The sequence below is a fragment of the Halorubrum gandharaense genome, assembly GCF_054654575.1.
Map to the genome: position 1 here is coordinate 1464059 of NZ_BAAIET010000001.1, position 54760 is coordinate 1518818.

Genomic DNA, 54760 nt, shown 5'->3' on the forward strand with positions numbered 1-54760 from the left:
GCGTCTGGAGGAGGTTGCCCAACACCAGCGGCCACGCCAGGTGGAACAGCTTCGGGGGAATGAGCCCCGTCGTCATGTCGATGCGCGCGTCCTGATTGCCCACGGGAGTCTCGGATTTCTCTCGGTCCGGCCACCTCCTAATGCTTCGGGAGGCGGCGGATTGCGAACCGTCGGCGGGTGCTCGATCCGCGTGATCAGCCGGCCGTGTGTGCCGCCACCACAAGGACAACCATCTCCGACCGCGTGGCGGCTGGTATGACCGAGGACGCGCCCGCGGGCGCCAACCAACGCGACGACACGCTCGCGACCACCATCGACGACCGGCTCGACGACTACCGCGAGGCCCTCTTCGAGGTGCTCTCCCAGCCAAGCATCTCCACTACCGGCAAGGGGATGGACGCCGCCGGGGACCTCGTCGTCGACACGCTCTCCGATCAGGGCCTCGACGCCCGCCGGATCGCCACGGACCGCCACCCGCTCGTCTACGCGGAGCGTGGACCGGCAGACGGTGACGAAAGCACGGACGACAACCTTCCCACGGTGCTGTTTTACGGCCATTACGACGTTCAGCCGCCGGGCGATGAGGACGAGTGGGACTCGCCAGCCTTCGAGCCGACCGTCCGCGACGGCGCCGTCTACGCCCGCGGCGCCGGCGACAACAAGGGCCAGTTCCTCGCGCACGCGTTCGCCGTCGACGCGCTCCTCGCGGCCGACGCGTTCCCCGACGTCCGAGTCAAGCTCCTCGTCGAGGGCGGAGAGGAGAGCGGCAGCGCCGGCCTCCGCGAGTACCTCCGGGGCGGGCGCGGAGAGCGAGGGGCGCCGACCGAGATCGCGGACGCCGACCTCGTGTACGTTGCCGACGGTCCACAGCACGCAGTTGTCACCGAGCGCGACGGAGAGCGAGTGCGGGAGGGGACGCCCACCCTCATATACGGCAATCGAGGGATCCTCTCGGCGGAGCTCGAATGTCGGACGGCGAACACCGACCTCCACTCGGGCAACTTCGGCGGCCCGGTGCCCGCCGCCACCAACGAGCTGGTCGCCGCGCTCGACTCCGTCCGGGGGGAGGACGGCGACGAGATCGTCGTCGACGGCTTCCACGACGGGACGAACGTCACCGACGCCGACCGCGAGCTGGTCGCCGCGATTCCGGACGACTCCGCGGCGATCGCCGAGGAGCTGGCGCTCTCCGGGTTCGCGAGCGACGACCCCTACTACGAGCGGCTGCTCACCCGCCCGACGCTGACGATCAACGGGCTCTCCGGCGGCTATCAGGCCGAGGGGATGAAGACCGTCCTCCCGGCGACGGCGAGCGCGAAGATCGACTGTCGGCTGGTGCCCGACCAGGACCCTGACGCCGTTTTCGAGGCGCTCCGTGACCACTTCGCCGCGGTGAGCCCCGATCTTGAGCTGACCAAACGGAGCACGTTCCCGCCGATGAAGACGCCGGTCGACACGCCGCTTGCGGAGCCCGTCGCCGGCGCGCTCGAAGCCGTGTGGGGAACGGAACCCGTCGAGCTTCCCGTGTTGGGCGGGAGCCTGCCGGCGGCCCACTTCCGGGAGGTCCCGTCGCTCGCGGACGTGCCAGTGCTCGTCGTCCCGTACGCCAACCACGACCAGGGGAACCACTCGCCGAACGAGCACCTCGACCTGCGGTGTTTCGAGAACGGGATTCGGACGAGTGCGCGCGTGATCCGCGCGCTCGCGTCCCGGTAGATTCGACCGGCCGACGAGACCGAAAACCCGACCGCCGGCACGGCTACCGGAACGTCGACAGCAGCACGACCGCGCCGAACAGCAACAGCGCGAGCGCGGCGACCGGCTGGCCGCCGGCGGCCGCGAGATACGTGCCGTACACCACCGTCGCGGTCAGCACGCCAACCAGCAGCGAGCCCGCGGCGTGAACCGCCACGTTCCGCCGGCTCACGGCTGCGCGGCCGACGTGCGCGCCGAGCGAGAGCCCGTGGTCGCCCACGTCCCACGCGACGACGAGCCCGACCGCCGCGACCAACAGCGCTGCCGGCGCGCCGCCCTCGTAGCCCGCCAGCGCGATGCCCGCCGCGCCGAACGCGGCACCCCAAGTGAGCACTCGCGTCGACGTGCGGAGGAGCCCGACCGCAACCGTCACCACGGCGAGTCCCGCGACCGGAGCGGCGACGGGCGCCGCGAGCGCCGTCGCGAGAAAGGCGACGGTCATGCCCGCGAGCGAGGCGACAAGCGCCGGCACTGGCACCCGCGTGTCGACCTCGTAGTGGTCGGGGTCGTCGGCGTTCGGGTCGTTCGGCGCCTCCGGATCCGCCGGAGCGTCCGGGTCGTTCCGACCATTCGCCCCGCCGGTGCGGGTGCTCATGGCGACCACCGCCGGCGGGCGCCGGCGACCGCGACCGGGAACGACCGGTCACCCCACTCCACCACCCGGATCCCCGACCCCCGGAGCCGTCGGAGTCGCTCGCGACGCTCGTGGCGCACGAGAGTGCGGCCGGGCGTGTCGTCGGCCGTCACGTCCGGCGAGACCACGGTGACGAGGTGGCCGTGGGCGTCCACGCGCCGGGCGATCGACGCCGCGTAGTCGTCGACCGCCGGCGTGAAGAACAACACCTGCGCGTCGGCCGGGAGCCGGCGCCGGAATCGCCGGAACCACAGCGACGGGTAGAAGCCGTCCGACGGCGGCGTCGGCGCGAGCGCGGGATGGGTGGCGAGCAGGTCGCGCCCCCGCACTCCGTGGTCGGTGCCGGCGCCGGGCGGCAGCCAGCAGTCGACCGGGCCGAGCGTGGCGATACCCACCCGGTCGCCCGCCTCACGGAGCGCGGCAAACGCCTGGCCCGCCGCCTCGACGCTCGCGTCGACCGCGTGGTCGGCCTCGGGCTCGGGAGCCGCGTAGGCGTCCTCGCGCGCGTCAATGAGGAGCACGACGGTGGCAGCGCGCTCCTCGCGAAGCTCTAAGGTCGCCAGCTCCCCCGTCCGCGCCCGGCGATTCCAGTCCACCCGTCGGAGGGGGTCACCGTGCCGGTACTCTCTGGTCGCGTGAAACTCCACCCCGGAGCCACCCACGTCCGTCGGCACGCGACCGTGGTACTGGGTGGTGAGCCCCCGCAGCGGCAGGTCCGCGGCCGCCGGCGGCGCCGGCGCGCAGGTCAGCTGTGTCGCCCGCGTGAGCGTCGTCTCACGTTCTCGGGCGCCGCTCGGATTCCGCGTGATGGCCCGAAGTGGCCCCCACTCGTGGTCGCCGCGGGCCGCGCGGACGACGTACGAGAACGTCGCCGACGCGCCCGGACGCAGCGCGGTGGCGAATCGGGCCGGCCCGTCAACCACCGCGAGCCCGTCCGGCACGCCGTCGACGAGCCGCAGGTCGGGGCGGAACGCGTCGCCGACGTTGGTCACCGTCACCGTCACGGTCACCTCCTCGCCGGGCTCGGGCGATTGCTCGTCCAGCCGGCGCTCAACATCGAGCTCGGCGACCGGCGCGTCACCCCACCGGACGAACACCCCGTAGCCGATGCCGAGCGCCCCGGCCAGCACGGGGCCCGGCTGACGGGTGATCACGCCGACGGCGACGAGCAGCAGCGCCACACCGGTGAGCCCCTGCCACCGTTTCGTGTCGAACGCGACGCGTGGGTTGACCTCGGTCGTCGTCCCGTCCGCCGCGTCGTCGGTGGAGCGGCCGTCCGCGGGCTCCGCGGGGTCCGCACCGTCCGCCTCGCCGCCCGCGGTCGTGGACCCCGGCGCCGACGCCGTAGCCGTCATGCGGTCACCTCCCCTCCGCCGTTCCGGTCCCCGTCGCTCGTCGGCTCCGCCTGCTTGGGGTCACCGGTCGCCAGCCGGCCGACGGCTGCCGTCGCGGCGCCGAAGCCGCGCTCGAACAGCGACTCGCCGAACAGCCGGGCGCGGAACCGCACGCGTGCCGGGTACGACAGGTCGTCGGCGAGAAACGCCGCCGCGACCGGGTCGTCCGTCCACGCGCCGCGGTCGACGAGATCGGCCGCCCGGGACGGCGAGCAGTTCCGTGCACCCGCCACCTCCGCGACGGCGACCGCCCGGACCCGGCCGCGGAGCCGGCCGCGGAGTTCGTAGTGGGACCGCCCACCCGCCGTCGAGCGCGCGAGCTGTGTGTCGGCGTCGTCCCCGGGAACCGGCGAGGTGATCCGGCGTTCGGGCGTCCCGACGGTGAGCGTGTTCGGCTCGATCCCGCGACGCGCCGCAGCGTAGCGGATCCCCTGTACCGCGGCGAGCGCACCCACCAGCGTCACCGTCACCGCCGAGAGGTCGACCGCCGCGGCGAGGCCGGCGTCGAGGAGGAGGATGAACCCGGCAAGCACGGCGAGCGCGCCGAACGCCGTCGTGTACCGCATCAGTCCTCACCCCCGTCGTGGGCCGCCTCGATCCGGCGGAGCGCGTCGACGGCCGCCGCCTCGCGCTCGCCGGTCGGGTCGGCGCCGCCGTAGCGCACCGCCTCGAACACGTCCGTCAGGTCGTCGACCGCGTCCGGATCCACGCCGGCGGCCGTCGCCGCCGTCGCGAACTCGCGGGGCGTCGAGGAGTCGGGCCGGTCCACGTCGAGCACCTCCGTCATCTCGCGCCACGCCCGGTACACCTCGTTGTCGGCGGTCGCGTCCTCGATGCGGTCGGCGGCCGCGCCCGCGGTGCGCCCGACCGCCGCGAGGTCCGGGTCCTGCTCGTCGTCGAGGTCCTCGTCGGCCCCGCTGCCGACGGCACCGTCCGCCTCGTCGTCGCCGCGCGCGGCAACCAGCAACAGCAGGCTGACGACCAGCGCGAGACCGACCACGACGACGAACAGCGCCTCCGGCGTCGACACTGCCTCCCCCTCCCCGGTGCCGGGCGCGCCGCCGCCGCCCGTCTCCGAGAGGAGACTCTCATCGTCGGGGTCCGGTTCCTCGTCCTGCGTCGGGAAGGAGATCGGCCCACACGTCGAGAGGATCAGCCAGAGGCCGCCGACGGGAATCAGCGTGGTGCCGACGACGACGGTCGCGGCGATCATCGACTCGGTCTCCCGGTAGGCGAGCGCGCCGATCAGCGCGAGGAAGCCGAACAGTGCCAAGAGCGCCGGCGGGTCCCGAAGCTCCTCGAAGCAGACGGGAGACCCCTCCTCGAAGTCGCCGGGCGGGGGGCCGGATCCCACCGATCCTCGGTCCGACTCCTCGTCGCCGAGCAGCTCGTCGCCACCGCCGCCGAAGCCGCCGTCCCCGCCGGTGGAGACGGCGGTGTCGAGGGTCGCGCCGGCGACCCCGAGCGCGACGACGGCGAGGAGGGCGAGACCGACCGCAGCGAGGGTCTCACGGTTCACGGCGAACGATACGCCGTCAGGCGGGAATAGCTTTCGGGAAACGAGGTGAGAACGGCTGCGTGGACCGCTGTGTCAGGCGCCCCCGGTCGCTGTCGTGTCGTTCGTCCCCTCGGCGTCGTCCGCATCCTCCTTCTTCGGGGGACGCTCGGAGAGTCGCTCGAACCGCTCGCGGGCGGTTTCGCGGCGCTCCTCCGTCTTCTCCGGCTCGGGTTCGAGCGCGACGAGTTCGTCGTCCGCGAAGGTGGCCGTCAGTACGGCACCCTCCTCGTCGCCGCCCTCGGGCAGCTCATCTTCGTCGACGGTGCGCTCGTCGATGGTGTCGCCGTCCTCCTCGATCAGGAGCACGCCGAGTTCGCTGACGATCCGGTCGAGTGTCGCCGTGTACTCGCCGTCGAGTTCGGGCCGGGTCACGCGCCGGCCCCCGCGGTCGCGGCGGCGGTCATGCTTGGCGTGAATCCGGGATCTGTGAGCGCGCCGGCGTCGTCGGCGTCGTCGCCGTCGACGATGGTGTACGTGGCGCGGTGTTCGGTGTCGTCGAGGGGGTCTGCGGTCGCCTCGTCACCGTCGAGGAGCGCGTCGGGGTCCGACGGCGCGTCGTGTTGCGTTTCGACGTGGACCTCCTCGCCGTCGAGGGTGGTGATCGTCGTGCCGTGCGTGCCCGTCCAGTAGGCGTCGATGCCGCGCTCGGCGAACCGATCGAGCGGCTCGTCGTGCGGGTGGCCGTACTGGTTGTCGTAGCCCGCCTGGATGACGGTGAGCTCGGGGTCGACCGCATCGAGGAACGCCGCGGTGGAGCTGGTGTCGGAGCCGTGGTGGCCCGCGTGGTACACGTCCGCGTCGAGGTCGGCTGCGTGTTCGTCAATCATGCGTGCCTCGGCGTCGGTTTCCGCGTCACCCGTGAAAAGGTATGAGGTGGCTCCGAACTCCAGGTGCATCGTGATGGAGTCGTCGTGGAGGTCGTCGGCGTCGGTGTCCTCGGCGGGATTGAGCACCGTCACGTCGACCTCCTCGAACGGCACCTCGTCGCCCTCGCGCGTCTCGTAGAGGGTCACGTCGTACTCCTCGACGGCGTCGATGTAGTCCTCGTACGTCTGTGAGGTGTGCGGGACGCCGTTGTCGTAGGCGGCGCCGATGCCGTCCTTCTCCTCCTCGTAGTGCTCGATGACGTCCGCGTGGCCGCCGATGTGGTCGGCGTGGCCGTGCGTGGAGACGAGGTAGTCGATGTGGTCGACACCCTCCTGCTCGAGGGAGTCGATGACGGTGGACCCGTCGTCGCGCCAGTCACCCGTGTCGACGAGCATCGTCTCACCCGTCGGGCCGAGAATCAGGAAGGAGTCGGCCTGCCCGACGTTGATGTGGTGCACTTCGAGCTCGCCGTCGACGGCGTCACTCCCGTCGTCGGTGTCGTTCGCGTCAGCGTCGTCCGCGTCGGCGGTCTCCGCCGGCGTCGAGGTCTCCTCGACCTCGGGGCCGTCGTCGATCTCGTCGCCCAGCCCGGCACAGCCGGCAAGAAGCACGGTGAACGCGACCGCGAGCAGCGCGATTCGGTGTGTCATGCGGAACCTGACGGCAGTCGCCCGCCTATAACTGGCGGCTTTCACGGGATCCGATGGGACCCGGAGACGGGACGGGTTGGCGACCGCCGACGGTGGGGATGAGCGCGGCGCCCGCCGGTGCACTCAGCAGGGCGCTTCGGCGTTGCTGCGCCCGTAGTAGTACCAGGTGATGGCGATACAGGTGAGGTAGAAGGCGAGGAACCCGCCCATCGCCCCCACCGTGGCCTCGGTCATCTCGACGGAGACGCTGAACCCCTGCGGGATGAGGAACCCGCCGAACGCACCGATGCCGCCGCTGAACCCGAGCACGCTGCCGGCCTCCAGTTTCGCCCGCGAGATCGCCTGTTTGCGCGCCTCCGGATCCGACTCGTCGACGTCGGCGAGGTGCTGTTGGCGGAAGATGGTGGGGACCATCTCGAACGTGGAGCCGTTGCCGATGCCGCTGGCGACGAACAGCACCATGAACGCGGCGAAGAAGCCCCAGAACTCGCCGGCGATCATGAAGTAGATGACCGCGAGCGTGCCGGCGGCCATCGAGAGAAACACCCAGAGCGTGACGCGTGCCCCGCCGAAGCGGTCGGCGAGCCACCCGCCCGGCGGGCGCACGAGCGCGCCGAGCAGCGGGCCGACGAACGCGAACAGCGCGACGCTCCGCTCGGGAAACTGGATGCTGGTGAGCAGCGGGAACGCCACCGCGTAGCCCAAAAAGGAGCCGAACGTTCCCATGTACAGCCAGCACATCAGCCAGTTGTGCTTCTCGCCGAGAATGCTCAGCTGTTCGCGAATGTCGGCGTCCACGCTCGTGATGTCGTTCATGCCGACGTAGGAGGCGACGGTGCCGATCAGGATGAACGGGACCCAGACGAAGCCGGCGTTCTGCATCCACATCAGCTCGGTGCCCGGGTTGGACTGGATCACCGTCTGGGGAGCACCGCCAAACCCGCCGAAGATCCCGATGGAGATCACGACCGGGACGGCGAACTGGGCGGTGCTCACGCCGACGTTACTGAGCCCGCCGTTGATGCCGAGGGCGGTCCCTTCCCGCCGTTCGGGGAAGAAGTAGCTGATGTTGTCCATGCTCGAGGAGAAGTTTGCGCCCCCGAAGCCGGCGGTGGCGGCGAGGACGGCCATCACCGCGAACGGCGTCTCCGGATTCTGCACGGCGAACCCGAGCCCCAGCGCGGGGATCAGCAGCGTCGCCGTCGCCAGCGTGTTCCAGCGGCGTCCGCCGAAGATGGGAACGACGAACGAGTAGAGCACCCGTCCGGTCGCCCCCGCCAGCGGCGGCAGCGCGGTCAGCAGGAACAGCTCGCTGTCGGTGTAGGTGAACCCGGCGTCGGGCAGGTACACCACCACCACGCTCCAGACGGTCCACACCGCAAAGCCGAGAAACAGCGTGAACACCGAGATCGACAGATTACGCCAGGCGATACGTTTTCCCTTCTCCTCCCAGAAGTCGTCGTCCTCCGGGTTCCAGTCGTCGAGTTCGCGGTCCATGTGTTGTCGTGTTGTGTTTGTCGTCGGTCGGTTGGCGGGCGATGCGGCTCGTCAGGTCGCTGTGTATCGGTCCGGCGGGCGCCGGGCGTGCGTGGCGTCGTCCCCCGGCTACCCCCGGCGGCTCGTCATCGACTCGCCGCACTCGGCGGCATCCGCGGCGGCGGTGAGGTCCGCAGCGAGCGTCCGGGCCTGCTCGGGCGTGAACGGAACCACGTCGGCGTGCGGCGCGAGCCGCTCGTGGTCGGCGAGGTCGGCCTCCAGCCCGAGGTGACCGTCTCCTCGCCGCGGGGTGACTCCACATCGAGCACGGCGACGGTCTCGGTCTCCCAGTCGTCCCCGAACACGCGCACGTCGAGGAAGTCGAACGTCGTGTTCGCGGTGACGTCGAGGTGGCGGCGCATCGTCAGTCCGAGGAGATGGGTGCGCCCTCGGCAGTGGTCGGCGCCGGGCTCTCCTCGTCGTCGAACGGGTACCAGGACTGCTTGGCGTCGGCGAGACAGGGGTCGTCGTAGCCGACGACCTCCTCGGGCTCCGCCAGCTCGACGATCGTCTCGTGACCCGTGGCGTCGACCCACTCGCGGAACGTCTGCCCGTCCTCACGGAGCGCGGCGTACGCCTGTACGAGGTTTCGGATGAGCCCCGGGAGCTCGTCGGCGGGCACGCGCTGGCGCACCCACTCGATGAAGTCGGGCTCCTCGCCGACGCCGCCGCCGACGCCCACGTCGAGCGCCTCGACCATCTCGCCGTCCTTGCGCGCGCGCATTCCCTGGAGGCCGATGTCGGCGGTCATCGCCTGCCCGCAGTCGGCCGTACAGCCCGAGTAGTGCATCTTGATGCGGTCAACGTCGTCGGGCAGCTCCACGTTCCGCCCGAGCCAGCGGAGCAGCTCGGCGGTTCGGGCTTTCGTCTCGGTCAGTGCCAGCGAGCAGAACTCCGTGCCCGTACACGCCATCGCGCCCTGCTCGAACGGGTTGGGCGAGGGGGTGTACGTCTCCAGCAGCGACTCGTCGAGCAGCTCGTCGAGCTCGGCGTCCGGCACGTCCATGAGAAGCGGGTTCTGCCGCCGGGTGAGCCGCACCTCGCCGGAGCCGTACGTCTGCGCGAGCTCCGCGAGGGCGACGGCATCTTCGGCCGGAAGCCGACCGATGGGCACCGAGAGCCCGACGTAGTTGTGGCCGTCGGCCTGGTCGTAGACGCCGATGTGGTCGTGGGCGCCACGCTCCGATGGCCGGCCGGCGTTGTAGGTGTACTCGCCGCGGAAGTCGGTGCCGGCGGATTCGAGCTCGAAGTCGAGTCGCTCGTCCAGTTCCTCGCGGATCGCCTCCGTCCCCCAGTCGTCGACGAAGAAGCGCGCGCGGTTCTTCGAGCGATTCTGCCGGTTCCCCTCCTCGTGGTAGAGCTCGACGAACGCGCGTACCGTCTCGACCGCGTGCTCCGGACGCACGAACAGGTCGAGCGAGCGTGCCCGACGGGGCTCGCGCCCGCCGAGTCCGCCGCCGACACGCACGTTGAACCCCTCGACGTGCTCGCCGTCAAGGAGGGTGTGAGCCGGCTCCAGGCCGATGTCGTTGATCGCGTCCTGTGCACAGCCCTGCCGGCAGCCGCTGACGGAGATGTTGAACTTCCGCGGCATGTTCGAGAGCTCGTCGTCGCCGCGGATCGTCTCCTGTATCTCGTCGAGAACTGGCCGGGATTCGACGTACTCCTCGCCTTTCCCGGCGACCGGACAGCCCGAGATGTTGCGCATCGTGTCGCCACCCGCCGAGCGCGAGGAGACGCCGACGGCCTCCAGCTTCGCCCAGATCTCCGGGATATCCTCCAGTTTGAGCCAGTGGAGCTGGATCGACTGCCGCGTCGTGAGGTCGATCCACGCGTTCCCGAACTCGGGGTTCTCGACCGGGCCGGTGGCGTAGTCGCGAGCCACCTCGCCGATCGCTTTCAGCTGATCGGGCTCCAGTACGCCCCCACAGTTGGTCAGCCGCATCATGAAGTACGACTCCTGGCCACCGCGGTGATGGAACACGCCCCAGAACTTGAACCGCGAGAACCACTCGTCGCGTTCGTCCTCCGGGATGGACTCCCATCCCCGCTCGGCGAACTCCTCGATCTTCTCGCGGACCGCGTCCCCGTACAGCTCCTCTTTGATCTCCTCTTTGTTGTGTGCCATGTGTTGGTCAGTGATGAACGTTACATTCCATCATGGTTGTGCACCCCGGATGGATGTACGTCCGTTGTTTCACAGTGTCACGCACATACTTCCCACATATAAAGTTAAACTCCGGACGGATGTGGAATTCATCTCGCAAACGGGGTCGACAACCGGACATGCGTGCAGAATAATATCGGCTTTCAGGTGTATTATCGTCCACACTATATCCGACAGTTGACCGATCGTATCCGGTCATTATCTCCGGGTTTCACCGATACCTATCGAGCCAACCATGACGAGGAGCGTATGTAATCATCGACCACGAGTGATCTTGAGAGGCGGTCTCGCCCCAAGGCGGACGCCGGCGAGCGCCGGCGTCACAAGCGGACAAGGACGTGCAAGGGACCTTAAGGGAAGTACAAGCGAGCCGTCGGCGTGCTCGCCGACCGCCTGCGAGCGCCGTTCTCCCGGCAGATCGGCCTTATAAGCCGTTGTACGGCCCGGCCTTCGCTTCGGTGAGCCGCTCGACCTGCTCCTCGGAGAGGTCGATCTCAGCGGACGCGAGATTCTCGGCGAGCTGGTCGACGGTGCGTGCGCCGACGATGGGCGCGGTCACCCCCTCACGGTGGGAGAGCCACGCGAGCGCGACCTGTGCGGGCGAGGCGTCGACCTCCTCGGCGACCGCGTCGAGCTCGTCGTGGAGGTCGAAGTTCTCCGCGGTGAGGTACGACTCCTGGAAGCGGCTGGACGAGGCCACCTTCGACTCCTCCGGCAGGTCCTCGTCACGGTCGTACTTCCCGGTCAAAAAGCCCTGTCCGAGCGGGCTCCACGGGCAGACAGCGAGCTCCTGCTGGCGCGCGAACTCCAGATAGTCCCCTTCGACCTCGCGGTCGACGAGGTTGTACCGCGGCTGGAGCACGGTGAACGGCTCCCACCCTTCCGCGCGGGCGATCTCGTTGGCGCGGGCGACCTTCCACGCGTTCGGGCGCAAGGTGGACGCGCCGATGTAGTGGACCTTTCCGGACTCGACGAGGCCGTTGAGGGTCTTCATCAGCTCCCGCGCGTCGGTCGCGTCGTCCCAGCGGTGGATGTACAGCACGTCCACGTAGTCGGTGTCGAGCCGGTCGAGAAGCGCGTCGACGCGGTGCCGGATGTTCTTCCGGTTCGTCCCCCGGCTGTTCGGGTCGTCGTCGCGGATCTGCCAGTAGATCTTCGAGGCGATCGTGTAGCGCTCCCGGTCGCGGTCGGCGAGCCACTCGCCGATCCACTCCTCGCTTGCACCCCCGCCGTACACGTCGGCAGTGTCGATGTAGCGCCCGCCGGCGGCCTCGTAGGCGTCGAGGAGCTCGTGGGCGCGGTCCTCGTCGATCTCCACCTCGCCGCCCTCGTTCTCCTTGCCGAACCGCCAGGTGCCCAGCTGGAGTTCGCTGGTGTGGATGCCGGTGCCGTCGAGCTGGACGAACTCGAGGTCGAGCGCCGCGGGGTCTGGTGTCATCGTTCGATTGTTGTTCACAGGCGGCCAAAAACCCCCTCCAAAGCGGCACCGTTGAACCCCCATGCCCCATCCACGAAGTTGAATGGACCAACCGGTCGATCTGAACTACTTCGTGATCGATGTCGGGAGTGGGTGTATCACGTGAGCGGGTGCGGCGTTTATGAGTGGGGCGTTGGTGGAGTTGTGGTTCGTTTATAAGCAGAGGTTGACCGGTGGGTCGCTGGTGTGACGCTGGTGAGGACCGCCTACAAAGCCCCAGCCGGCTCCGGTCGAGGGTTCCGGAAGACGGTCCGGCTCGCTGCGCTCGCCGGCTGCGACTTCCGTCGTCCCGCTCGCTGCTCACGGCTTCGCCGTTCGCTATCGAGAGCTCCCTCCGGTCGCTCTCGCCCTGCTCGCGGGACCCTCGCTGCGCGCTCAAAAGGCCTCTCCGCACCGCCCGGCCTTTTGAGTGCTTGCGTCGGCCGTCTTCCCGGACCACGGGCGAGACGGTCCGAGGGACCGTCTCGCTGTTTCCCGCCTGCGGCGGGAACGGCTGCCCCTTTGAGTCCCACCCGACCGCACCCGCACCGCACCTCACGCCTCCCCAGCCTCGCCGCTCGCTCCGCTCGCGGCGTCCCTCGCGCGCCGCCGAGCGCCCGCTGGGCGCTCGCCGGGCGCGCCACTGCACCGCATTTCCGTTTATAAGTGAGGCGTCACTCCTCCTCTCGGCCATTTATATATCATATTACCGTCGACGAACTGCAACACTCACTCCCGATCTCACTCACCGAGGGGTCCGTCTAAACCGGGTCGGGTCGGCGACCGGCTCACCGCCACGCAACCGGCTCACCGCCATGCGACCAGCCAGGCGGCGACGCCGGCGACTCCGACGGCCACCCCAACAATGGGCGCGACGCTCACCGCGAGCGCGGCGGCGATCGCGGCGACCACCAGCCCGGCGGCGACGCCCCGCACCGTGCCCACCGCGAGCGTCAGCAGGTACAGCCCCACCGCGACGAGGATGATCGTCGCGCCGGTGGCGATGTTGAGCACGTACGAGGCGAAGATGCCGCCGACGACCGCGAGCTGGCCGAACACGACCGACAGCAGGAGCCCGCCGTCGAAGCTCCGGGTCACCTGCATCGCAGCCGCCACGGGGATCACGAGCATCCCGGCGACGAGGATGGCACCGAGGATCTGCATGGCCGCGACGACGACGAGCGCGGTCAACACCACGAGCAGCGTGTCGTAGAACCAGACGTTGAGCCGGGCGAGCCGGGCGGCCTCGCGGTCGAACGTGATGAACAGCAGCTGCTTGTGCGTGAGCGCGACGGTCGTCGCCACCAACAGCGTGAGCCCGACCATCAGCTGGACGTTCTCGAAGGGAACGAAGAGGATGTCGCCGAACAGGTAGCTCTCGACGGTCGCGCTGAACACGACGCCGTAGGAGATGACGGCGATCCCCACGGCGAACCCGCCGGTGAGCATGACGGCGATGGGGACGTCTGCATAGCCGTCGGTGCGCACGGCGACGTACTGCATCCCGAGGGCGGCGACCGCCGCGGCCACCAGCGCAAATCCGAGCGGATAGTCCAGCGACGGCACCGCCGCGCCGACGAACAGCCCGATCGCGACGCCGCCGAACGCGGTGTGGGCGAGCGCCTCGCCAATGAGCGCCATCTGCCGGTTGACGAGGTAGGCGCCGACGACGGGCGCGGTGAAGCCGATCAGGATGCCCGCCGTGAACCCGCGCTGGAGGAAGCCGCTACAGACGATCCACTCGTCGACCGCGGCGCAGGTCGCCCCCCAGAACAGCTCGTACAGCGGGGGGAACCCCCACGCGATGAACGCCGCGAAGCCCGCGAGCAGCACCGCCACCCCTGCGATCAGGGTTCCACGGCCGAACTCGCGTCGCTTCCGTCTCTCGTCATCGCGGCCGTCGTCGTCAAGCCCGAGGACATCGGCGGCCGTCACGCGCGGTCACCCCCGTCCGTCGCGACGGTCCCGCGAACGCGGGCGGTCCCGAACGCGCGCTCCAGCGCGTCGGTCTCTAGGAACGCCTCCGTCTCCTCGTGGGCGTACAGCTCCCCGTCGATCGCCGCCATCGAGGTGGCGTGGCGCGCGAGCAGGTCCACGTCGTGCTCGATGAGCAGGATGGTGATTCCCGCATCGTTGAGCTCCTCCAGCAGGTCGTAGAACGCCGCCACGGAGTCGGCGTCGACGCCGACGGTCGGCTCGTCGAGCGCGAGCAGGTCCGCCTCGCCGGCGAGCGCGCGGGCGATGTACGCCCGCTGGCGCTGGCCGCCCGAGAGCCGGTTGATCCGACGGTCCTCGAGATCCGCGACGCCGACCACGTCGAGCGCGGCATCGACGGCGGCGCGGTCCCGCTCGGTGAGCCGGCGCACGCCGGCGTGGGGGTACCGCCCCATGCGGACCACTTCCCGAACCGTGACGGGCATCGTCGTCCCCGCCTCCGTCGACTGCTGGGAGACGTAGCCGAGTCGGGTTCCCTCGTCGAACCCCGAGGCGGGCTCCCCGAACAGCTCGACGCTGCCGGCGTCCGGCGACTCCAGGCCGAGGAGAAGCTTCAGCAGGGTCGTCTTCCCGGAGCCGTTCGGGCCGACGACGCCGAGAAACGCCCCCTGCTCGACCGTCAGCGAGACGTCCTCCACCACCGGCTGGTCCTCGTACGCGAACGAGACGTTTTCGGCACGAACGACGGGCGTGTTGCTCATTCCGCACGAAGCGCTCGTTCGATCGACGGGAGGTTGATCTCGCGGAAGTGCTCGATGTAGCCCCAATCGGGCTCCATCTCCAGGTCACCGCCGATCGGGGGCGTGCCGTCGATCTGCGTCTCGACCGGCGAGAGCGGCAGCACCGTCGTCTCCGTCTCGTCGGCCAGCGACTCCGCGAGGGTGCCGGGCTCGCCCACGTCGTACAGCACGTGCTCGATGTCAAACTCCGTGATCAGCTCCTCGATCTCCTCGACATCGCCCGGGGAGGCGGCGTCGTCCGGCGACGTGCCCACCGGCGAGTAGATGTCGATGCCGTAGCGGCGATTCCACCACTGAAAGGAGTCGTGCGTGCCGACGACCAGCGCGTCGAGCCCGGCGCGCTCGACGATCGCCTCGAACTCCTCGTGGAGCGCCTGGAGCTCCTCGGTGAAGTCGGCGGCATTTTCGGCGAACACCTCGGCGTTGTCGGGGTCGATCTCCGCGAGCCCCTCCGCGATGTTCTCGACGCCGTGCTGGCACTCGACCGGGTCCATCCACCAGTGCTCGTCATCGTCCTCCGCGGGGCTGTCGAAGAACTCGATCCCCTCGGAGGCGTCGATGACGGTCACGTCCGGGTCGGATTCGAGCTCGGCGGCCGCGTCGTCCTGCCAGCTGGAGAACTCGCGGAGGTAGACGAAGCCGTCGGCGCGGTCGAGCTGTTCGACCGTGCCGGGCTCGGGATTCCAGTCGTGGCCGTGCTCGCCGACCGGCACGAGGTCGATCGCCTCGATCCGGTCGCCGGCGACCTGCCGGACGAAGTCCCACACCGCGGGCATCGTCGCGAACACCGTGAGCCGGTCGTCGTCCACGTCGAGATCGTCACCCGACTGGTCACCCGATCCCTCATCGGGGTTCGCGTCGCCCTGCGGGTCGTCGCCGAGACAGCCCGCAGCCCCCACGGTGAGCGCGCCGGCACCGAGTGTGGCGAACCGACGGCGAGAGACGGCGGCGATTCCATCGTCCGGTCCGTCGTTGTTGCGCGTCTGCGTCCTCATTAGGCCTCGATTTGAGACACACTTATAAGAAAATGACGATCAGGAAGAATAAGATTAGTCTTGTCTAAACCCGTCGACTGCACTCCGGGGGACACCTCGATCGAAGCGTCCGAGATCAGCCACCGCTCACGCGGCGATGCTGGAACCGCCTTCCGAGTCGGCCACCGACGACGGCACCGAGCGCACCGAGCACCCCAAACACGAGGACGAACAGCACGGAGACGATCACGAGCCACACGCCGGCGACGGTTACGGAGACGAGCGTGTGCTCCGCCTGCGGAATCTGCAGGGCGAAGCGGAGCGCGCCGATGACGACCGCACCCCCGGTGATGAGCCCGGTTCGCCACCCGAGCGTCTTCGTGTCGGGCACCGTCTCCCACAGTGCCGCGCCGGCGATCGCGCCCGCGAGAAGCGGAACGGCTGCAGCGTTCTGTGCCGTGGACGAAAGCTGAACCCCAACGCAAATCAGGAGGGAAACGGACCCGACCGCGAACGGATACCGCCACTCCGGATCACGGCGGAACTCACGGGGGCTGCCGACGCTATCCATGGATTTTGATCCGCACCACTACACTTAAATACTGCCTCCAGTGGAAGAACCAAGGTTCGGAGACACTGTTGCGATCCACAGCAGATGACGGATTCTGACTCGGTTGCGGTCAGTACAGAATCCTCGATGAGCGACTGCGGGAGTGGGTATTTTAGATCGGGTCCGGTGATGTAGTATATAAACGGTCGAGGGAGAAGTTCTACGACGGCTTATAAAAGAAGAAGCGGTGCGGTGGCGCGCCCGTGAGCGCCCATCGGGCGCGAACGGAGCGCGAGGGAGGCAGCGGTCGCCGGCGGAGCGGTTTTCCCGCCGGCGCCCGCCTGCCGAGGCTGGGGAGGCGTGAGGTGCGGTCGCGGAGCGGTGCGGGGTGGGACTCAAAGGGGCAGCCGGCTCCGGGACGACGGGCGACGCCAAGCACTTTTCAGGGCGTTGGGTGGTGCGGAGAGACGCCCTGAAAAGCGCGCAGCAAGCCCCTCGACCGGAGCCGGCTGGGGCTTTTGAAGGCGGTCCTCTCCAGTGTCGCACCAGCAACTCACCGGACAACCTCTGCTTATAAATGGCGAACAACCCCATCCACGCCCCGCTTATAAACGCCGCACCCGCCCACGTGATACACCTACTCCCGAACTCACTCAACAGGCACTCTCCATCGACCGACTGTTCCAGAGATGTTTGTGTCGAAGAATGTGATTTCAACGGCGTCTTTCGTGCGTATTCGGGGCTCTTTCCGGCTACCGCACGTCGCCGAGCCCGCCGGCGGCAGCTGGCGGGAGAGACACACGTAGAAAGACGACCAGCCGCCAACGTCCCTACTCCTTGATGTCGATCGCCGGCCTGCCCGGCTCCGCCTTGCGGACGACGGCATCGTCGGCGTCCTCCGCGCGCAGCACCTCGACGGGGGCGTCGAACTCCCGCTCGATCAGCCACGCGGCCGCCTGCAGGGCGTCGTACTCGGCGTCACCCGGCAGCGTCTCGGCGAGCGCCTCGCGTTCGGCCTGCAGGTCCTGGCCGTAGGAGGCGGCGTCGTCACCCTGCTCGCGGATATGGGGCTCCTGCATCAGCTCCGAGATGAGGTTGTCCGCGTCGCTCTCGATGGCGATTGCCAGCGCGTCGTACTTCCAGTCGGGCGCGACGACGACGGTGATCGCGGCGGGGTCTTCGATGCCGGCCACGTCGATGATCTGTCGCACGTCCTCGCGGGTGTTCTCCACGAGTCGTCGGCGCATCTCGGCGGTCTCGCGGTCGGCGTCGGAGGCGGGCCACTCGGCGTCGACGGCGAATTCGGGCGTCGCGCCCGGCTCGGCGTCCGCACCCAGCGTCTCGTACAGCTCCTCCGCGACGTGGGGCGTGACGGGTGCCAGCAGGCGGACGGCGACCGACAGCCCGCGTTTCAGGACCGCGGGGTCGGCGGGGTCGGCGTAGTCCGCGTAGTTGCGGAGCGTGCCGACGAGTCCCTGCGCCTCGCGCAGCGCGACGTTGAACGTGAGGTCGTCGTACTCCTCGGTGGCGACGGCGACCGCGGCGTCGATCTCGTCGTCGACGTAGGCGGCGACGGCGGGGTCGGGCTCTGCATCCGCGCCGGCGCCGCCAGTCGCGTCCTCGTCCGCGTCCGCGTACTCCTCGACCAGCCGCGTGAGACGGGTGATGAAGCGGTAGGTGGACTTGACGCCCTCCTCGCTCCAGTCGAAGTCGCGCTCGGGCTGGGCCGCCTGCATCATGAACAGCCGAGCCGTGTCGGCGCCGTACTCCTCGACGATCCGCTGGGGGGAGACGACGTTGCCGACCGACTTCGACATTTTCTCGCCCTCCAGCTGGACCATCCCCTGTGCCAGCAGGTTGGTGAACGGCTCGCGGGCCTCCAGGTCCTCGTGGTCCGCGAGGAACTTGGTGACGAACCGGCTGTACAGCAGGTGCATCACGGCGTGTTCGATGCCGCCGACGTACTGGTCGACGGGCATCCAGTCGTCGGCGCGCGCGGCGTCGTACGGCGCGTCTGCCAGGTCCGGCGAGACGTACCGCAGGAAGTACCACGAGGAGTCGACGAACGTGTCCATCGTGTCCGTCTCGCGGGTGGCGTCGCCGCCACACTCGGGGCAGGTCGTCGCCTTCCACTCCTCGGCGGCGTCCAGCGGGTTCCCGGTCGTGTTGATGAACTCGGGCAGCTCGACGGGCAGGTCCTCCTCGGGCACCAGCACCGAGCCACAGCCCTCGTGGCAGTTGACGACCGGAATCGGCGTCCCCCAGTAGCGCTGGCGGGAGATGCCCCAGTCGCGCAGCCGGTACTGGGTGGTCGCCTCGGCGTCCGCGGTGTCGGCGGTGATCGCCTCGCGGGCGTCGGCGCTCGACAGGCCGTCGTACTCGCCGGAGTTGACGAGCACGCCGTCCTCGGTGAACGCCGACTCGCTCACGTCGGGGACCTCGGGTTCGGCGTCGGAGTCGGCGTCCGAGCCGTCGGGCGCTGGGGCGATGACCGGCTCGATGGGGACGCCCATCTTCTCGGCGAACGCGTGGTCGCGGTCGTCGTGGCCGGGGACGCCCATCAGCGCGCCCGTGCCCACGTTCGAGAGCACGAAGTCGGCGACGAAGACGGGAAGCTCCTCACCGGTGACCGGGTTCGTCGCCGTGAGGTCGGTGGCGACGCCGTTGGGCTCGTCGCCGTCGGGGTCGGCCTCCTCCTCGATGAACCGCCGGACCCCGTCGTCGCGCTCGGCGAGCGCCTGCGAGATCTCGTGGCCGGGCGCCAGCGCGAAGAAGCTCGCGCCGAAGACGGTGTCTGCGCGGGTGGTGAACGCCTCCACGGCCTGCTCGACGCCCTCGCCCGAAACATCGAAGGTGAGGCGGGTTCCCTCCTGTCGGCCGATCCAGTTGCGCTGCATCTGGCGGACGGAGTCGGGCCACCCCTCCAGCTCGTCGATGGCGTCGACCAGATCGTCGGCGTACTCCGTAATCTCCAGGAACCACTGGTCGAGCTCCCGCTGCTCGACCGGATGGTCACATCGCCAGCAGAGCTCGTCGTCGCCCTCCACCTGCTCGTCGGCGAGGACGGTCTCACAGTCCGGACACCAGTTCACCTCGGCGTCGCGGCGCTCGGCAAGCCCCTCCTCGTGGAAGCGGCGGAACAGCCACTGGTTCCACTCGTAGTACTCCGGGGTACAGGTGGTGATCTCCCGGTCCCAGTCGTAGCCGAACCCCATCGACTTCATCTGGCCTTTCATCGTGTCGATGCAGTCGAACGTCCAGTCGCGGGGGTTGGTGTCGCGCTCCTTGGCGGCGTTTTCCGCGGGGAGACCGAACGCGTCCCACCCCATCGGGTGGAGCACGTCGTCGCCGCGCATGCGGCGGTAGCGGGCGTACGCGTCCGTGATGGTGTAGTTGCGGACGTGGCCCATGTGGAGCTTCCCCGACGGGTACGGGTACATCCCGAGCACGTACGTCGGGTCCTCGACATCGTCCGGCGTCCGGTACACGGAGGCGTCCGCCCACGCCTCCTGCCACCGACTCTCGACCGCGTTGTGGTCGTAGCCCTCCTGAGACATCTGCTTATATACGCGTGGTGCGGTCGAAACCCTATACCTTTCCATCCGGTGACGAGGGCTCCCACGCCGGCGAAAGCTCTTTGAGAGTCGTCCGTGCGCACGCCGGGACAAGCTACTTGCTCGCGGAGCCGCCAGATCGGATATGGCACTCAAAAAGGCCCTCTACTACGGCGCCATCGGGATCGCGATCCTGGTCGCCGTGAGCATCATCGTCTCGGTCGTCTCCGCGGTGTTGAGCCTCGCGTGGGCGATCGTCTCGGGTATCATCTCGCTCGCCGTCCTCCTCGGACTCGTCTACGTCGCCTACCGGGTCGGCGCGTGGATCTTCGGCGGGAGCGGCGACGGCAGCACCACCGACGGCGGGCGCTCGGCGGGACGGTTCGGGTCGGAGCCCGCCGACGAATCGGAGGAGCCCGCCGACCCCGAGGAACGACTCCGGCAGGAGTACGTCGAGGGACGCATCTCCGAGGAGGAGTTCGAGCGGCGGATCGGTGACCACCTCGATTCGGGCGTGACGGACGCCGGCGACCGCTCCGACGATGTGAGCGTCGAGCGCGAGCTCGACCGCTTAAAAGACGAGTGAGCGTCGGCGTCGTTCGCGTGACGGGCCGCGAGGCGGTGTCGACATCAGACGGACGAACCGCCAAACACCGGCGGTATCCGTGGGTGCAGACAGCTATATAAGGTGTGGTAACATACGACACATCGGATCGCCATGAGAACGTGTCACAGCTGTCGGTCGGTCATCGACGAGTACTACCTGGACAAAAAACTCGAGGCCCTGCGCGACCTGACGGTCGACGACTTCAACTGCTGTACGGACTGTGTCACGGTTGTTGCGGACGCCTGCGTCGAGTGCGGTGGCGGCGTGTACGTCCCCCGCGGTGCGGATGCGGCCCCGGACTACTGTCCTGCGTGTCGGGCCGATCGGATCGAGGAGACCGGCCGCGACCCCGGCTGGCATCGAACCTCGCCGTCGCAGTCGACCTGACTGTCGGCGGCCTTCCTTTGCGGTTCCAGCGAGTCGACTATTCTGCGAGCCCGAGCAGGTCGAACGGGTAGCCGTTGTCGTTGTCGTCGGCGTACTCGTAGACGACGCGCGCGGCGGCCACGTCCTGGATCGCGAGCCCGGTCGAGTCGAAGACGGTGACGCCGGTGTCGTCGTCGCGCCCGACCCGATTGCCGACGACGATCTCGCCGATCTCGCCGTAGATGTCCTCGTCGGTGAGCACGCCCTCGTTGTACGGGACGTTGATCTCGCCGGAGTGGGTACACTGTTCGTGGTCGTCGATGACGATCCGGGCGTCGAGCAGGAGTTCGTCCGCGAGCTCGTGTTTGCCCGCCGCGTCGGCGCCCATCGCGTTGATGTGGGTGTGGTCGCCAACGTCGTCGGGGCCGACGATGGGCGACTCGACGGGGGTTACCGTGGAGAGGATGTCACAGTGGCCGGCTTCCGAGATGGAGCCCGCACGCACCTCGAAGCGGTCCTCGAAAGCGTCGATGAAGCGGGCGACGCGCTCCTCGTCGAGGTCGCTCACGACGACCTCCTCGATGTCGCGAACCTCGGCGATCGCCTCCAGCTGAGTGTACGACTGCACGCCGGCGCCGACGATACCGAGCGAGGAGGCGTCCGCGACCGAGAGGTGGTCAGTGGCGACGGCGGCCGCTCCGCCCGTGCGCTTCATCGTCAGCTCCGTCCCGTCCATGATCGCCAGCGGGAAGGCGGTCTCGGGGTCGGAGTACACCATCGTCCCCATGACCGTCGGGAGGTCGAACGCCTCGGGATTGTCGGTGTGGACGTTCACCCACTTGATGCCGGCGGCGTCCCACTCGTCGGTCTCCAGGTAGGCGGGCATCGACCGGAAGTCCCCGTTGTACTTCGGGAGGTCGATGTACGACTTCGGCGGCATCTGGGCGTCGCCGCGCTCGTAGGCCGCGAACGCGCCTTCGACCGCGTCGATGACCCGGTCCATCTGGGCGTTCTCGTCCACGTCGTCGCTGTTGAGAAGCAGCGTCTGCATGGCGCGAAAATTTGCCACCCGGGTATTTAGGTCATGCTGTATCGGCTCGCAGATACACAAAAAGCGAATATCCTCTATCGAATATCGTATCCCGTACACTCGTCACGGCGAGGACGGAGGGTCGAGCGCCGCACGCGCCGCTACGGGGGTTCGTCGAGAGTTGGCGTCCGAAAGAAGGTGGTCGGTTGTTCGTGAATCGTCGCGATACGGCTGCAGGTCGGTGGCGCGGATGGCGCCGAGAGTCGGTGTGACCCTCGCTTACATCATGCCGCCCATCCCGCCGCCGCCCATGCCGCCCATCCCGCCGCCGGGCGCGCCGCCCTCCTCGTCGCCGCCCGAGGTGGAGAGGTCGCCCGCGGCGATGATGTCGTCGATTTTGAGCACGAGGTTCGCGGCCTCGGTGGCGGAGGCGACCGCCTGCTCTTTGGCGTGGGCCGTCTCGACGACGCCCGCGTCGATCGCGTTCTCGACCTCGCCCGTGAAGACGTTGAGGCCGGCGTCCGCGTTGCCCGCCTCGTGGGCCGCACGGAGGTCGACCAGCAGGTCGATGGAATCGAGGCCCGCGTTCCCGGCGAGCACGCGCGGGATCAGCTCCAGCGAGTCGGCGAACGCCTCGACGGCGAGTTGCTCGCGGCCGGAGACGGAGTCCGCGTAGTTGCGGAGCCGCCGGGCGATCTCGACTTCGATGGCACCGCCGCCGGGAAGGACGCGTCCGTCCGAGACGGTCGTGGAGACGACGTCGATCGCGTCGGTGACGCCGCGCTCGAGCTCGTCGACGACGTGCTCGGTGGAGCCGCGCAGGAGGAGCGTGACGCCGTGGGCGTCCGCGCCCTCGACGTAGAAGAGACCCTCGGCCTCATCACGGGTGACGGAGCCGACGCCGAGGTCGGCGGCGGTCAGCGAGTCGAGGTCGGTGACGACGGCCGCGCCGAGCACGTTCTTGAGGAACTTGATGTCGGACTTCTTCGTACGGCGGACCGCGAGGATGCCCTCCTTCGCGAGGTAGTGCTGTGCGAGGTCGTCGATCCCCTTCTGACAGAAGACGACGTCCGCGCCGGAGGCGACGATCTGGTCGACCTTCTCGCGGAGCTGCTCCTCCTCCTTGTCGAGGAACTGCTGGAGCTGGTCCGGGGACTCGATGTTGACGGCAGTGTCAACGTCGGCCTCCTCGACTTCGATGGCCTCGTTGAGGAGGAGTACGTCGGCGTCCTCGAAGTCGGTCGGCATGTCGTCGTGGACCGGGTCCTTGTCGATGACGGCACCGGAGAGGAGCTCGGACTCGGACGCCGAGCGCCCCGTGCGCGTCTCGATGTTGAGGTTCTGGAGGTCGACGACGTGCGAGCCGTCGTCGGCCTCGACGGTGACGCCCTGGATGGCGCGGACGATGAGGTCGGCAAGGACCTCCTTTTCGAGCTCCGCGCCCTTGCCCGTCATCGAGGTCTCGGCGACCTGCTTGAGCGTCTCCGTGTCGTCGGCGTCGATCTCGTGGGCGACCTCGTCGATCTCCTCACGCGCGAACTCGCTCGCGAGGTGGAAGCCCTTGATGACCGCCGTCGGGTGAATGTCCTGTTCGAGGAGGTCCTCGGCGTTCTTGAGGAGCTCGCCGGCGATGGCGACCGCGCTCGTCGTGCCGTCGCCCGCCTCGTCCTCCTGCGTCTCGGCAACCTCGACGATCATCTCGGCCGTCGGGTTGTCGATGTCCATCTCCTGCAGGATGGTGACGCCGTCGTTCGTGATGGTGACGTCGCCCATCGAGTCGACGAGCATCTTGTCCATCCCTTTCGGTCCGAGCGTCGAGCGCACGGCCTCTGCGACGCCGCGCGCCGCGGAAATGTTGTACTCCTGCGCGTCACGATCCTTGACGCGCTGGGCGTCCTCGCCCATGATGACCATCGGCTGGCCTTGCTGCATACGCTGACTCATACACTCACGGATTGTTTGTGATTCTATATAAAACTTACGTCGCAGTGCGAATGGTCGGACCGGAGACACCATCGGTCACGCTGGCAGAAACCACCCGATGTGTCGTTGTTTTGCCCCTATTCATGTGTGTTGTTCACACGCCACGCCAACCCGTTCCGGACGAATTCGATCGGGGGTTTATCAACACTTGTGAGGATACGCGGCGACGAACGCGACGGTCGTCGGAACCGTCCATCCCGCCGGCGCAGCCGCTGTTCGGTGATCGTTGGCGTGGGAGAAACCGCGTGGAGGGTCGGTCGCGGGCGGTCAGTCGTCGAGCTCGGCGGGATCAACCAGATACTCCGACTCCACCTCGTCGAGTGACGGCTCCGGGGGTTCGTCCGTGGCTTCGAGCTCCCGCTCGTTGAGGTGGCTCTCGAGCTGACGGCGCTTGTTTCTGCCTTTCCGCTCGCGTCCTGATTTCGTGTCTGGCATCGTCACCTGTGTCAACAATACCCACACTTATGAACTTTGTGTCGGATTGGAGGTGACGTTCGGATTCGGATATTCAAGAGTGGAAAACCGGACGTATATGGAGAACACTTGCAGTAGGCGCCCGCCGAGCGCGTGCCGTGGGGCCATTCAACGACGAGCGCCAGGGCTCGGGAGTCGGGAATCAGGACCACGCCGGAAGGCACCGGACTCGCTCGCCGCTTCGCTCCTCGCACGTAGTCGGTGTCGACAAAAACGCCAGGAGAGGGATTTGAACCACGGTCGTTCCGCTCGCTTGGCTCGCTTCACTCCCTGATTCAAATCCCTTTATTGGGGTACGCCAACACCGGACTCGCTCGCCGCTTCGCTCCTCGCACGTAGTCGGTGTCGACAAAAACGCCAGGAGAGGGATTTGAACCCCCGATCCCGGAAGGGAACACGCTTTCCAGGCGTGCGCCTTACCACTCGGCCATCCTGGCTCGTTTGCCCGTAATCCGCTGGGACTGTTAAGTCCTTCTTTTCGCCCCCACCCGGTGTTCGGTGAGGTAGGTAATACCGCCTGCCACGGCGGCGACGACCGCGGCCAGCGGGAAGATCCCGGCGTAGCGGAAGGGGAGCTCGCCGCCGACGAGCAGGTAGCCCTGCGCCAACACGAGAAAGGCGAACCCGCCGACGAGCCCCCACAGCGCCGCCGACTTCGCGCGGGCTCGCCGCGTGGCGGGCACGCCGGGGAGCTCCTCGGGGTGCGACTCGTCGTCGCCCGCCGGCTCCGCGTCGTCGTCCGTGGGCATCCTACTCGACGCTGGCGACGGCCTCGATCTCGACGCCGGCGCCCTTCGGGAGCCCGCCGGCCTCCACCGCGGAGCGTGCCGGCGGCTCCGCCTCAAAGTACGTCGCGTACGTCTCGTTCATCTCGTCGAAGTCGTCGATGTCGGCGAGGAAGACGGTCGTCTTCAGCACGTCCGTGGGCTCCGCGCCGGCCTCCGCCAGCACGGCCACGAGGTTGTCGAGCGCCTGCTCGGTCTGCTCGGCGATGGAGGCGTCGTCGAGCAGCTCACCGTCGGGCGTCAGCGGGATCTGCCCGGCCGTGAAGACGAGCTCGCCGTTCGTCGTCGCCTGGCTGTACGCGCCGACCGCCTCGGGTGCGTCGTCGGTGTGGACGATCTCCTTCATATCCCGACCTGTTCGGCGAGACCACTTAACTGTGCCCGGACCGCAGTTTCGGATATGGGCGCCATCCGCCGGTTCCTCCGGATCTGGGTCGTCGGGAAGCTGCTGAAGCGGAATCCGGTCGTGTTCGCGGTCGCGACCGTCGTCGGCCTCATTCGTCGCGGCCGCCGGCTCGCCCGCGAGGTGCCGCTCTCGACGCTCCGCTCGCGCGGACGGGTCGGCGCCGACTTCTTCGAGCGTCGGGGACTGGTCGACGACTCCGCGCCGACGCCCGACGGCGAGCTCGCGGACCTCGACGCCTTCGCCCGGTCGCGTGAGGAACCCGCAACCGACGCCGCCGCGGACGGCTTCGACCCGGCTCGCGTGGACGACGAGGTGCGGCGCTTCTGTGAGCAGACCGCTGACTACACGTTCGCCTACCGGGTGCGCTGGGGTCGCGGCTTCCGACTCGGTGCCCGGCTCGTCGACCCGCTCACCACCCGCATCGAACAGCTGAACCTCCCGGGGAAAGCGACGGGCTGGCGCCGGCTTCACAGTCGCTTCGTCGCGCTCGGGCTCCCCGACGACCCCCGCGACGGCGTGCGGGGCTGGGTCCGGACGGACGAGGAGGGAGCGTGCGTCTTCCTCGCGACGTACGGCACGCACGTAGCGGGCGCCGACGATCCGGAAGCGGCGGGTGGAGGGCCCGCCGGCGAGCGTCTCGTCAACGTTGCCGTGCCGCTCCCGTTCTGCACCCTCTCGACCGTGCTCCGCGCGCGGAACTTCGAGAAGGGCGACGCCGGCCTCCTCGGCCGCGGTGGCGTCCCCGGCGGGCTGGAGTGGACCACTGCAGGGCCGGGTCACCCCGGGCTCTACCTCCGATTTCCGTTCCTTCCGCTCCGGCTTCCCGTCTCCCAGCGATTTCGGGTGTGGCCGGCGCCCGCGGACGCGGCAGAGGAGGGGAATGACCCGCTCCGGGCGACCCACGAGATGTGGTTGTTCGGACTGAAGTTCCTGAAGGTGGAGTACCGGATGACGGGATAGTTGGGGAGAGAGCGTTCGGATCCCCGAACCCCCTACGACAGCGTTTCGACCTCGTAGCCGTGCGACTCCAGCTCCTCGACGATGTCGGCGGCGTGTTCGGCGTCGTGCGTCTCCAGCTCCAGTTCGAGCTCGGCGGCGTTGACGGCTACGTCCCGGGAAGTGCGGTCGTGGTGGACCGCGTACACGTTCGCGCCCGCACGGGCGACGATGCCGGAGACACGCTCCAGCTCGCCGGGACGGTCTTTCAGCGCGGTCTTGATCTTGAGGTAGCGCCCCATCCGCACCAATCCCCGCATCACGACGGTGGTGAGGCGGTTGAGGTCGATGTTTCCGCCACACAGCGCCGCGACGATCGTCTCGTCGTCCTCGTAGTCGAACGCCTCCGAGAGCACGGCGGCGAGGGGGACGGCGCCGGCGCCCTCGACGACCGTCTTGGAGCGCTCGAGCAGGAGCGTGAGCGCCAGAGAGATCTCGCGGTCGTCGACCGTGACGACCTCGTCGACGTACTTCTCCATCACGCGGAGGGTCTGCTCGCCGACCGTCCGGGTGGCGATCCCGTCCGCGATCGTGTCGACGCTGTCGAGGTGGTGGCGCTCGCCTTTTTCAAGCGACTTCGCGGCCGAGGCGGCGCCCTCGGCCTGCACGCCGACGACGCGCACGTCGTCGAGTTGCGCCTTCATCGCAACCGCGATTCCGGAGATGAGCCCGCCGCCGCCGATGGGGACGACGATCGTGTCCACGTCGGGGCAGTCCTCGACGACCTCCAGCCCGATCGTTCCCTGCCCGGCCATCACCAGCGGGTCGTCGAACGCGTGGACGTAGGTGCGCCCCTCCTTCTCCTCCAGTTTGTGTGCGTAGTCGGCGGCGGCGTCGTAGTCGACGCCCTCCAACACGACCCGGGCGCCGTACCCCCGCGTCGCCTTCACCTTCGAGACGGGCGCGTGTTTCGGCATCACGATCTTGGCGTCGACGCCGGCGCGGTCGGCGGCGAGCGCGACGCCCTGTGCGTGGTTGCCGGCGCTGGCGGTGACGACGCCGGCGTCCTTCTCCTCGTCCGAGAGCGTCGCGATCCGGTTCATCGCGCCGCGGATCTTGAACGCTCCCGTGCGCTGGAAGTTCTCCAGTTTCAGGTGCACGTCCGCGTCCGTCATCTCCGAGAAGGTGCGCGACCGCTCCAACGGGGTGTGGCGGGCGACGCCGGCGACCCGCTCGCGCGCCGCGAGCACGTCCGAAAGCGAGATCATACGCCGACCTGTTCGCGCCGGGAGTTAAGTGGTGTCGGAACGCCGTCGTCCGGCGAGTCTCGCTGCGTCGATGGACCGGAGACGCCCGCAAGCGCCGCCGCTCGCCGGTCGAAGTCAGGGGGAAAGGGGGGAATGCACGCGTGTGACGTGCAACTGGAATGTGGACGGCCGATTATATAAATGTACGGCACCCGGAGTGAAAGTGTAACCGCAAGCAAGCGGAGCGGTACAACCCCCGTCTGACGGGCGTCATGCCGCTGGTCGGTGCATGAATCCGCCCGTCGTTTCGCCGGAGATCCGGACGGCACGCCGGCGGGCACGGTCGGCTACCGCTCGCGCTCGACGCGAACGTGCACGGACGGCGATGCCTCGGCCAGCACGCGCTCGACGCGCTCGCGAAACGACCCCTCGCCGGGCCAGTTCGCGTCGGCGTCGAGCCGCTCGGGGTTGCCGACGTAGACGGCGACCTTCTCCGGGTGCGTCGTCTCGCGCTCCGCCGCTGAACCGCTCGTATCCGCATCCGCCATCACCAGCGGCACCAACACCCGGACGTAGAGCCCGTCGGCGACGCGCTCGTAGTCGTCGAGGGCGTCGACCGCGTCAGTTCGGAGCAGCCGGCCGGCCGTCTCGCCGCCGGGCGCGAGCGTCGGGTACTGCCCCTCCACGAGGTGGAGCCCCGAAAGCGTCGCCGGGCCGACGAAGACGAACGAGTCGACCACCTCCCGCACCCGTTCCGGTTCCGTCAGCGTCCCGTACACGAAGACGTCCATGTGGACTGTGAGTCGTTCACAGGGTTCAATGTTCGCCCGTGCAACATGCTCCGTCCTCCGTCGACCCGCTCCCGGCGGTTCGCTCCGGCTCCAACAGCTAAAACCCGGGGGGCGTCGTGGTCGTACTCGAATGGAGTGGCCACGCCTCAAACGGGTCTGGAAGCGCGTCTTCTCGCTGGCGTGGCCGGTGATGGCCGAGCAGACGTTCCGCACTGCGATGCGGACGACGGACGTGCTGATCACGGCGCTCATCTCGCCGGCGGCCGTCGTCGCCATCGGCCTCGCGGACCTCTACGCCCGGTTCCCGCTGCGGATCGGGCTGGGGCTCGGCGGCGGCGCCATCGCGCTCTCCTCGCAGGACACCGGCGCCGGCGCGACGGCCACTCGCGACGAAGCCGTCACACAGGCGCTGCTGATCGGTGCCTTGGCCGGTATCCCGTTCGTGGCGTTCGGCTTCCTGCTCGGGGAAGCGGCCATCGACGTGTTCGGCCGGATCGTCGGAGAGCCGACCCCGCCCGAGGTGGTCGTGCTCGGCGCCACGTACCTCGCGATCATCTTCGCGACGGCGCCCGCCCGCCACGTCGCGCTCGTTGGCGCTCGCGCGCTCCAAGGCACCGGCGACACCCGGACGCCGATGTACGTCAACGTGTTCGCTAACTCCGTCAACATCGCCGGGAGCGCCCTGCTCGGCCTGGGGCTGCTCGGCTTTCCCGATTTGGGCGTGGCCGGTGTTGGGATCGCCACCGCCGTCGCCAACGTGCTCACCGCCGGGCTGCTCTGTCTCGCCATCGCCACCTCCTGGACCGCCGCGAGCTTCGCGGTCCCCCGCGACTTCACGATCACCAAACAGCTGTTGCAGGTGTCGGCGCCGCGCATGGCCGAGGGGTTCGGCTCCGAGCTGGCGGAGTTCCCCTTTAACGCCCTCCTGCTCGGCTTCGGCGAGGTCGTCAACGCCGGCTTCCAGATCGGGCGCCGGGTGTACCAGCAGGTGACGGGGCCGTTCTCGCGGGGGTACAACGTCGCCGCGAGCGTGCTCGTCGGCCAGTCGCTCGGCGCCGGCGACCCCGACGAGGCGCGGTTCAACGGGTGGGCGGTCGCCGGCCTCGGGATGCTGACGGTGGGCTCCGTCGGCCTCCTGCTCGTCGCGCTCGCCCCCGAGGTCGTGTCGCTGTTCACCGACGACCCCGAGACGGCCCGGTACGGCGTCAGCTTCGCGCGGGTGTACGGCGCCGCCGCGGTCGTGTTGGTCTGTTTCTCCGCGCTCTCGGGCTCTCTGCAGGGCGCCAGCGAAACCCGGATCCCGTTCGTCGCTCGGGTCACGGGGATGTTCGGCTTCTTCCTCGGCGTCTCGTGGCTGCTCGGCCGGACGCTCGGCTGGGGGCCGGCGGGCGCGTACGTCGGCGTCTTCCTCGCGTACTGCTGGATGGCGCTGTTCGTCGTCTGGGGCTTCGGCTACACCGGCTGGGCAAAGCGGGCGGCCGACATGATGGCGGCCCGGGGTACTGGAGATGGGGGAGACGGGGCGTCGCCGGATGGCGAGGACAGCGGCTGATCGCCCGCCGGCCGCCATCCGGTCGCCGGCCGGTCGCCGGGGTTTAAGTTGCGCTCGGTCGACGGATCCGGCATGGACCTGTCAACCGCCGTTAACGCCGTTGTGGCGACCCTCCGACGGCGCCCCGCCGACCTGCTGCCGTTTTACCTCCTCGGCACCGCGGTCGTGGTGATCGCCCGCGTTCCCCTCCTGATCGGGGCGGCCGCCGCCGTCGCGTACCTCCACGTCACCGGCCGGATCGCCGCCGCCACGGACGCGCTCGCCGAACTGGACCTCCAGCCGCCCGACCAGGCCCCCGTCGAGGAGGACCCCGAGGCGATGGAGGCGTGGTTCGAGTGGTTCGAGTCGCTGTTGCCCGCGCTGGAACCGCTCTACTCCGAGGTCGCGATCGGGTTGATCGCCATCGGTGCCGTCGGCGCCGCGGTCGTTTCGCTGTTCGCGTACGCCGCCGTCTCCGCCGGCCAGATGAACGCCGTGTTCGCCCGGCTCCGTGACGAGCGCGGACTGGTCGCCGGCGTCGGCGGCGTCCGCCGCCACTGGTTGTCGTTCCTCGGGCTCTACCTCGCGGAGTTCGTGTTGTGGGTCGGCGTCATCGGGCTCTCCGCGCTCGTCGTCGGCCTCGCCGTGGCGGTGGGCGGCCCCCTCGTGGGTGCGCTGGTCGCGCTCGTCGTCATCCTGCTCGCGTTCGTCGTTCTGGTTGCCGTCCGCGTGGTGTTCGCGTTCGCTCCCGCGGCGGTCGTCGTCGAGGACGCGGGCGTCGCCGGCGCGCTCCGGGGGTCGGGGCGGTTCGTCCGGTCGAACCCGGCCGACGCCGCGGCCTACCTCGTCGTTGCCGTGGGCGTCCTCTTCGGCATCTCCTCGGCGGCTTCGGCGCTCACCGTCGTGGGTGCGGGGACGATCGTCGCGCTCTTTTCGGCCGTCGTCGCCGCGCCCGCCCTCGACCTGCTGAAAACCGTGCTGTACGGCGACTCGCACGACGCCGTCGCGCCGCCGAGCCGTCCGGAGGCGTCGCTGCGGACGCAGCTCGCCGCCGGCTGGGACCGCACAAAGCGCGAGACCGTCGGGTTCGTCCGCGGCACGCTCGGCCTCCACGCTGCCGCGACCGCCGTCCTCGTCGGCTTCTTCGTCGTCGGCTGGGTGGCCGTCGAGCCGCTCGTCGGCGTCATCGACAGCTCCATCGAGGCGCGGCTGGCCGACCACATGCCGCCCGTCGCGGCGCTGGAGTTCTTCGGCAACAACTGGTCGGTCGGCATCGGCATGTCGTTCGCGGGCGTCGCGCTGGTCGTCCCGACGATCTCCGCGCTGGCATTCAACGGCCTCTTCCTCGGCGGGATCGCGGCGCTGGAGGAGAACCTCGCCGCGCTCGTCGCGTTCGTCGTCCCGCACGGCATTCTGGAGATCCCGGCGCTGATCATCGCCGGCGCGCTCGGCTTCCACCTCGGGCTCGTCGCGTGGGGCACGTTCCGGGGAAGAGTCTCCCGCGAGGCGTTCGCGGACCGGCTGGAGGCCGCCTTTTGGGTGACGATGGGCGTCGGCGCGATCCTGTTCGTCGCCGCGCTCATCGAGGGGTTCGTCAGCCCGTACTACTGGCGGCTGTTCCTGTAGCCCTTCGACACCCACCTATAACACCCCGCCGCGGAAGGTCCACACATGATCACGGAGTCGCTGGCGGTTACCGTCGCGATCGTCGCCGTCCTGCTCGCCGTGAGTGCGTTCTTCTCGGCCAGCGAGATCGCCGTCTTCTCGCTGGAGCGCCACCGCGTTGCGGCGCTGAAGGACGGCGAGGACCGTCGCGGGCAGGTGCTTGCACGGCTACGGGAGGACCCGCATAAACTGCTCGTCACCATTCTCGTCGGCAACAACGTCGTCAACATCGGGATGACGGCGCTGGCGACCGCCGCGCTCGCGGCCGCCTTCGGCGCGGGCACCGGCACCGCCCTCGCGACCGGGATCATGAGCATCCTCGTGTTGGTCGTCGGGGAGATCACGCCGAAGTCGTACGGCGTTGCTCACGCCGAATCGCTCGCGCTCCGGGTCGCGCGCCCGCTCGCGGCAGTCCAGCGCGTGCTCTACCCGGTCGTCGCCGTTTTCGAGCGGGTGTCGGACGGGATCAACCGGCTGACGGGATCCGAGTCGGCCGGTCGCCCGGAGCTGACCCGCGCCGAGCTCGAACGGCTGGTGGCGACCGGCGAGCGCGTCGGCGCCATCGACGAACGGGAGCAGGCGATGGTCGAGGGCGTGTTCGCGCTCGGCGCCACCAGCGCCCGGGAGGTGATGGTCCCCCGACCGAACGTGGTCGCCGTCCCCCGGAGCGCCTCGCTGCGCGAGATCGTCAGCACCTGTGCCGACGAGCGCGTCACCCGCGTCCCCGTTTACGAGGGCACGCTCGACCACGTGGTCGGCGTGGTCGACGTGCGCGACGCCGAGCGCGCGATGCGCGAGGGGCTCGATCTTGCGGACATCCTGCTCGAAACCCGGAGCGTCCCCGACTCCCGACGGATCGACTCCCTGCTCGCCGAGATGCAGGAGAACCGGCTTCCGCTCGTGGCGATCGTCGACGAGTACGGCGAGGTGGAGGGGATCGTCACCGTCGAGGACATCGTCGAGGAGATCGTCGGCGAGATCCTCGAAACCGGCGAGGAGCGGGTGTTCCGCCCGACCGACGACGGGCTCCTCGTGAAAGGCGAGGTGACCGTCACGGAGGTGAACGACGTGATGGGCGTCGCGCTCCCCCGTGACGGCGACTACGAGACGGTTGCCGGGCTGCTCAACGCTCATCTCGGCCGGATCGGCCGGGAGGGCGACACCGTGGAGTTCCCCGACGTGGATGTGACGATCACGGTCGAGGCCGCCGAGCGAAACCGGATCCGACGGGTGCGGGTGCGGCGGATTCCGGGGTGGACGCCGGCGGGCGAGGGTGAGAAGGGCGGTGACGGGGCGGAACGCGGGGGCGACGACCGCGAGTACGACGACCGCGCGACGGAGTGAGGGCGTCCGCTACGGGACGGCCAGTCCCCGCCAACCGTCGCACCGCCTTTTAAGCGTCTCGCGGCCCCCGTTTCGTCTGTGTCAAACGACGACGCCGGCGACGACCGCAACGGCGACACCGTCGCCGACGACGACGCGTTCGAGACGCCCGACCCGAGCGCCGGCGAGGACCGCAACGTGTACGGCGGCGAGCTCGCCGCGTGCAGCTACGACCCCGAGACGGGCTACCTCCGCGATGGCTGCTGTCGCGACGTCGACGGCGACGCCGGGCGCCACACCGTGTGTGCGGTGATGACCGCCGAGTTCCTCGAATACGGCCGCGAACAGGGCAACGACCTGATAACCCCCAATCCGGAGTTCCGCTTCCCGGGGCTGGAACCCGGCGACCGCTGGTGTCTCTGCGTCGACCGCTGGGTGCAGGCGAAGGCGGACGGCGTCGCGCCACCGGTGGTGCTGGAGGCGACCAACGAGTCCGTCCTCACCGCCATCGAGCCCGACGAGCTCCGCACCCACGAGTTCGACCCCGAGACGTTCGAGCCGGGGACGCTGGCTGACGGTGAGGGGGACTCCTTCGAGAGCCCCTTTTAAGACGCTCTCCGGGTTTTTGCTTGGGGGATTACCGGCGAGGCGAACGCCGCCAACGCCCCAGCCGGCTCCGGTCGAGGGTTCCGGAAGACGGTCCCGCTCGCATGCTCGCGGGACCCTCGCTGCGCGCTTTTCAGGGCGTCGGGCTGTGCGGAGAGACGCCCTGAAAAGTGCTTACGTCGCCCATCTTCCCGGACCACGGGCGAGACGGTCGGAGCCGTCTCGCTGTTTCCCGCCTGCGGCGGGAACGGCTGCCCCTTTGAGTCCCATCCCGCCCCGCACAGCCCCGCACCTCACGCCTCCCCAGCCTCGTCGTCGCCGCAGGCGACGACTCCCTCGCGCGCCGGCTTGCGCCCGCAGGGCGCTCGCCGGGCGCGCCACAGCTCCGCAGAGACGCTGCTACTTGGCACCCGTTTCCCACATGGAGTGGATCGACATCTCCAGCCATCAGTAGCCGGGCTGGCGTCGGCAAGTAAAAAGGTTGAAGATCGGTTGGCTACTCGCCGAGCAGACTGTCGACGAGCGCCTCGGGGTCGAACCGCTCGATGTCGTCGTACCCCTGCCCGGTGCCGAGAAAGAGGATCGGCTTCCCGGTGACGTACGCGATGGAGATGGCGGCGCCGCCGGAGGAGTCGGCGTCCGCCTTCGTGAGGATCGCGCCGTCGATCTCGGCGGCGTCGTTGAACTCCTTGGCGCGGGTGACCGCGTCCTGGCCGGCGACCGCCTCGTCGACGAACAGCGTCATGTCGGGGTCGACGACGCGGTCGATCTTCTCCAACTGCGCCATCAGGTCGTCGCTGGTGTGGAGCCGACCCGCCGTGTCGCCGAGCACGACGTCGATGTCGTTGGCCTCGGCGTACTCCACGCCGTCGTAGATGACGGCCGCGGGGTCGCCGCCCTGGTCGTGGGCGATCAGGGGCCGGTCGAGCGTCTCCGCGTGCTCGCGGATCTGCTCGTTGGCGCCGGCGCGGTAAGTGTCGCCGTTCGCCATCACGGACGAGTAGCCGTGCGCGTCGAGCCACTCCGAGAGCTTCGCGATGGAGGTCGTCTTGCCGACGCCGTTGACCCCCGTGAACACGATGGTCACCGGCTTGTCGGCTTCCGCGATACGCTCCTCGAAGTCGAACTGGCCGACCGAGATCACGTCGAGCAGCGCGTCGTGTAACGCCGCCTCGACGAGCTCGCCGGTCGTCTCGACCTGCTTGCGGGACTCGCCGAGCATCTTCTCCTCGACCGTCTCGAGGATGCGCTCGGCGACGCTCATCTCCACGTCGCTCTCCAGGAGGGCCATTTCGAGGTCCCACAGCGGCTCTTCGAGGTCCTCCTCTTCGATGATGATCCGCCCGGTCGCGAACGCCTTCGCGCGCTGGAACGTGCTCGCCACGTCCTCGTCGTCTTCGTCCTCGTCCCCGTCCTCGTTCTCCGCCGTCGCGGCGTCGGGCGCCGATTCGGAAGCGGACGCCGCCGACTCGTCGGAGCCGGCCGTAGACGCCGCGGACGCGGCGGACTCAGTCTCGGTCTCCGCGGCGGCGTCGCTGGTGGACGACGGTTTCGCGTCGGTCGTGTCGGCGGCGCCGGCCGAATCGGCCGCAGCCGCACCGGCTTCGGCGTCCGCCTCGGCGGACTCCTCACCCTCCGGGGGCGCGTCGTCCTCCTCGACCTCCGCGGACTCCTCGACGTCCTTGCGGAAACTGCTGAGCTTGTCTTTCAGTCCGTCGAACACGGGTTACCTTACTCCTCGCCGCCCTGCTCCTGCATCTGCTGCATCTGCTGCTGCTGCATCTGCTGTTGCATCTGCTGGGCCTGCTGTTCGAGCTCCGAGCTCTCGGATTCGAGCTCGTCGAGCTCCTCGTTGGTCTCCTCGATGCGGTCGTCGAGCGCCTCCTGCTTGCTCCGAAGCACGTCGATGGCGTCGTCCTGCTCCTGCTCGGCCGAGTAGTTGCCGCCGAGCGAGACGACGATCTCGTCGATGTCCTGCACCTCGGCGCGGACGTAGGCGCCGCCGCCGAGCGGAACCTGCACCGTCGAGCCCGTCTCCAGGGTCTTGATGGCCTCGATGGCGTCGTCGATGTCGACCTTCTCCTGCTCGTAGTCGGCGACCTCCTCCTCGAGCGCCTCGATCTCCTCGTCGAGCGCCTGCAGCTCCTGTGAGAGCTGCTGAAGCTGCTGCTGACCTCCGCCCATCATGCGGCGGTCACCTCGTTGATGTCGATCTGGGTACGCTTGCGGTTGTGCTGGCTCCCCACGTTGGTGTACACGCGCTCGCGGGCGAGCTCCTCGTTTTCCGCCTCGATATCCTTCGTGAACTGCTGGTAGCCGTCGCGGCTCTGGAACCGCCCACTCACCGTGTAGGTACTCATGTCCCGGAATCGGTCAGGGACACGGAAGAATCTTCCTAAAAAGGGACGGGGTGGTGACCGCTCCCGTGGAGGAGTGCGGCGCGCCGGGACGGCAGCCGTCGACCTTCCGGTGGCGGCCGCGTGGCCGCCACGGCGCCGGGGTTCAGCCGTCCAGATCCGCCCGCGAGAACCGGACGGCCGCAAGCGTGACGAGGACGACGGTTGCCGCTAAGAGGACGGCGGCACCGGTCGCGTCGTAGGTCCCCTGCACGAGTATCTCGGAGGGCGTGTAGTGGGCCGTCGGGCTCACCAGTCCGAGCTCGTCGTATTCGGTGACGCCAACGATCGACTCGAACATGAAGAGGAGAAAGACGCTCCCGAGCGCCACTCGCTGGGCGACCGACGCCCGCGAGGAGAACGTCGAGATCGCGACGCCGAGCGCGGCACACGCGAGATGGTACGGCACCGCGAGCAGGTGGGCCGCGAGGATCCGCTCGGCGGCGATCGACTCGCCGATGCCGACCACGCCGGCGTACGCGACGACCGGCACGACGATGTTGAGCAGGAGGATCAGCGGAACCAGCCCGAGGAACTTCCCGACGACGACGGAGCGCCGGCGCACGGGCGCCGACAGGGTGAGGTCCATCCGGCCGCGCTCGACGTCGCCGGCGACCGTCTCGCCGCCGAGGTACGCCAGATAGAGCCCGACGAGGATCACCCAGCCGAACTGGTAGAACTCGACCGCGAGGAAGCCCTCGATGGTCGACATCGTGATGATGCCGAACGCCTCCCGCATTGCCGGCGGCAGCGCCTGCACGTACTCGTCGAAGTCGACGCCCGACTCCTCCATCGTCGGGAAGAAGGCGAGAAACACAAGCAAAAACGCCGACAACAGCGCGGTTAGCACGGCCGCTCCTCGGGTTCGGCCGGCGGCCTCGTAGCGGGCGATCGAGAGCCACGCGGCGGGGCGGTCGGCGTCGGAGCGGTCGGCGTCCGGATCCTCCATCTCGTCCCCGCCGCCCGCAGCGTCGTCGCTCATTGTCCCACCATCCCGATTCCGCCGCCGCCGTCCGCCTCGGGCTCGTCGTAGAACTCCATGAACACGTCCTCCAGCGGCGCGTCACGCACATCGAGGTCGATGACCGTGAATCGCGAGAGCAGGTCGATCAGCGCGTCGTACTCGCCGGCCCAGGTGAACGACACGCGGTCGCCCAGCCGGAGGTTCAACACGCCCGGCACCTGAAACGTCTCGCGGTCCACGTCCTCGGCAACCGCGATCCGCACGCGCTTGCCGCCGCGCTCACGCAGTTCCTCGACGGACTCCACCGTCACGAGCCGGCCGTTTCGGATCACGCCGACGCGGTCACACAGCGTCCCAACCTCGCCCAACACGTGCGAGGAGAGAAAGACGCTCGTGCCGGCCGCGGCGCGCTCGCGCACCAGCTCGTTGAACGACTCCTGGAGCAACGGGTCGAGCCCGCTCGTCGGCTCGTCGAGCACCAGCAGGTCCGGGTCGTGCATGAACGCCGCGACCAGCGCCACCTTCTGCCGGTTCCCTCGCGAGAGGTCGCCGATCCGCCGCGACTCGTCCAGGCCGAAGCGCCCGACGAGCTCCGCCCGCCGAGCCTCGCCACGGAGGGATTCCTGATGGTCGAGAAACTCACCGGCGGTCCGGTTCTCGTCCAGTCCGGGGTCGGCCGGGAGGTAGCCGACGCGCTCGCGGGCGCGAACGGAGGCCGCCTCGTCGGTCACGTCGTGACCGAGCAGCCGCGCCTCGCCGCTCGTCGGGGAGAGGAATCCGAGGAGCGTGCGGATCGTCGTCGTCTTGCCGGCGCCGTTCGGCCCGAGAAAGCCGAACACCTCGCCGTCGTCGACGGAGAGCGTGACGTCCTCGATGCCGCGAACGTCGCCGTAGTACGTCGTGAGGTCGGTACACTCGATAGCGGGCATGAAGGAGCTAACTCCAGCCGGCCGCTTAAAAGGTGGTGCGGGAGACGGCAAGAAGCGGTCCGCGGGCGGAAAGCGGCGAGCGCCGTCGCTCGGACGGCAGGGGTGAGAGAAAGCGGGGACCGACCGGCGCCGGCTCAGTCGATGAAGCCGAGCGTCTCCTCGATCCGGCCCAGCTCGGGGCCGGTGGTGTCCTCGCCGACGACGTAGCCGTCGTCGTTGGCGACGAGCCCGGAGCCGACCAGCGGCGCGCCGTAGTTGACGGTGCCGAGGTCGGCGCGAACGTCGAGAACCTCCTCGACGGCCTGTAGCTCCTCCTCGCGGGATTTGGGGTGACAGAGCACCCCCGTGTTGTTGGCGACCGCGGCGGTACCGACGGTGCGGACGTCGCCCAGGTCGCCGCGCTCGACGGGCACGTCCAGTGCGCGCTCGACGACCTGCATCGCCTCACGGGGCAGGTCGGGGTGGACGTAGGCGCCGTAGTCGTTGGCGAGCACGACGTTGCCGGCCGCGTTGATCGTGCCGGGAAGCTCGTGGACCTCTCGGTCGGCGGCCGCCGCGATGCGGTCCTTCTCGCGCTCGGTGGCGCGTTCGGAGACGAGCACCCCGTTCTCGTTGCCCGTGGCGAGCGCGCCGACGGTGTTCGACCCGCCGACGGTCGTTGGCAGTGGCTCGGCGTCGAGCTCCTCACCGAGCGAGTCGGCGAGGTCCTCGTCGACGTCGGGCCGGATCAACAGCAGGTCATCCGCAACGCGGGCGAACACGCCCACGTACGACGATCCGGTGAAGGTCGCCCGTAACACGTTACTCTGCGTGCTCGGCTTCGACGACCGGCTCGCCGTCCTCGACGAAGCGGGCCGCGCGGACGCGGACCTTGCTCGGCGGGTTCTGGCGACCCTGTGCCCAGACGGCCTCGTTGACGGAGCCGTCGAGGACCACGTCCTCCTCGTCCACCGAGAAGTGCTGTGCGAGGTGTGCACGGAGCTCCTTCATCGCGTAGTCGGCGCGCTGCTGTACCGGCTTGTCGTTGGCGTCGCGGATCGGGACGGTGACGACGCGTTCCTCGAAGTCGTTGGTGCTCATTTACTCGTCCAGGTCGTTCCGGCGCCAGTTGCGCCGCTTGGGGTTTCGCGTCACGTTCATGTCCGTCTTCATCATGACCCACGCGGGGACGCGGGTGTTCTGGCGCTCCTTCTTCGCCAGCCGCTTCTTTTGAGCCTTCGATTTGTCTCCCATAGTGGCGCACACTTTCCGCGGGGCGCATAAAACCCCTTCCATACGGGTCCACGTCCAGCGGTACGCGCGCGGATTCGCCGGCGTTCGCGGGCGGCGCAGGGACGTTGGTCGGCATTTATAAGCGTGGGTCGGGCACGGCGCCGGCGTGCTCCGTCGGGGACGCGACACGCTCGCCCAGCGGCTCGTCGAGGACTGGCTCGGCAGCGAGGAGCGCACCGACCACTTCGTGGAGACCCTCCAGCAGATCATGGGCCGCGACCGGTTCGATCGGAACGTCCGCTTGCCCGACAACATCCGCTATCCGGTGAAGGCGTCGTTCGACCCGTTTACACGGCGCGGACGCCCTCTCACATCGGGAGATTCACGGGACCGTGCGTCGCATGCATGAGCGGCAGTCGGCGCCCATGTTGCGATCCAACCACGGTGAAAAATAACGCGAGGGTGGCAGTGACGCCGCCTTTTATACGCCGGCGTGTGAACGGGTGGATATGACCGACGTGACCGACGCGATCCGCGAGGCGTTCGAGCACACAGACTACGACCTCGGCGACGTGAGCGTCAATCGTCAGCGCGTCCGCGTGGCCGTGCTGGAGGAGGGCGCCGAGCCCGCAGCGCTCCGGGCGGTCATTGAGGAGGCGGTCGGCGAGGACGCCGTCGCTCGGCTGACGGTGGCGACGGAGACCGTCGGCGCCGACGATGCCATCGGCACGGTCGTCACGTTCACGCACCGCCCGTGATGGGGGCCGTGATGGCCGCCGGCGACACGATTAACCCGTCGGTGGCCTAACGGGTTTCCCGGACGATGCCTGCCGACGCTGCCCACGACGACGCACGCTACCTGACGGGGTCGCCCGCCCGGGTCGCCGTGCTCCGAGCGCTTCGCGAGCGGCCGCGACGCCCGGCCGCGCTGACGGAAACGGTCGACGCGACCCGGACGACGGTCCAGCGGATCCTCGCCGGCTTCCGCGACCGCGACTGGGTCGTCTCACAGGGGGCGGAGTACCGGCTCACCGCCACCGGCCGACGCGTCCACGACGCCTACGAGACCCTGCTGGCGGAGGCCGACCGAGCCGACCGGTACGGCGCGTTTGCCGCCGGGCTCGCGCGCGCCGGCGTCGACATCCCGCAGGCGGCGCTCGACGAGGGCGAGATCACGGTCGCAACCGACCGCAACCCGTTCGGCGCGGTCGACAGGATGGTCGAGCGGATCCGCGACGCCGACGAGGGGGAGGTGCGAGCCACCTCGCCCATCGTCACGAGCCGGTACAACGAGGCGGCGGCCGCGGCGATCGACGCCGGCGCCAGCTTCGAGCTGGTGATCGACGAGGCGGCCGCCGACGTCTCCGCGGCGGAGTTCGACACGGCGACGGAGCGAGCGCTCACCGACGACAACGCGACGATCCTCGTCACGACGGAGCCGGTCGAGTTCGGCCTGTTCCGACACGGGAACGTCACCTGCGTCGTGGTTCACGACGCACACAACAGCCCGCGGTGTCTCCTCGAGACGACCGCCCCGACCGTCGCCGAGTGGGCCGACGAGCAGTTCGCCGCGCTCCGGACGGACGCGCGCCCGCTGTCGGCACTGCTCGACGGCGAGCGGTGAACAGGGCGACAGGAGAGGGCCGAAAGGGGGATCGCGAACCGGCGACGGCTCGTGGAAGTCCCTCATCCCGGTCACGACCTATATCTAATCACGGCGACGCGAACGAGTTCGGTGGGCTGTTACAAGGGTCGTAACACCCCGCCCAGTTCAGCCGGTTCAGTGGCCGGATTCCAACCGCTCGCGCTCCTCACGGAGCAGCCGCTCCCACAGCCCGAACAGGCGGCTATCGAGCCCGTAGGCGTCGTTCACGTCGCGCACCCACGCGTCGTCGGTGAACAGGAGCCGCTGAAATCGGCGGGTGTCGGGTGAGAGCGCCGACCGGTCGGTCGACGCCCCCGTCGCGTACGCCGCAAGCGTTTCCTCTCGCGTGCGGGCGACGAGCGCCTCCGGAACCCGGATCCCGTCGGCGCGCGCCGCGTGGACGAACCACTCCAGATGCACCAGCGCCGCGGCGAGCAGGAACCGGTCGCGGAACCCCGAGACGCCGGCGAGCGCCGGCTGCCCCCGTACGGTCACGTCGGCGGGCCGCGAGAACCGCGGCGCCGACGCCGACACTCCCGCGTCGGCGGCCACCTCACGGGCGACACGGCGGAGTCGCCAGTCGCAGTACCGGACGGGCGCGAGGAGCGCGAGCTCGTACCAGAGCGGCATCCACTCACAGTACGGCTCGGAGAACGCGCCGTCAGCGAGCAGCGTCGTCGCGACGGATCGGGCGGCCGCGGGCGAGAGGGAGTCAGGGTCGGTTCGGAGCCGGTGGACGACCGCCTCGTCGTCGAGTGCGTCCGCGCCGTCGAGGTCCATGCCGACGGCGACGCGCCGGGTGTAGGCCCGGCTCGCGGCGTACCAGTCGGCGAAGTCGGTCGGCTCGGTCAGTCGGAGGAGACGGAGGACGGTGATGTCGACCCTTGGACGGCTCGGGACTTAGCTCTCGCCCATCGAGCGCGTCGTCAAGCCCCCACGCCTCACGGTTCGCTCGGCGCGCGCGGTCGATGGCGGTGCGGGGCAGGATCCCGATATCGCTCACCACTCGCGGCCGGAGCAGCTCCCCGCGCGGAATGTGGGTGTCGGCGGCTGATCGGTCCCATTCCGGTCGGGGTCGTCAGCCGGGGTGGCCGTCCCCCGCGGCGGCATCATGGGGTATCGGGGACGACCGCGCTTCGGAACCGGTCCGCCACGTCGCCCTCGTCACCGTCGCGCACCCGGACCAGGTCGACGGCGCGGCGGTAGGCCGCGGCCGCCTCGCTGTCGGGCGCGTGCGCGAGCAGGGGCTCGCCGGCCCGGCGGGCGGCCCGCACCGCGTCACTGTCGGGGACCCGAGCCAGCGTCGACCCGCCGAAGTGGCGCTCCGCCTTGCGGGCCACGTCGTCGGCGTCGCCGCGGACCTTGTTGAAGAGCACGCCGGCGGTCTCCGTGCCGTACGACCGGGCGTACTCCTGGACTTTCAGTCCGTCGGCGAGCGCGGGGATGGTGGGCTGGACGACCACGACGGTTCGGTCGGCCATCACGAGCGGGAGGACCGCCGACTTGGAGCCGAGCACCGCCGGCGAGTCGAGCAGCAGCACGTCCGTGTCGGCGGCGAGCTCGGCGACCGCCTCCCGGAGCCGTTCGGGATCCGCCGCCTCGAAGCCGGACAGCGCGGTCCCACAGGGGACGACCGACATGCCGTGGCGCTCGTAGGTGGCCTCCGCGACCGACGTAGCGGTCCCCTCGACGAGCAGGTCGTGAAGAGTCGCGTCGGCGTCGGCGAGCCCGGCGTGAAAGAGCAGGTTCGCCATCCCCGTGTCGGCGTCGACGACCGTCACGTCGTGTGTGTCGGCGAGCGCCATGCCGAGCGCGAGCGTGCTCGTCGTCTTTCCCGTGCCGTCCGTGCCGCTGGCGACGGCGACCGCCTCGACCATGGGGACACTCTCCGCCTCATCGGCTTAAAAATTACTCGTCTGAGAGGTGGAATGGAACTGGCACGGCGAGGGAGACCGGCGGACGATTTCGGGGAGATCCGGAGAAACGCCGTGACATAGCTAATTGGTGATCGCTGATCGATGTCGGGAGTGAGTATTGCAATTCGTCGCCGGCGACAGGGTATATAAAATGTCGAAAGTGGCAGTGACGGTCTACTTATAAAGGGGTGCGGTGCGGTGGCGCGCCCGGCGAGCGCCCAGCGGGCGCTCGTCGGCGCGCGAGGGAGTCGTCGCCGCAGGCGACGACGAGGCTGGGGAGGCGTGAGGTGCGGTCCGGTTGCGGGGCGGGGTGGGACTCAAAGGGGCAGCCTGCTCCGGGACGACGGGCGACGTAAGCACTCAAAAGGCCGAGCATCGCGAGGCCTTTTGAGCGCGCAGCGAGCCCCTCGACCGGAGCCGGCTGGGGCTTTGCCGGCGGTCCTAACCAGCGTCTCACCAGCGATTCACCAGTCAAACACACCTTATAAACAACCGACAACCCCACCAACGCCCCACTTATAAACGCCACTACCAACCACGTACTACACTCACTCCCGACATCAATCACTAAGCGGACGCCATCAGTTGGGTGGATCATTCGATAGTGTCTCTGAAAACGGACTCAATAGCGCCGATCTATATAATCGAGCGGGTGAGTTCAATTTCCATTCACCGTTTGAACTCGAAGTTAATCGCCGAGAATATTTCCCCAGCCACTTTCGTCATCAACTCTTCGTCAAGACGACCCTGCCACGGATCCCTGATGCTCTCATAGTCCGGTGGGGCTTGGATGTTCGACACCTTTGGGGTGTGGATGGAGAGCGGGAGAATGTATGAGTCCTCGGGCGTCCCACCTTTCTCCCAATATTCGTCGAACAGTGGGTGGCCGATGAGATGATCCGTCGTGGTGATTGACACTCCGATGAATTGCTGGTCCTGAAATGGGTGTGTCTGCGTCGAGACGATGGCAAACATTCGGCTCACGTCGCCGCCATGTTTGAACGGGTCGACAGTCCAGACGACGTCTCCAATGCCATATTGACGCCCCCGGTGTGCGATCATCTATCGTCGCCGTTTTCTCCTTCAATCTCGATGAGTTCGGTGGCTTCGTCCTCGTCACCAACGCTCGGATGCGGCTGATCCGGTTGTGCATCGCTCCACGCTTTTGCCTCTTTTTCGCTTTCGATGATCGCTCCGAACGACTCGGTGAGCGTTGAGAGTGCATTCGAGAACCGGATCGCTTGGGCGAGCCGGTCTGGCTCATTCGTGATCGCCCAATGGTTCTCGCGATGGCGGACGAGGCCGCGCTCCTTCAACCGGCTCAGGTTCGTGCCGACGGTGTTGGGATCACGGTCGATCGCCTCTGCGATCTCACTGCGCTTCCACGCTCGATCCTTATTTTCGAGGAGAAACTTTACGATCTCCTCGCTGGTGGAGCGTTCGTCTTCTTCGTCGGTCGCCATCTCGAACTCCTCTATTTCCATTGGCATGGTCGCAGATTGTGTGTGCTACTGTAAAAGTGTGCTGCCATGCTGTGTGCTACTGTGCTCAACGGGTCGTGGAAGGTGACGCCGTCTTCTCGAACGACGACGCCAGTTTGCTTGCGAGTTCGACGCCCTGATACGGCCAATCCCCTCTCTGCGTGAAATCCCTCGGGACAAGCGGCCGGCACCGCATTGATCATCTGTGGACTCCCAGCGAGCTGTGCACCGTCGAGGCCGGCGTGCCCGCCGATCGTGATCCCACCATCGAGCGAGCGTTCCGACGGAGTCACGCGGGACAACGCTTTGTGACTCCCTCCCCTCGATCCGCCATGGTCACCGTCGTCACCGCCGAGCAGTTCCGCGATATGGTCGACGAGCGTCGTGCCGGCGAGCGTGAGTTCGCCGTCGTGGACACCCGGCCGGCCGACAGCTACGAGGGGTGGCGCGTCGCCGGCGCGCGCCACTTCTTCTACAAGCCGTTCCACGAGTTCGACCGCGACGCGTTCGAGGCGGAGACGGGGATCTCGCCGTCTGACACGGTCGTGACGATGTGCGCGAAGGGGAAGGCGTCGCGGGCGCTCGCGGCCGAGCTGGAGGCCGCCGGCTACGCCGAGGTGTACGTCGTCGACGACGGCATGCGCGGGTGGTCGGCGGTGTACGACCACGCGCCGGTGTCGCTTCCGGGCCGCTCCGACGACGCCCCGCCGCTCGACGTGGTCCAGATCCAGCGGCGCGCGAAGGGGTGTCTCGGCTATCTGGTCGTGGGCGGTCGCGGGACGGATGCGAGCAGTTCGGACTCCCGGCGTGTAGCGGTCGCCGTCGACGTCTCCCGACACGGGGGGGAGTGGCGGGAGGCGGCCGCGACCCGTGACGCCGAGATCGTCGCCGTGCTCGACACGCACGTCCACGCCGACCACCTCTCCGGCGGCCGCGTGCTCGCGGACGAGCTCGGCGTCCCCTATCATCTGCCGGCGGCGGCCGCCGAGCGCGACGTGAGCTACGCGTTCGAGCCGCTGGCCCGCAACGAGACGCTCGACGTGGGTGGCGTCGACCTGAAGGCCCTCGCGACGCCCGGCCACACGGCGGACATGGCGAGCTACCTCGTCGGTCGCGAGGCCGTGCTCACCGGCGACACGCTGTTCGTGGACGGCGTTGGGCGGACGGAGCTGCAGTTCTCGGCGGAAAGTGGGGCCTCCGCTGACGATCCGACCGCCGGCGCGCGCGAGGGCGCCCGCCAGCTGTACGACTCCCTCCACGCGACCCTGCTGGCGGAGCCCGACCCGCTCGTCGTCTGTCCCGGCCATTTCGCAGTTTCGAACGACGGCACGACGGGAGCCGTGACCCCTGGCGAGCCGGTGACGACGACGGTGGGCGCGGCCCGAACCGGGCTCCCGCTGCTCGGCGTCGACCGCGAGGCGTTCGTCGAGCGGATCACGGCGACGCTCCCGGAGAAGCCGCCCAACTACGAGTCGGTGGTCGCGGCCAATCGCGGCGTCGACGCGCCCGCCGACGAGACGGCCGCCATCGAGCTGGAGCTCGGGCCGAATCGCTGTGCGGCGGAGCCCGGCGTCGGGGCTGGCGAGGGAGGGAACGCGGACGACTAGCTCGGCTCACCCGACTCACCCGACTCACCGAACTCGCCCACCTCGCTCGACGCGTTCTCGACCTCGTCGTCGGCCGCCTCCAGCGTCTCGACACGCTCGTTGAGCGCCTCGTTCTCCTCACGGAGTCGGACGACGACCCGTTCCGTGTGGTCGAGACGGTTCGTCACGTCGATGTAGGCGTACGCGCCGAGAACTCCGACGATTGCGCCGACGAGACCCGCGCCGAGGAAGCCGAACACGCCCCAGAGGAACGCGAACACCGCATCGTACAGGTTCTGGACGTCGAACGGGAGGGCGACGTTCATGTCGGTGAATCCGCCGGACGTGACAAAGTCGTTGCGCTACCGGTCCACGTCGGCCTCGATGCGGACGCCGTCGTCTCAACGGCCATCGACTCCCGGAGCCGGTCGCACTCCTCGCGCACGTCGTCGAGCAGCCGGGGACGCGTCACGAAACGGTGGTACACGCGGGTCCCACTTCCCGCCGGGGGAAAGGCGGGCGACGTGGCGCCGGGCCGGAACGTCACTCGTCGGGCGCCGTCGACAGGGAAAGCGCCTCGATGTCGACGTTGTCGCGGACGAGCGCGGCGGCGTGGTCGTACGGGGACTGTGGACCCGCTTCGTCCGCATCCACCGTCCCGACCTCCGGCGCCGCCACTCCGGCGGACGCCCGGACGGCGTCGAGAAACGCGCGCCGAATCGGGGCGTTCTCGAAGAGGCCGTGGAGGTAGGTGCCGACGGTGGACCCCCGAGCCGCCCCGAGCGGGACGCCGGCGCGGTCGCCGTCGGGGTCCGAGACGGGCGTGGTGACTGCATCGGGGGCGACAGCCGACGCGATCCGCGTCTCGCCCATGTGGATCTCGTAGCCGGTCGCTTCGTGGGTCTCATCGCCGGCGAGCGCGTCGGTCGCGCCCGCGTCCACCCGTAGTTCGGTCGCGACCACCCGCTTGTCCGCGTCGAAGGTCGTCTCCACCGGGAGCAGGCCGGCGGCCTCGACGACGGCGTCGGCGTCCGCGAGCGTCGCGCTCTCGACGCCCGCGTTCCGGATCCGGTCGCCGAGGATCTGGTAGCCGCCACAGAGCCCGACGACGGGGCCCTCAAACGCGGCGAGCGCGTCGAGGAAGCCCGATTCGCGGCAGGCAAGCAAGTCGTCGACCGTGTTCTTGGAGCCGGGGATGACGACGGCGTCCGCGTCGGCGAGGGCGTCGGTAGCATCCGTCTCCGTCGCATCGTTCCGCTCCGCACCATCCCCGACCGGCACGTACTGCACCCGCACGCCGGGCTCGGCGGCGAGCGGTTCGAGGTCGGTCGCGTTGGAGATCCGGGGGAGTCGGGGAACCGCAATCGTCACCGCGCGGTCGTCGGGAACGTCATCGTCGGCACCCTGGATGCCGCCCGTCCCGGCGTCCGGAAGTCCAACGCTGTCCTCCTCCGGGAGCCCGGGGTCGTCGTAGGGGATTACGCCGAGCACGGGGACGCCAGTCCGCTCCTCGAACGCGTCAAGGCCGGGTTCCAGCAGGGACTGGTCGCCGCGGAACTTGGTGATCACGGCGCCGACCACCTGCTCGCGTACGTCGTCCGGGACCAGTTCGAGCGTGCCGACGAGCGAGGCGAAGACGCCGCCGCGCTCGATGTCGGCGACGAGAAGCACGTCGACGTCGCCGTGGTCGGCCGCAAACCGGACGGTCTCGACGTTCGCGAGGTCGCGGTCGTGGAGGTTGATCTCCGCGATGGAGCCGGCGCCCTCCGCGACGACGACCTCGTGGTCGGTCGCGAGCCGCCGGTGAGCCGCGACGGCGGCGTCGCGGGCGTCGTGCCAGTGGTCGGCGTAGTAGTCGCCCGCCCCGTAGTGAGCGACCGCCTCGCCGTCCACGACCAGCTGGCTCTCGCCGTCGCCGCGCGGCTTGAGCAGGACGGGATTGTGGTCCGTTTCGGGGGGCACGCGGGCGGCCCGTGCCTGCACGTACTGGGAGACGCCGATCTCGCCGAAGACCTCGCCGGGATTCGACGCCGAGCCACTGTCCGACTCCATCGAAACCGGCACCGCTCGCGCGTTGTTCGACATGTTCTGCGCCTTGAACGGCGCGACGTCGACGCCGGCGTCCGCAAGATGTCGGCAGAGCCCGGCCGCGACGGTCGACTTGCCGGCGTGGCTGGCGGTGCCGGCGACCAGGATCGTCCGCGCGTCAGGAATCGTCACTGCCGGTCGTTGGACGGCGCGACGGATGAAGATGCTGACCCGCGGGATCGGCGCGACCGGGTTACCGCTCCGCTAGCCTGCCGGCGAGCTCCCGGGCGGCCTCCACGCGGTCGTCCGCCTCGCGGTCGCCGGTGCGGTCGATCTCGGCGAGCAGTTCGCGAATCTCGGCGGCGCGCTCGCGGACGACCGCGTCGTCGAGGTCGCCGCTCGCGACCTGTGCCGCGAGCCCCTGCGCCTCGCCGATCCGCCAGCCGGCCTCGCGCTCGACCGGGAGCTCCTCCGTCGCCCGCAGGTGTTCGTGGAGCGCGCGGGCGGGGTCGAACTCCTCGTCGGCCGTCTCTTCGGTGCCGTCGACCGTGTCCTCTCGGTCGTTCCCCGTCATCTCAGTACTCCGTCCCCTTCCGGGCGCGCTGGCCCGCATCGATCGGGTGGGCTTCCTTTTTCACCTGGGTGATCAGGTCCGCCGCGTCGTCGAGATAGTCGGGGCGCTCGTGGCTGCCGGTGCAGACGAGTTCGAGGCCGGGCGGTTTCCGGTCGATCAGGTCGAGCACGTCCGCGGGGTCCACGAGGCCGCGGTCGGCGGCGTAGAGGATCTCGTCGAGGACGAGCATGTGGACGCCCGCGTCGGGCTCCGTGTCGAGCGGAAGCGGGGCGTCGAGGTCGGCGTCCGCGGCGGCGTCGACCAGCTCGCGGGCGCGCTCCAAGCCCGCCTGCGCGTTCTCCTCGTGAGCCCCGTCGCCGGAGCCGTCGGCCATCCCGTGCCAGCCGTAGTGGCCGGTGTTCTCGTAGCTGATCCCCGGGAGCGCGGCGATCGCGTTGTACTCGCCGCGCACGGCCTCCACGGAGTCGGCGCCGCCCTTCATGAACTGCAGCAGGTGGACGCGGTGGCCGTGGCCGGCCGCGCGGACGGCCATGCCGAGCGCCGCCGTCGTCTTCCCCTTCCCGTCTCCCCACCAGACCTGCACCAGGCCGAACTCCTCGGGGGCCGTGGGATCGATCTCCCTCGCTTCGGGGGTGACGCCGGCACCCGGCGTCCCGCGCTCGCTGGCGCGCTCCCGCCGCTCCGCCTCGCCGCTTGCATCCTCGGTCATGCTCGCCACTCCGGCCCGATGGGGGTTAAAAGGTGAGTTCCGGGGCGAACGCCGGGCGATTCGATCCGCCACCCATCCCACGTGGCGTGCCCGGCGAGCGCCCACCGGGCGCGAGCCGGCACGCGAGGGAGGTCGGCGGCGGCCGCGGCGGTGCGGTCCCGCGGACGCCGCCGGCCGAGGCTGGGGAGGCGTGAGGACGGGTGCGGTGCGGTCGGCGGCGCAACGCGATGGAGGTCGGGCCGTGGCGACCCCTGCCGCCGCCCGACGGTTTTTAACCCGCCGCTCGAAAGAGAGGTGTATGTCAGACGATACCACGAACTCGTCGGGCGCGATGTCGGCCGCCGAGTTTCGCTCGTTGACCGACGGACTGGTGAAACAGAGCTCCGGCGGCGGGACGACGCTGTACAAGAACGCCGCCGGCGTCGCCTGCCCGAACCCCGACTGCAACGCCGGCGTCTTCCAGACGCTGTTCGTCTCCGACCACGGCTGGCAGCAACTCGGCGCCACCCGCGACGGCATCGAACTCTGTCTGGTGAACACCGAGGACAAACGCCTCGTCTTCATCCACGACGAATAGGCCGGCTTATACGAGGTTGTTCGTGTGAGCACGCCGGCAAACACCGCCAAAGCCCCAGCCGGCGACGACTCGCGCGGCTTGCTGCGCTCCTCACTCGCTCCGCTCGTTGCGGTGCTTGCTGCGCCGTGCTTCGTCCTCGCCGGCTGCCCCTTTGAGTCCCGCCCCGCCCAGCACCGCTCCGCACCCGCACCTCACGCCTCCCCAGCCTCGGCAGACGGGCGCCGGCGGGAAACCGCTCCGCCGGCGCCCGCTGCCTCCCTCGCGTGCCGGCTCGCGCCCGGTGGGCGCTCGCCGGGCGCGCCACCGCTCCGCACCGCTTCGCACCGCTCCGCCGACCCCTCCGCCGGCCCCTCTGCGCCGCACCGCTCCGCCGACCCCTCCGCGCCGCTACCCCTCTCCAACCATCCGCTCCTCGTCGGCCCACTCCTGCTCGCGAAGCTCGTACTTCTGGATCTTCCCGGTCGCCGTGGTGGGAAGGTCGGCGACCAGCTCCACCGCGCCGGGCGTCTTGTAGTCGGCGACGCGCTCCCGGACGAACTCGCGGAGCTCGTCGGCGGTCACGCCGGCGTCCGCGGGGTCGCCGCTCGCGGGGACGACGAACGCCTTCGGCGTCTCGCCCCACTGCTCGTCGGGCACGGGGATCACCGCGGCGTCCGCGACCGCCTCGTGCTCGAAGAGGGTGTCCTCCAGTTCGATGGAGGAGATGTTCTCGCCGCCGGAGATGATGATGTCCTTTTTCCGATCCTGGATCGAGATGAAGCCGTTCTCGTCGACGACCGCGAGGTCGCCCATGTGGTAGTAGCCCTCGGCGCGCTCGGAGAACGCCGCCTCGGTCGCCTCCGGCTTGTTCCAGTAGCGGTCCATCACCTGGTTGCCGCGAACGACGACCTCACCGATCGTCTCGCCGTCGCGGGGCACGTCGTCGCCGTCCTCGTCGACGACCCGCACTTCGGTGCCGAGGTAGCCGATCCCCTGGGTCTTCTTGAGGCCGAACCGGGCGCCGTCGCCGCCGGCGTCCGCGGCGTTATCGAGGTGCCGTGGCGCGTCGGAGGTGGTGACGAGCGGCCCGGTTTCGGTGGCGCCGTACACGTGTTTGAGCTCCCAGCCGAACTCCTCCTCGACGGCGCGGATCGTCGCCTCGGGCGGCGCCGCGCCGGCGGTCGCGACGCGGATCGGGTTCTCGCCCGTGGTGGGGCCGCCGTGCTCGGCGTGGTGGTCCGAGAGCATGTTGAGGACGGTCGGCGCCGCACAGAAGTACGAGACGCCCTCCTCGCGGATCCGCGCGAACACCTCGCCGGCGTCGACCCCACGGGTGCAGACGTGCCGGGCGCCCATCCCCGTGACCGCGTAGATGTGCCCCCAGCCGTTGACGTGGAACATCGGAAGCGTCCAGAGGTAGACGTCGTCGTCGGTGATCTCCTGGTGGACCGTGATCAGGTACGCGTGAAGCGTCTCCGCGCGGTGGGTCCGGCAGACGCCCTTCGGATCCCCGGTCGTTCCCGAGGTGTAGTTGATCGTGATCACCTCGTCCTCGTCCATCTCGGGACGCTTGTAGGCGTCCGGGTCGGCGTCGTCGAGCGCCGCCTCGACCGACTCCCAGTCGCCGTCGACCGCATCCGGATCGTCGGTGAGGAAGATGGACGTGGGAACCTCCTCGCGGACCTGCTGGATCTTCCCGGCGTACTCGGCGTCCGCGTAGATGGCGTCGACGCCGGCGTCCGACAGCATGTACGCGAAGTCGTCCGGCGTCAGCCGGTAGTTCAGCGGCGTGTGGACGGCGCCGACCTGCATCACCCCGTAGGCCGCCTCCAGGTGGTAGTGCGTGTTCGGGTCGAGCACGGCGACGCGGTCGCCCTTCTCGATCCCCCTGTCCTGAAGCGCCGCCGAAAACCGGTCGACGCGCTCGCCGAGCTCGGCATACGTGTACCGCGTTCCGTCGACGGCGAGCACCGCCTCCTCGTCGGCGTAGTGACGCCGCGCGCGGTCCAGGAACTCCGTCGTCAGCAGTGGCGTTCGCATCGTCTATAACTATCTATCATGTATGAAAGGCGTTTCGCCCGGAACGACGGCGCACCGTGCCGTCGCCCCCGTCGAACGACGACCGTTGCGCTTCGCGTCGCTCCCGGTGCCGGCCGGCCTCGTCGGGTTTATATCGGCTCGCGGGCATCCGGCCGTATGGGAGATGCTAACGGCCGCGGCACCGCGTTCCCCGAGGGATTCGTGATCCCGATCGCGGGACTGCTCTCGCTGCTGTTCGCGCTGATGGCGGGGGTCACGCTGGGCAACGCGCTCGGGAGCGGCGACCCCGTCGCGTTCGGGTTTCCGATCGGGTTCGCCGCCGTGAGTCTGATCGCGTTCCGCATCCGTCAGCGGGCCCGCGCCGCGAGGGAGGCGACCGACGACTGAGCGTGCCGGTCGCGGAGCCGGTTGCCCGCCTCCGTCGAGCGGTATCTTCCGGTTCGCGGGCCGCCTTCTACTCCGATTTGCGGGCCGCCTGGTGCTCGCGCGCGATCTCCAGCGAGATGAAGAAGGCGAAGTACGCGGGGATACCCGCCAGCATGAACATGTAGTACGCCCACCACGGGGCGGTGAGGAACACGAAGTCGAAGAGGAACGACACCATGGCGACCCACGCGACGGCGAACATCAGGTCGTGGACCATCCCGGTTCTGTTCTCGCGAACGTGGTCGACGACGCGGTCTTTGAGGCTCATGGTGTCGAGATATCGAAGGGAGGGAAAGGAGGAACCTTACTCTTTCGAGACCGTCACTCCTCCTCGGCGCGATAGTCCACGACGAGGACGGGGACGTGCGTCGACCGGAGCGTCCGCTCGGTGACGCTGCCCAGCAGCGCGCGGCGCACGCCGGCGCGTCCGTGACTCCCCATCACGATGAGGTCGATGTCGTTCTCCTCGGCGTAGTCGGCGATCACGTCGTGGGGCTGCCCGCCGGCGTGTCGCTCGACGAACCCGAGGCCGGCGGCCTCCGCCTGCTCGCGAACGTAGCCGGTGGCCGCCTCCGCGTCCTCGCGGAGTTCGGTCATCTCGGGGAACCGTCCCTGCCGGATCCGGTCGACCTGCTCGGTGCCGAGCGCGTAGTGCACCGCGTCCGTGTCGGCCACGAACAGCGCGTGCACCTCCGCGCCGAACTGCTCGGCGAGCGTCACCGCGTCGTCGACCGCGTTCTCCGCCACTTTGCTACCGTCCGTCGGAACGAGGATGCGTTCGTACATTGTCTCTCAGTCGTCCGCAGGGGTGTTGCCGTTCTTCTCCCGGACGACCTCCGCCGCGGTCTTGTCACGCGGCATCGGCTCGGGGCTGTGACACTGCCGAACCATCTGCTTGGTTCGCTCGGGCGGCTCGTCCGTAACGTACGAGACGAAGATGGTGATCAGCATCACCAGCGGCATGCCGATCAGCGCGGAGCCGATGGCGGGCATCCACGTGGCTATCACGTCGATCCCCCAAGCGGCGCCGAAGTGGCCCTCGTTGAACATCGGGATGAGCCAGATGACCAGGCCGCTGGTCATGCCGGCGAGTGCTCCCTCCCGGTTGGTGTTCTCCCACCAGAGCCCGAGGAAGAACATCGGGAACAGCACGATGGCGGCAAGCGAGAACGCGAAGGAGACCAGCGCGGCGATGGGTGCCGTCGGGTCCAGCGCGAACGCGATGGTGAGCACGCCGATCAGGACGATGCTGAGGCGGCCGACGAGCACCTGCTGGCGCTGCGTGGCGTCCTCGTTGATGATGTTGGCGTAGATGTCGTGTGAGATGGCGGACGACGCGGCGATGAACAGGCCGGCCGTCGTCGCGACCGCCGCGGCGATACCGCCGGCGGCGACGAATCCGACGAACCACTGCGGGAGGCCGGCGAGCTGTGCCGCCAGTACGACGATCACGTCGCCCGCGGCCTCGGTCATGCCGGGGTCACCGTAAGCGGCGCCGATCTCCTGGCTGTACAGGTCCGTGCCGAACGCCGCGAAGGCGGGCGCGGAGAGGTACAGCAGGCAGATGAAGAACAGCCCCCAGGTACACGACCAGCGGGCCGTCCGCTCGTTTTCGACCGTGTAGAAGCGAACCAGCACGTGTGGAAGGCCACAGGTACCGAAGATCAGGCTGAAACAGGTCGCGATCCAGAGGTAGTAGCTCCCGCCGGCGAACGGGTCGGAGAACTCGTTTCCGAGCTCGCTTATCAGCATTCCGTACTCGATCTGCGGAAGGAGCGTGGAGTAGCCCGCGGTCCAGCCGGTGGCGAACAGCCCTGCGAGGAACGCGACGATGAGGATGACGTACTGCAGCGCCATGTTCTTCGTCGCGCCGAGCATGCCGGACAGCGCGAGGTAGCCGATGGTGACGACCATGAACAGCACCATCATCGCCTGGTAGGCGCTGAATCCGGGGATCGCGATCACGTTGTTGATGTCGCCGAGCACGTACATTCCGACCAGTCCCATGCCCCGGGCCTGCCCGAGTGCGTAGACGAACCCGATGAGGAACGTCGTAACGGCGGCGAGCGCGCGGGCGGTGTCGGAGTTAAACCGGTCGCCGACGAAGTCGGGCGCCGTGTACTTCCCGAACCGCCGCATCTGTGCGGCCATGAAGATGAGCAGGATGAAGTAGCCGGTCGTCCAGCCGACCACGAAGGAAAGCCCGTACACGCCGTCGAGTGCAATGATCGCTGCCATGCCGAGGTACGACGCCGAGGACATCCAGTTGGCACCGATCGCCATCCCGTTCTCGACGTTCCCGATGGAGCGACCGGCGACCCACATGTCGTCGGTGTCGGCCACCTTGAACACGAACCCGACCGCCAGGAACAGCAGCATCATCGAGACGACGATGATCGCCGGAAGCAGCTTGAACGAGATGTCGAGTCCCTCCGGCAGCAGCTCCTCGGACTGGAGCAACACCTGCATCGCCATCATTCCTCGACACCCCCGTCAGCCGCGGCGGCGTCGGCGCCCGCGCTTGCCTCGCCGACCGGGTCGTTGTCCACTTGCTCGATACCGTACTTCTCGTCGATTTCGTCCCGCTTTTTCGCGTACCACACCGACAGCAACAGCGCCGCCGCCGGGCCGATGATCGCGATCGAGAAGTAGTGGAACGGGAACTCGATGACCGGCATCGGCGTCGTCATCAGGTCCGGCGCGATCCGGGTCGCCGTG

At 69.0% G+C, this 54760-nt stretch carries 58 protein-coding genes and 1 tRNA gene (2 of these 59 cut by a window edge); 14 read left to right on the forward strand and 45 right to left on the reverse strand.

Annotated elements, in window-relative coordinates; genetic code table 11:
- Positions 1-76: the beginning of an MATE family efflux transporter gene (locus ACYQ07_RS06995; RefSeq protein ID WP_459880265.1), read on the reverse strand. The gene continues 1385 nt to the left of window position 1, outside the view; the window shows 76 of its 1461 coding nt (coding positions 1-76); it begins with the start codon at positions 74-76; its stop codon lies off the left edge, out of view.
- Positions 77-255: 179 nt separating this feature from the next.
- On the opposite strand from ACYQ07_RS06995, the gene ACYQ07_RS07000 reads away from it, so the two are divergent.
- Entirely contained in the window at positions 256-1716 is a 1461-nt protein-coding gene (locus ACYQ07_RS07000; protein WP_459879178.1) for a M20/M25/M40 family metallo-hydrolase, read from the forward strand.
- Positions 1717-1759: 43 nt separating this feature from the next.
- On the opposite strand, the gene ACYQ07_RS07005 is transcribed toward ACYQ07_RS07000, so the two are convergent.
- The 15 genes from ACYQ07_RS07005 to leuS form a co-directional block, all read right to left on the reverse strand.
- Positions 1760-2350, reverse strand: a complete 591-nt coding sequence (locus ACYQ07_RS07005; protein ID WP_459879180.1) for a DUF7519 family protein — start codon at positions 2348-2350, stop codon at positions 1760-1762.
- Positions 2347-3744, reverse strand: a complete 1398-nt coding sequence (locus ACYQ07_RS07010) for a DUF58 domain-containing protein (RefSeq protein ID WP_459879182.1) — start codon at positions 3742-3744, stop codon at positions 2347-2349. The genes ACYQ07_RS07005 and ACYQ07_RS07010 overlap by 4 nt, the downstream gene beginning before the upstream one ends.
- Positions 3741-4349 carry a DUF7269 family protein gene (locus ACYQ07_RS07015; protein ID WP_459879184.1) on the reverse strand — a complete coding sequence of 203 codons (609 nt, stop codon included), beginning with the start codon at positions 4347-4349 and terminating at the stop codon, positions 3741-3743. Before ACYQ07_RS07015 ends, ACYQ07_RS07010 begins: the two co-directional genes overlap by 4 nt.
- Positions 4349-5302, reverse strand: a complete 954-nt coding sequence (locus ACYQ07_RS07020) for a DUF4129 domain-containing protein (protein WP_459879186.1) — start codon at positions 5300-5302, stop codon at positions 4349-4351. The genes ACYQ07_RS07015 and ACYQ07_RS07020 overlap by 1 nt, the downstream gene beginning before the upstream one ends.
- Before the next feature lie 72 nt (positions 5303-5374).
- A complete protein-coding gene (locus tag ACYQ07_RS07025) occupies positions 5375-5713 on the reverse strand; it encodes a DUF3006 family protein (RefSeq protein ID WP_459879188.1) in 339 nt (112 codons plus the stop codon).
- Positions 5710-6858 (reverse strand): ComEC/Rec2 family competence protein, encoded by a 1149-nt coding sequence (locus ACYQ07_RS07030; RefSeq protein WP_459879190.1) that lies wholly within the window; start codon positions 6856-6858, stop codon positions 5710-5712. Before ACYQ07_RS07030 ends, ACYQ07_RS07025 begins: the two co-directional genes overlap by 4 nt.
- Positions 6859-6981: 123 nt before the next feature.
- Entirely contained in the window at positions 6982-8355 is a 1374-nt protein-coding gene (locus ACYQ07_RS07035; RefSeq protein WP_459879192.1) for an MFS transporter, read from the reverse strand.
- Positions 8356-8480: 125 nt separating this feature from the next.
- Entirely contained in the window at positions 8481-8756 is a 276-nt protein-coding gene (locus ACYQ07_RS07040) for a hypothetical protein (RefSeq protein WP_459879194.1), read from the reverse strand.
- A 2-nt stretch (positions 8757-8758) separates the two neighbouring features.
- Positions 8759-10522 (reverse strand): nitrite/sulfite reductase, encoded by a 1764-nt coding sequence (locus tag ACYQ07_RS07045; RefSeq protein ID WP_459879196.1) that lies wholly within the window; start codon positions 10520-10522, stop codon positions 8759-8761.
- Positions 10523-10985: 463 nt separating this feature from the next.
- Entirely contained in the window at positions 10986-11999 is a 1014-nt protein-coding gene (locus ACYQ07_RS07050) for an aldo/keto reductase (protein WP_459879199.1), read from the reverse strand.
- Between the two features lie 825 nt (positions 12000-12824).
- On the reverse strand, positions 12825-13868 hold the full coding sequence (locus ACYQ07_RS07055; protein ID WP_459880268.1) for a metal ABC transporter permease: 1044 nt from the start codon (positions 13866-13868) through the stop codon (positions 12825-12827).
- An 80-nt stretch (positions 13869-13948) separates the two neighbouring features.
- Positions 13949-14713: a metal ABC transporter ATP-binding protein gene (locus tag ACYQ07_RS07060; protein ID WP_459879201.1), complete on the reverse strand. Its 765-nt coding sequence runs from the start codon at positions 14711-14713 to the stop codon at positions 13949-13951.
- Positions 14710-15747 (reverse strand): metal ABC transporter substrate-binding protein, encoded by a 1038-nt coding sequence (locus tag ACYQ07_RS07065; protein ID WP_459879203.1) that lies wholly within the window; start codon positions 15745-15747, stop codon positions 14710-14712. The genes ACYQ07_RS07060 and ACYQ07_RS07065 overlap by 4 nt, the downstream gene beginning before the upstream one ends.
- A gap of 115 nt (positions 15748-15862) precedes the next feature.
- The gene (locus tag ACYQ07_RS07070; RefSeq protein ID WP_459879205.1) at positions 15863-16297 is read right to left on the reverse strand and encodes a DUF5518 domain-containing protein; all 435 of its coding nucleotides are present in this window, start codon (positions 16295-16297) and stop codon (positions 15863-15865) included.
- An 809-nt stretch (positions 16298-17106) separates the two neighbouring features.
- The gene (leuS, locus tag ACYQ07_RS07075) at positions 17107-19833 is read right to left on the reverse strand and encodes a leucine--tRNA ligase (protein WP_459879207.1); all 2727 of its coding nucleotides are present in this window, start codon (positions 19831-19833) and stop codon (positions 17107-17109) included.
- A gap of 142 nt (positions 19834-19975) precedes the next feature.
- On the opposite strand from leuS, the gene ACYQ07_RS07080 reads away from it, so the two are divergent.
- Positions 19976-20416 (forward strand): SHOCT domain-containing protein, encoded by a 441-nt coding sequence (locus tag ACYQ07_RS07080; protein WP_459879209.1) that lies wholly within the window; start codon positions 19976-19978, stop codon positions 20414-20416.
- A 132-nt stretch (positions 20417-20548) separates the two neighbouring features.
- Positions 20549-20824 carry a DUF7571 family protein gene (locus ACYQ07_RS07085; protein ID WP_459879211.1) on the forward strand — a complete coding sequence of 92 codons (276 nt, stop codon included), beginning with the start codon at positions 20549-20551 and terminating at the stop codon, positions 20822-20824.
- Positions 20825-20861: 37 nt separating this feature from the next.
- On the opposite strand, the gene ACYQ07_RS07090 is transcribed toward ACYQ07_RS07085, so the two are convergent.
- The 6 genes from ACYQ07_RS07090 to ACYQ07_RS07115 form a co-directional block, all read right to left on the reverse strand.
- Positions 20862-21854, reverse strand: coding sequence for an ornithine cyclodeaminase family protein (locus tag ACYQ07_RS07090; RefSeq protein WP_459879213.1), 993 nt, complete (start codon positions 21852-21854; stop codon positions 20862-20864).
- 258 nt (positions 21855-22112) lie between these two features.
- The gene (thsB, locus tag ACYQ07_RS07095; RefSeq protein WP_459880271.1) at positions 22113-23747 is read right to left on the reverse strand and encodes a thermosome subunit beta; all 1635 of its coding nucleotides are present in this window, start codon (positions 23745-23747) and stop codon (positions 22113-22115) included.
- Between the two features lie 336 nt (positions 23748-24083).
- Positions 24084-24251, reverse strand: coding sequence for a hypothetical protein (locus tag ACYQ07_RS07100; RefSeq protein WP_459879215.1), 168 nt, complete (start codon positions 24249-24251; stop codon positions 24084-24086).
- 394 nt (positions 24252-24645) lie between these two features.
- Positions 24646-24727: transfer RNA gene (locus ACYQ07_RS07105), tRNA-Ser, on the reverse strand.
- 27 nt (positions 24728-24754) lie between these two features.
- Positions 24755-25039, reverse strand: coding sequence for a DUF7981 family protein (locus tag ACYQ07_RS07110; RefSeq protein ID WP_459879217.1), 285 nt, complete (start codon positions 25037-25039; stop codon positions 24755-24757).
- Position 25040: 1 nt separating this feature from the next.
- Positions 25041-25421 (reverse strand): Rid family detoxifying hydrolase, encoded by a 381-nt coding sequence (locus tag ACYQ07_RS07115; RefSeq protein WP_459879219.1) that lies wholly within the window; start codon positions 25419-25421, stop codon positions 25041-25043.
- Between the two features lie 54 nt (positions 25422-25475).
- On the opposite strand from ACYQ07_RS07115, the gene ACYQ07_RS07120 reads away from it, so the two are divergent.
- The gene (locus ACYQ07_RS07120; RefSeq protein WP_459879221.1) at positions 25476-26441 is read left to right on the forward strand and encodes a hypothetical protein; all 966 of its coding nucleotides are present in this window, start codon (positions 25476-25478) and stop codon (positions 26439-26441) included.
- 32 nt (positions 26442-26473) lie between these two features.
- On the opposite strand, the gene ilvA is transcribed toward ACYQ07_RS07120, so the two are convergent.
- Together ilvA and ACYQ07_RS07130 are read right to left on the reverse strand one after the other, a co-directional pair.
- Positions 26474-27685 carry a threonine ammonia-lyase gene (ilvA, locus tag ACYQ07_RS07125; RefSeq protein WP_459879223.1) on the reverse strand — a complete coding sequence of 404 codons (1212 nt, stop codon included), beginning with the start codon at positions 27683-27685 and terminating at the stop codon, positions 26474-26476.
- A gap of 326 nt (positions 27686-28011) precedes the next feature.
- On the reverse strand, positions 28012-28455 hold the full coding sequence (locus tag ACYQ07_RS07130) for a gamma-glutamylcyclotransferase family protein (protein WP_459879225.1): 444 nt from the start codon (positions 28453-28455) through the stop codon (positions 28012-28014).
- A gap of 130 nt (positions 28456-28585) precedes the next feature.
- Here ACYQ07_RS07130 and ACYQ07_RS07135 point away from each other — a divergent pair, with 130 nt between their 5' ends.
- From ACYQ07_RS07135 to ACYQ07_RS07150, 4 genes are all read left to right on the forward strand, one after another.
- Complete coding sequence (locus tag ACYQ07_RS07135) at positions 28586-30007, forward strand: MATE family efflux transporter (protein ID WP_459879227.1); 1422 nt, start codon at positions 28586-28588, stop codon at positions 30005-30007.
- A 72-nt stretch (positions 30008-30079) separates the two neighbouring features.
- Positions 30080-31612, forward strand: a complete 1533-nt coding sequence (locus tag ACYQ07_RS07140) for a stage II sporulation protein M (RefSeq protein ID WP_459879229.1) — start codon at positions 30080-30082, stop codon at positions 31610-31612.
- Positions 31613-31657: 45 nt separating this feature from the next.
- Positions 31658-32995, forward strand: a complete 1338-nt coding sequence (locus tag ACYQ07_RS07145; RefSeq protein WP_459879231.1) for a hemolysin family protein — start codon at positions 31658-31660, stop codon at positions 32993-32995.
- A 177-nt stretch (positions 32996-33172) separates the two neighbouring features.
- Positions 33173-33583, forward strand: a complete 411-nt coding sequence (locus ACYQ07_RS07150; RefSeq protein WP_459880274.1) for a DUF2237 family protein — start codon at positions 33173-33175, stop codon at positions 33581-33583.
- A 493-nt stretch (positions 33584-34076) separates the two neighbouring features.
- Here the strand turns inward: ACYQ07_RS07150 and ftsY are convergent, their stop codons facing one another.
- The 8 genes from ftsY to ACYQ07_RS07190 all read right to left on the reverse strand — a co-directional run bounded on the left by ftsY (position 34077) and on the right by ACYQ07_RS07190 (position 39102).
- The gene (gene ftsY / locus ACYQ07_RS07155) at positions 34077-35303 is read right to left on the reverse strand and encodes a signal recognition particle-docking protein FtsY (protein WP_459879233.1); all 1227 of its coding nucleotides are present in this window, start codon (positions 35301-35303) and stop codon (positions 34077-34079) included.
- Positions 35304-35311: 8 nt separating this feature from the next.
- The gene (pfdA, locus tag ACYQ07_RS07160) at positions 35312-35764 is read right to left on the reverse strand and encodes a prefoldin subunit alpha (RefSeq protein ID WP_459880277.1); all 453 of its coding nucleotides are present in this window, start codon (positions 35762-35764) and stop codon (positions 35312-35314) included.
- Entirely contained in the window at positions 35764-35940 is a 177-nt protein-coding gene (gene rpl18a, locus ACYQ07_RS07165) for a 50S ribosomal protein L18Ae (protein WP_459879235.1), read from the reverse strand. The genes pfdA and rpl18a overlap by 1 nt, the downstream gene beginning before the upstream one ends.
- Before the next feature lie 142 nt (positions 35941-36082).
- Entirely contained in the window at positions 36083-36925 is an 843-nt protein-coding gene (locus ACYQ07_RS07170) for an ABC transporter permease subunit (protein WP_459880280.1), read from the reverse strand.
- 29 nt (positions 36926-36954) lie between these two features.
- Positions 36955-37869 carry an ABC transporter ATP-binding protein gene (locus ACYQ07_RS07175; protein ID WP_459879237.1) on the reverse strand — a complete coding sequence of 305 codons (915 nt, stop codon included), beginning with the start codon at positions 37867-37869 and terminating at the stop codon, positions 36955-36957.
- A 134-nt stretch (positions 37870-38003) separates the two neighbouring features.
- Positions 38004-38669: a translation initiation factor IF-6 gene (locus tag ACYQ07_RS07180; RefSeq protein ID WP_459879239.1), complete on the reverse strand. Its 666-nt coding sequence runs from the start codon at positions 38667-38669 to the stop codon at positions 38004-38006.
- 1 nt (position 38670) lies between these two features.
- Entirely contained in the window at positions 38671-38949 is a 279-nt protein-coding gene (locus tag ACYQ07_RS07185) for a 50S ribosomal protein L31e (RefSeq protein WP_459879241.1), read from the reverse strand.
- Positions 38950-39102, reverse strand: a complete 153-nt coding sequence (locus ACYQ07_RS07190) for a 50S ribosomal protein L39e (RefSeq protein WP_418281329.1) — start codon at positions 39100-39102, stop codon at positions 38950-38952.
- A gap of 145 nt (positions 39103-39247) precedes the next feature.
- On the opposite strand from ACYQ07_RS07190, the gene ACYQ07_RS07195 reads away from it, so the two are divergent.
- The 3 genes from ACYQ07_RS07195 to ACYQ07_RS07205 all read left to right on the forward strand — a co-directional run bounded on the left by ACYQ07_RS07195 (position 39248) and on the right by ACYQ07_RS07205 (position 40705).
- Positions 39248-39490, forward strand: a complete 243-nt coding sequence (locus tag ACYQ07_RS07195) for a hypothetical protein (RefSeq protein WP_459879243.1) — start codon at positions 39248-39250, stop codon at positions 39488-39490.
- A 100-nt stretch (positions 39491-39590) separates the two neighbouring features.
- Positions 39591-39839, forward strand: coding sequence for a hypothetical protein (locus ACYQ07_RS07200; protein WP_459879245.1), 249 nt, complete (start codon positions 39591-39593; stop codon positions 39837-39839).
- Between the two features lie 65 nt (positions 39840-39904).
- Positions 39905-40705: a helix-turn-helix transcriptional regulator gene (locus ACYQ07_RS07205; protein WP_459879247.1), complete on the forward strand. Its 801-nt coding sequence runs from the start codon at positions 39905-39907 to the stop codon at positions 40703-40705.
- A 156-nt stretch (positions 40706-40861) separates the two neighbouring features.
- On the opposite strand, the gene ACYQ07_RS07210 is transcribed toward ACYQ07_RS07205, so the two are convergent.
- The 4 genes from ACYQ07_RS07210 to ACYQ07_RS07225 all read right to left on the reverse strand — a co-directional run bounded on the left by ACYQ07_RS07210 (position 40862) and on the right by ACYQ07_RS07225 (position 44126).
- On the reverse strand, positions 40862-41602 hold the full coding sequence (locus tag ACYQ07_RS07210; protein ID WP_487247241.1) for a DUF8116 family protein: 741 nt from the start codon (positions 41600-41602) through the stop codon (positions 40862-40864).
- A 233-nt stretch (positions 41603-41835) separates the two neighbouring features.
- Complete coding sequence (locus ACYQ07_RS07215; RefSeq protein WP_459879251.1) at positions 41836-42603, reverse strand: nucleotide-binding protein; 768 nt, start codon at positions 42601-42603, stop codon at positions 41836-41838.
- A 708-nt stretch (positions 42604-43311) separates the two neighbouring features.
- The gene (locus ACYQ07_RS07220) at positions 43312-43704 is read right to left on the reverse strand and encodes a hypothetical protein (RefSeq protein WP_459879253.1); all 393 of its coding nucleotides are present in this window, start codon (positions 43702-43704) and stop codon (positions 43312-43314) included.
- Positions 43701-44126 (reverse strand): TrmB family transcriptional regulator, encoded by a 426-nt coding sequence (locus tag ACYQ07_RS07225; RefSeq protein WP_459879255.1) that lies wholly within the window; start codon positions 44124-44126, stop codon positions 43701-43703. The genes ACYQ07_RS07220 and ACYQ07_RS07225 overlap by 4 nt, the downstream gene beginning before the upstream one ends.
- Before the next feature lie 329 nt (positions 44127-44455).
- Here ACYQ07_RS07225 and ACYQ07_RS07230 point away from each other — a divergent pair, with 329 nt between their 5' ends.
- Positions 44456-45730: an MBL fold metallo-hydrolase gene (locus ACYQ07_RS07230; RefSeq protein ID WP_459879257.1), complete on the forward strand. Its 1275-nt coding sequence runs from the start codon at positions 44456-44458 to the stop codon at positions 45728-45730.
- Here ACYQ07_RS07230 and ACYQ07_RS07235 read toward each other — a convergent pair.
- The 4 genes from ACYQ07_RS07235 to ACYQ07_RS07250 all read right to left on the reverse strand — a co-directional run bounded on the left by ACYQ07_RS07235 (position 45727) and on the right by ACYQ07_RS07250 (position 49020).
- Entirely contained in the window at positions 45727-46035 is a 309-nt protein-coding gene (locus ACYQ07_RS07235) for a hypothetical protein (RefSeq protein WP_459879259.1), read from the reverse strand. The two genes, ACYQ07_RS07230 and ACYQ07_RS07235, sit on opposite strands and share 4 nt — an antisense overlap.
- 217 nt (positions 46036-46252) lie before the next feature.
- Positions 46253-47929 carry a cobyric acid synthase gene (locus ACYQ07_RS07240; RefSeq protein ID WP_459879261.1) on the reverse strand — a complete coding sequence of 559 codons (1677 nt, stop codon included), beginning with the start codon at positions 47927-47929 and terminating at the stop codon, positions 46253-46255.
- Between the two features lie 61 nt (positions 47930-47990).
- Positions 47991-48311: a DUF8152 family protein gene (locus tag ACYQ07_RS07245; RefSeq protein ID WP_459879263.1), complete on the reverse strand. Its 321-nt coding sequence runs from the start codon at positions 48309-48311 to the stop codon at positions 47991-47993.
- Between the two features lies 1 nt (position 48312).
- Positions 48313-49020, reverse strand: coding sequence for a cob(I)yrinic acid a,c-diamide adenosyltransferase (locus tag ACYQ07_RS07250; protein WP_459879265.1), 708 nt, complete (start codon positions 49018-49020; stop codon positions 48313-48315).
- A 298-nt stretch (positions 49021-49318) separates the two neighbouring features.
- On the opposite strand from ACYQ07_RS07250, the gene ACYQ07_RS07255 reads away from it, so the two are divergent.
- Positions 49319-49597, forward strand: a complete 279-nt coding sequence (locus tag ACYQ07_RS07255; protein ID WP_459879267.1) for a DUF7385 family protein — start codon at positions 49319-49321, stop codon at positions 49595-49597.
- A gap of 387 nt (positions 49598-49984) precedes the next feature.
- Here ACYQ07_RS07255 and ACYQ07_RS07260 read toward each other — a convergent pair whose 3' ends face one another.
- A complete protein-coding gene (locus ACYQ07_RS07260; RefSeq protein WP_459879269.1) occupies positions 49985-51616 on the reverse strand; it encodes a long-chain-fatty-acid--CoA ligase in 1632 nt (543 codons plus the stop codon).
- 156 nt (positions 51617-51772) lie between these two features.
- Between ACYQ07_RS07260 and ACYQ07_RS07265 the strand changes: the two genes are divergently transcribed.
- On the forward strand, positions 51773-52003 hold the full coding sequence (locus ACYQ07_RS07265) for a hypothetical protein (protein WP_459879271.1): 231 nt from the start codon (positions 51773-51775) through the stop codon (positions 52001-52003).
- A gap of 67 nt (positions 52004-52070) precedes the next feature.
- On the opposite strand, the gene ACYQ07_RS07270 is transcribed toward ACYQ07_RS07265, so the two are convergent.
- The 4 genes in view from ACYQ07_RS07270 to ACYQ07_RS07285 are tightly spaced (at most 53 nt apart) and all read right to left on the reverse strand, a layout consistent with a single transcriptional unit that may run on beyond the window.
- On the reverse strand, positions 52071-52310 hold the full coding sequence (locus tag ACYQ07_RS07270; RefSeq protein ID WP_459879273.1) for a DUF8119 family protein: 240 nt from the start codon (positions 52308-52310) through the stop codon (positions 52071-52073).
- 53 nt (positions 52311-52363) lie between these two features.
- Entirely contained in the window at positions 52364-52828 is a 465-nt protein-coding gene (locus ACYQ07_RS07275; RefSeq protein WP_459879275.1) for a universal stress protein, read from the reverse strand.
- Between the two features lie 6 nt (positions 52829-52834).
- Positions 52835-54520 (reverse strand): sodium:solute symporter family transporter, encoded by a 1686-nt coding sequence (locus tag ACYQ07_RS07280; protein ID WP_459879277.1) that lies wholly within the window; start codon positions 54518-54520, stop codon positions 52835-52837.
- Positions 54517-54760, reverse strand: partial view of a DUF4212 domain-containing protein gene (locus tag ACYQ07_RS07285; RefSeq protein ID WP_459879279.1) — the 3' portion only. The gene runs 203 nt beyond the window's last position; the window shows 244 of its 447 coding nt (coding positions 204-447); its start codon lies off the right edge, out of view — the gene reads right to left on this strand; it ends in the stop codon at positions 54517-54519. Before ACYQ07_RS07285 ends, ACYQ07_RS07280 begins: the two co-directional genes overlap by 4 nt.

Bases quoted from the DNA above. Each gene is read 5' to 3' on its own strand.
- ACYQ07_RS07000 (WP_459879178.1), top strand. From the start codon at position 256: ATGACCGAGGACGCGCCCGCGGGCGCCAACCAACGCGACGACACGCTC.
- ACYQ07_RS07005 (WP_459879180.1), bottom strand. From the start codon at position 2,350: ATGAGCACCCGCACCGGCGGGGCGAATGGTCGGAACGACCCGGACGCT.
- ACYQ07_RS07010 (WP_459879182.1), bottom strand. From the start codon at position 3,744: ATGACGGCTACGGCGTCGGCGCCGGGGTCCACGACCGCGGGCGGCGAG.
- ACYQ07_RS07015 (WP_459879184.1), bottom strand. From the start codon at position 4,349: ATGCGGTACACGACGGCGTTCGGCGCGCTCGCCGTGCTTGCCGGGTTC.
- ACYQ07_RS07030 (WP_459879190.1), bottom strand. From the start codon at position 6,858: ATGACACACCGAATCGCGCTGCTCGCGGTCGCGTTCACCGTGCTTCTT.
- ACYQ07_RS07035 (WP_459879192.1), bottom strand. From the start codon at position 8,355: ATGGACCGCGAACTCGACGACTGGAACCCGGAGGACGACGACTTCTGG.
- ACYQ07_RS07040 (WP_459879194.1), bottom strand. From the start codon at position 8,756: ATGCGCCGCCACCTCGACGTCACCGCGAACACGACGTTCGACTTCCTC.
- ACYQ07_RS07045 (WP_459879196.1), bottom strand. From the start codon at position 10,522: ATGGCACACAACAAAGAGGAGATCAAAGAGGAGCTGTACGGGGACGCG.
- ACYQ07_RS07050 (WP_459879199.1), bottom strand. From the start codon at position 11,999: ATGACACCAGACCCCGCGGCGCTCGACCTCGAGTTCGTCCAGCTCGAC.
- ACYQ07_RS07060 (WP_459879201.1), bottom strand. From the start codon at position 14,713: ATGAGCAACACGCCCGTCGTTCGTGCCGAAAACGTCTCGTTCGCGTAC.
- ACYQ07_RS07065 (WP_459879203.1), bottom strand. From the start codon at position 15,747: ATGAGGACGCAGACGCGCAACAACGACGGACCGGACGATGGAATCGCC.
- ACYQ07_RS07070 (WP_459879205.1), bottom strand. From the start codon at position 16,297: ATGGATAGCGTCGGCAGCCCCCGTGAGTTCCGCCGTGATCCGGAGTGG.
- leuS (WP_459879207.1), bottom strand. From the start codon at position 19,833: ATGTCTCAGGAGGGCTACGACCACAACGCGGTCGAGAGTCGGTGGCAG.
- ACYQ07_RS07080 (WP_459879209.1), top strand. From the start codon at position 19,976: ATGGCACTCAAAAAGGCCCTCTACTACGGCGCCATCGGGATCGCGATC.
- ACYQ07_RS07085 (WP_459879211.1), top strand. From the start codon at position 20,549: ATGAGAACGTGTCACAGCTGTCGGTCGGTCATCGACGAGTACTACCTG.
- ACYQ07_RS07090 (WP_459879213.1), bottom strand. From the start codon at position 21,854: ATGCAGACGCTGCTTCTCAACAGCGACGACGTGGACGAGAACGCCCAG.
- thsB (WP_459880271.1), bottom strand. From the start codon at position 23,747: ATGGTCATCATGGGCGAGGACGCCCAGCGCGTCAAGGATCGTGACGCG.
- ACYQ07_RS07100 (WP_459879215.1), bottom strand. From the start codon at position 24,251: ATGCCAGACACGAAATCAGGACGCGAGCGGAAAGGCAGAAACAAGCGC.
- ACYQ07_RS07110 (WP_459879217.1), bottom strand. From the start codon at position 25,039: ATGCCCACGGACGACGACGCGGAGCCGGCGGGCGACGACGAGTCGCAC.
- ACYQ07_RS07115 (WP_459879219.1), bottom strand. From the start codon at position 25,421: ATGAAGGAGATCGTCCACACCGACGACGCACCCGAGGCGGTCGGCGCG.
- ACYQ07_RS07120 (WP_459879221.1), top strand. From the start codon at position 25,476: ATGGGCGCCATCCGCCGGTTCCTCCGGATCTGGGTCGTCGGGAAGCTG.
- ilvA (WP_459879223.1), bottom strand. From the start codon at position 27,685: ATGATCTCGCTTTCGGACGTGCTCGCGGCGCGCGAGCGGGTCGCCGGC.
- ACYQ07_RS07130 (WP_459879225.1), bottom strand. From the start codon at position 28,455: ATGGACGTCTTCGTGTACGGGACGCTGACGGAACCGGAACGGGTGCGG.
- ACYQ07_RS07135 (WP_459879227.1), top strand. From the start codon at position 28,586: ATGGAGTGGCCACGCCTCAAACGGGTCTGGAAGCGCGTCTTCTCGCTG.
- ACYQ07_RS07140 (WP_459879229.1), top strand. From the start codon at position 30,080: ATGGACCTGTCAACCGCCGTTAACGCCGTTGTGGCGACCCTCCGACGG.
- ACYQ07_RS07145 (WP_459879231.1), top strand. From the start codon at position 31,658: ATGATCACGGAGTCGCTGGCGGTTACCGTCGCGATCGTCGCCGTCCTG.
- pfdA (WP_459880277.1), bottom strand. From the start codon at position 35,764: ATGGGCGGAGGTCAGCAGCAGCTTCAGCAGCTCTCACAGGAGCTGCAG.
- rpl18a (WP_459879235.1), bottom strand. From the start codon at position 35,940: ATGAGTACCTACACGGTGAGTGGGCGGTTCCAGAGCCGCGACGGCTAC.
- ACYQ07_RS07170 (WP_459880280.1), bottom strand. From the start codon at position 36,925: ATGGAGGATCCGGACGCCGACCGCTCCGACGCCGACCGCCCCGCCGCG.
- ACYQ07_RS07175 (WP_459879237.1), bottom strand. From the start codon at position 37,869: ATGCCCGCTATCGAGTGTACCGACCTCACGACGTACTACGGCGACGTT.
- ACYQ07_RS07185 (WP_459879241.1), bottom strand. From the start codon at position 38,949: ATGAGCACCAACGACTTCGAGGAACGCGTCGTCACCGTCCCGATCCGC.
- ACYQ07_RS07190 (WP_418281329.1), bottom strand. From the start codon at position 39,102: ATGGGAGACAAATCGAAGGCTCAAAAGAAGCGGCTGGCGAAGAAGGAG.
- ACYQ07_RS07200 (WP_459879245.1), top strand. From the start codon at position 39,591: ATGACCGACGTGACCGACGCGATCCGCGAGGCGTTCGAGCACACAGAC.
- ACYQ07_RS07205 (WP_459879247.1), top strand. From the start codon at position 39,905: ATGCCTGCCGACGCTGCCCACGACGACGCACGCTACCTGACGGGGTCG.
- ACYQ07_RS07215 (WP_459879251.1), bottom strand. From the start codon at position 42,603: ATGGTCGAGGCGGTCGCCGTCGCCAGCGGCACGGACGGCACGGGAAAG.
- ACYQ07_RS07220 (WP_459879253.1), bottom strand. From the start codon at position 43,704: ATGATCGCACACCGGGGGCGTCAATATGGCATTGGAGACGTCGTCTGG.
- ACYQ07_RS07225 (WP_459879255.1), bottom strand. From the start codon at position 44,126: ATGGAAATAGAGGAGTTCGAGATGGCGACCGACGAAGAAGACGAACGC.
- ACYQ07_RS07230 (WP_459879257.1), top strand. From the start codon at position 44,456: ATGGTCACCGTCGTCACCGCCGAGCAGTTCCGCGATATGGTCGACGAG.
- ACYQ07_RS07235 (WP_459879259.1), bottom strand. From the start codon at position 46,035: ATGAACGTCGCCCTCCCGTTCGACGTCCAGAACCTGTACGATGCGGTG.
- ACYQ07_RS07245 (WP_459879263.1), bottom strand. From the start codon at position 48,311: ATGACGGGGAACGACCGAGAGGACACGGTCGACGGCACCGAAGAGACG.
- ACYQ07_RS07250 (WP_459879265.1), bottom strand. From the start codon at position 49,020: ATGACCGAGGATGCAAGCGGCGAGGCGGAGCGGCGGGAGCGCGCCAGC.
- ACYQ07_RS07255 (WP_459879267.1), top strand. From the start codon at position 49,319: ATGTCAGACGATACCACGAACTCGTCGGGCGCGATGTCGGCCGCCGAG.
- ACYQ07_RS07260 (WP_459879269.1), bottom strand. From the start codon at position 51,616: ATGCGAACGCCACTGCTGACGACGGAGTTCCTGGACCGCGCGCGGCGT.
- ACYQ07_RS07265 (WP_459879271.1), top strand. From the start codon at position 51,773: ATGGGAGATGCTAACGGCCGCGGCACCGCGTTCCCCGAGGGATTCGTG.
- ACYQ07_RS07270 (WP_459879273.1), bottom strand. From the start codon at position 52,310: ATGAGCCTCAAAGACCGCGTCGTCGACCACGTTCGCGAGAACAGAACC.
- ACYQ07_RS07275 (WP_459879275.1), bottom strand. From the start codon at position 52,828: ATGTACGAACGCATCCTCGTTCCGACGGACGGTAGCAAAGTGGCGGAG.
- ACYQ07_RS07280 (WP_459879277.1), bottom strand. From the start codon at position 54,520: ATGATGGCGATGCAGGTGTTGCTCCAGTCCGAGGAGCTGCTGCCGGAG.